General features: G+C 69.0%; 42 protein-coding genes, 2 tRNA genes and 1 pseudogene. 22 read left to right on the top strand and 23 right to left on the bottom strand.

Translation table 11 applies throughout. The annotated features are described in order from the left end of the window. Positions 1–79: 79 nt before the first annotated feature. The 7 genes and pseudogenes from KBI52_RS15375 to hemC all read right to left on the bottom strand — a co-directional run bounded on the left by KBI52_RS15375 (position 80) and on the right by hemC (position 5621). Positions 80–155 (bottom strand) — tRNA-Ala (locus KBI52_RS15375). A 135-nt stretch (positions 156–290) separates the two neighbouring features. Further along, positions 291–366: transfer RNA gene (locus KBI52_RS15370), tRNA-Thr, on the bottom strand. A gap of 80 nt (positions 367–446) precedes the next feature. Next, positions 447–2045: a heme biosynthesis protein HemY gene (locus tag KBI52_RS15365; protein ID WP_210808548.1), complete on the bottom strand. Its 1599-nt coding sequence runs from the start codon at positions 2043–2045 to the stop codon at positions 447–449. A gap of 15 nt (positions 2046–2060) precedes the next feature. Next, a complete protein-coding gene (locus tag KBI52_RS32960) occupies positions 2061–2321 on the bottom strand; it encodes a mitofilin family membrane protein (RefSeq protein WP_247654416.1) in 261 nt (86 codons plus the stop codon). A gap of 770 nt (positions 2322–3091) precedes the next feature. Then, positions 3092–3136 (bottom strand): annotated as a pseudogene (locus KBI52_RS34160) (hypothetical protein); the annotation flags it as partial. Between the two features lie 836 nt (positions 3137–3972). Then, positions 3973–4680, bottom strand: a complete 708-nt coding sequence (locus KBI52_RS15355; RefSeq protein ID WP_210808544.1) for a uroporphyrinogen-III synthase — start codon at positions 4678–4680, stop codon at positions 3973–3975. Then, complete coding sequence (gene hemC, locus KBI52_RS15350; protein WP_173949046.1) at positions 4680–5621, bottom strand: hydroxymethylbilane synthase; 942 nt, start codon at positions 5619–5621, stop codon at positions 4680–4682. The genes KBI52_RS15355 and hemC overlap by 1 nt, the downstream gene beginning before the upstream one ends. A 119-nt stretch (positions 5622–5740) precedes the next feature. Between hemC and tsaD the strand changes: the two genes are divergently transcribed. From tsaD to KBI52_RS15335, 3 genes are read left to right on the top strand one after another with little or no spacing between them, the layout of a single operon-like run. Then, positions 5741–6796, top strand: a complete 1056-nt coding sequence (tsaD, locus tag KBI52_RS15345) for a tRNA (adenosine(37)-N6)-threonylcarbamoyltransferase complex transferase subunit TsaD (protein WP_210808542.1) — start codon at positions 5741–5743, stop codon at positions 6794–6796. 1 nt (position 6797) lies between these two features. Then, positions 6798–7793, top strand: coding sequence for an NAD(P)H-dependent glycerol-3-phosphate dehydrogenase (locus KBI52_RS15340; protein WP_210808540.1), 996 nt, complete (start codon positions 6798–6800; stop codon positions 7791–7793). 12 nt (positions 7794–7805) lie between these two features. After that, positions 7806–8219, top strand: coding sequence for an EVE domain-containing protein (locus tag KBI52_RS15335; protein ID WP_173949049.1), 414 nt, complete (start codon positions 7806–7808; stop codon positions 8217–8219). A gap of 183 nt (positions 8220–8402) precedes the next feature. On the opposite strand, the gene KBI52_RS15330 is transcribed toward KBI52_RS15335, so the two are convergent. After that, positions 8403–8606 (bottom strand): hypothetical protein, encoded by a 204-nt coding sequence (locus KBI52_RS15330; protein ID WP_210808538.1) that lies wholly within the window; start codon positions 8604–8606, stop codon positions 8403–8405. A 7-nt stretch (positions 8607–8613) separates the two neighbouring features. Further along, positions 8614–8844 carry a hypothetical protein gene (locus KBI52_RS15325; protein WP_210808536.1) on the bottom strand — a complete coding sequence of 77 codons (231 nt, stop codon included), beginning with the start codon at positions 8842–8844 and terminating at the stop codon, positions 8614–8616. Between the two features lie 205 nt (positions 8845–9049). On the opposite strand from KBI52_RS15325, the gene KBI52_RS15320 reads away from it, so the two are divergent. From KBI52_RS15320 to KBI52_RS15305, 4 genes are all read left to right on the top strand, one after another. Continuing rightward, positions 9050–9250: a hypothetical protein gene (locus KBI52_RS15320; RefSeq protein ID WP_173949052.1), complete on the top strand. Its 201-nt coding sequence runs from the start codon at positions 9050–9052 to the stop codon at positions 9248–9250. Positions 9251–9671: 421 nt separating this feature from the next. After that, a complete protein-coding gene (gene acs, locus KBI52_RS15315) occupies positions 9672–11630 on the top strand; it encodes an acetate--CoA ligase (RefSeq protein ID WP_210808554.1) in 1959 nt (652 codons plus the stop codon). Between the two features lie 177 nt (positions 11631–11807). Beyond that, the gene (locus tag KBI52_RS15310) at positions 11808–12071 is read left to right on the top strand and encodes a DUF6356 family protein (protein ID WP_247654414.1); all 264 of its coding nucleotides are present in this window, start codon (positions 11808–11810) and stop codon (positions 12069–12071) included. Between the two features lie 95 nt (positions 12072–12166). Next, positions 12167–12673: a L,D-transpeptidase gene (locus KBI52_RS15305; RefSeq protein WP_173949056.1), complete on the top strand. Its 507-nt coding sequence runs from the start codon at positions 12167–12169 to the stop codon at positions 12671–12673. A gap of 123 nt (positions 12674–12796) precedes the next feature. Here KBI52_RS15305 and KBI52_RS15300 read toward each other — a convergent pair whose 3' ends face one another. The 6 genes from KBI52_RS15300 to KBI52_RS15275 all read right to left on the bottom strand — a co-directional run bounded on the left by KBI52_RS15300 (position 12797) and on the right by KBI52_RS15275 (position 16509). Next, positions 12797–14110 carry a class I SAM-dependent methyltransferase gene (locus KBI52_RS15300; RefSeq protein ID WP_173949057.1) on the bottom strand — a complete coding sequence of 438 codons (1314 nt, stop codon included), beginning with the start codon at positions 14108–14110 and terminating at the stop codon, positions 12797–12799. A gap of 85 nt (positions 14111–14195) precedes the next feature. Beyond that, the gene (locus KBI52_RS15295; protein ID WP_173949058.1) at positions 14196–15074 is read right to left on the bottom strand and encodes a sigma-70 family RNA polymerase sigma factor; all 879 of its coding nucleotides are present in this window, start codon (positions 15072–15074) and stop codon (positions 14196–14198) included. Further along, positions 15061–15522: a carboxymuconolactone decarboxylase family protein gene (locus tag KBI52_RS15290; RefSeq protein WP_210808534.1), complete on the bottom strand. Its 462-nt coding sequence runs from the start codon at positions 15520–15522 to the stop codon at positions 15061–15063. Before KBI52_RS15290 ends, KBI52_RS15295 begins: the two co-directional genes overlap by 14 nt. 107 nt (positions 15523–15629) lie before the next feature. Beyond that, positions 15630–15929: a CcdB family protein gene (locus KBI52_RS15285; protein WP_210808532.1), complete on the bottom strand. Its 300-nt coding sequence runs from the start codon at positions 15927–15929 to the stop codon at positions 15630–15632. After that, positions 15929–16174, bottom strand: coding sequence for a type II toxin-antitoxin system CcdA family antitoxin (locus tag KBI52_RS15280; RefSeq protein ID WP_173949061.1), 246 nt, complete (start codon positions 16172–16174; stop codon positions 15929–15931). Before KBI52_RS15280 ends, KBI52_RS15285 begins: the two co-directional genes overlap by 1 nt. A 104-nt stretch (positions 16175–16278) precedes the next feature. Beyond that, on the bottom strand, positions 16279–16509 hold the full coding sequence (locus tag KBI52_RS15275) for a DUF1674 domain-containing protein (RefSeq protein WP_210808530.1): 231 nt from the start codon (positions 16507–16509) through the stop codon (positions 16279–16281). Between the two features lie 104 nt (positions 16510–16613). Between KBI52_RS15275 and htpX the strand changes: the two genes are divergently transcribed. From htpX to KBI52_RS15260, 3 genes are all read left to right on the top strand, one after another. After that, complete coding sequence (gene htpX / locus KBI52_RS15270; protein WP_210808528.1) at positions 16614–17561, top strand: zinc metalloprotease HtpX; 948 nt, start codon at positions 16614–16616, stop codon at positions 17559–17561. After that, on the top strand, positions 17552–18895 hold the full coding sequence (locus tag KBI52_RS15265; protein WP_210808526.1) for an RsmB/NOP family class I SAM-dependent RNA methyltransferase: 1344 nt from the start codon (positions 17552–17554) through the stop codon (positions 18893–18895). The genes htpX and KBI52_RS15265 overlap by 10 nt, the downstream gene beginning before the upstream one ends. A gap of 78 nt (positions 18896–18973) precedes the next feature. After that, positions 18974–20749, top strand: a complete 1776-nt coding sequence (locus KBI52_RS15260; RefSeq protein ID WP_247654413.1) for a heparinase II/III family protein — start codon at positions 18974–18976, stop codon at positions 20747–20749. 4 nt (positions 20750–20753) lie between these two features. On the opposite strand, the gene KBI52_RS15255 is transcribed toward KBI52_RS15260, so the two are convergent. Next, complete coding sequence (locus KBI52_RS15255) at positions 20754–21203, bottom strand: cupin domain-containing protein (RefSeq protein ID WP_173949065.1); 450 nt, start codon at positions 21201–21203, stop codon at positions 20754–20756. A gap of 200 nt (positions 21204–21403) precedes the next feature. Here KBI52_RS15255 and KBI52_RS15250 point away from each other — a divergent pair, with 200 nt between their 5' ends. The 3 genes from KBI52_RS15250 (at position 21404) to KBI52_RS15240 (ending at position 24443) form a co-directional block, all read left to right on the top strand. Continuing rightward, positions 21404–22234, top strand: coding sequence for a class I SAM-dependent methyltransferase (locus KBI52_RS15250; RefSeq protein WP_173949066.1), 831 nt, complete (start codon positions 21404–21406; stop codon positions 22232–22234). 97 nt (positions 22235–22331) lie between these two features. Beyond that, on the top strand, positions 22332–23924 hold the full coding sequence (gene purH / locus KBI52_RS15245; RefSeq protein ID WP_210808524.1) for a bifunctional phosphoribosylaminoimidazolecarboxamide formyltransferase/IMP cyclohydrolase: 1593 nt from the start codon (positions 22332–22334) through the stop codon (positions 23922–23924). A gap of 198 nt (positions 23925–24122) precedes the next feature. Then, positions 24123–24443 (top strand): heavy metal-binding domain-containing protein, encoded by a 321-nt coding sequence (locus KBI52_RS15240; protein WP_173949068.1) that lies wholly within the window; start codon positions 24123–24125, stop codon positions 24441–24443. Positions 24444–24503: 60 nt separating this feature from the next. Here KBI52_RS15240 and KBI52_RS15235 read toward each other — a convergent pair whose 3' ends face one another. From KBI52_RS15235 to KBI52_RS15225, 3 genes are all read right to left on the bottom strand, one after another. Continuing rightward, the gene (locus KBI52_RS15235; RefSeq protein ID WP_210808522.1) at positions 24504–25883 is read right to left on the bottom strand and encodes an MFS transporter; all 1380 of its coding nucleotides are present in this window, start codon (positions 25881–25883) and stop codon (positions 24504–24506) included. A gap of 264 nt (positions 25884–26147) precedes the next feature. After that, positions 26148–30971, bottom strand: coding sequence for an NAD-glutamate dehydrogenase (locus tag KBI52_RS15230; protein WP_210808520.1), 4824 nt, complete (start codon positions 30969–30971; stop codon positions 26148–26150). Positions 30972–31088: 117 nt separating this feature from the next. After that, on the bottom strand, positions 31089–31430 hold the full coding sequence (locus KBI52_RS15225; RefSeq protein WP_173949071.1) for a helix-turn-helix domain-containing protein: 342 nt from the start codon (positions 31428–31430) through the stop codon (positions 31089–31091). A gap of 95 nt (positions 31431–31525) precedes the next feature. On the opposite strand from KBI52_RS15225, the gene KBI52_RS15220 reads away from it, so the two are divergent. The 3 genes from KBI52_RS15220 to KBI52_RS15210 all read left to right on the top strand — a co-directional run bounded on the left by KBI52_RS15220 (position 31526) and on the right by KBI52_RS15210 (position 34605). After that, positions 31526–32542, top strand: coding sequence for a zinc-binding alcohol dehydrogenase family protein (locus tag KBI52_RS15220; protein WP_210808518.1), 1017 nt, complete (start codon positions 31526–31528; stop codon positions 32540–32542). 559 nt (positions 32543–33101) lie between these two features. Beyond that, positions 33102–33482 carry a DUF2794 domain-containing protein gene (locus KBI52_RS15215; protein WP_173949073.1) on the top strand — a complete coding sequence of 127 codons (381 nt, stop codon included), beginning with the start codon at positions 33102–33104 and terminating at the stop codon, positions 33480–33482. A 127-nt stretch (positions 33483–33609) separates the two neighbouring features. Further along, complete coding sequence (locus KBI52_RS15210) at positions 33610–34605, top strand: SDR family oxidoreductase (RefSeq protein WP_210808516.1); 996 nt, start codon at positions 33610–33612, stop codon at positions 34603–34605. Positions 34606–34663: 58 nt separating this feature from the next. On the opposite strand, the gene KBI52_RS15205 is transcribed toward KBI52_RS15210, so the two are convergent. Beyond that, positions 34664–35197: a GNAT family N-acetyltransferase gene (locus tag KBI52_RS15205; protein ID WP_173949075.1), complete on the bottom strand. Its 534-nt coding sequence runs from the start codon at positions 35195–35197 to the stop codon at positions 34664–34666. A 106-nt stretch (positions 35198–35303) separates the two neighbouring features. Here KBI52_RS15205 and KBI52_RS15200 point away from each other — a divergent pair, with 106 nt between their 5' ends. Further along, on the top strand, positions 35304–36809 hold the full coding sequence (locus KBI52_RS15200; RefSeq protein ID WP_262265660.1) for an MFS transporter: 1506 nt from the start codon (positions 35304–35306) through the stop codon (positions 36807–36809). 121 nt (positions 36810–36930) lie between these two features. Beyond that, positions 36931–37257: a GYD domain-containing protein gene (locus KBI52_RS15195; protein WP_173949076.1), complete on the top strand. Its 327-nt coding sequence runs from the start codon at positions 36931–36933 to the stop codon at positions 37255–37257. A gap of 56 nt (positions 37258–37313) precedes the next feature. Here the strand turns inward: KBI52_RS15195 and KBI52_RS15190 are convergent, their stop codons facing one another. From KBI52_RS15190 to KBI52_RS15180, 3 genes are all read right to left on the bottom strand, one after another. Further along, entirely contained in the window at positions 37314–38096 is a 783-nt protein-coding gene (locus KBI52_RS15190; protein ID WP_173949077.1) for a Bax inhibitor-1/YccA family protein, read from the bottom strand. A 229-nt stretch (positions 38097–38325) separates the two neighbouring features. Next, positions 38326–40914, bottom strand: coding sequence for an ABC transporter permease (locus KBI52_RS15185; RefSeq protein ID WP_173949078.1), 2589 nt, complete (start codon positions 40912–40914; stop codon positions 38326–38328). A gap of 12 nt (positions 40915–40926) precedes the next feature. Further along, positions 40927–41619, bottom strand: coding sequence for an ABC transporter ATP-binding protein (locus KBI52_RS15180; protein ID WP_210808514.1), 693 nt, complete (start codon positions 41617–41619; stop codon positions 40927–40929). 72 nt (positions 41620–41691) lie between these two features. Here KBI52_RS15180 and KBI52_RS15175 point away from each other — a divergent pair, with 72 nt between their 5' ends. The 4 genes from KBI52_RS15175 (at position 41692) to KBI52_RS15160 (ending at position 44810) form a co-directional block, all read left to right on the top strand. Further along, on the top strand, positions 41692–42366 hold the full coding sequence (locus tag KBI52_RS15175) for an arylesterase (protein ID WP_173949080.1): 675 nt from the start codon (positions 41692–41694) through the stop codon (positions 42364–42366). 63 nt (positions 42367–42429) lie between these two features. After that, positions 42430–43473 carry an aldo/keto reductase gene (locus KBI52_RS15170; protein ID WP_210808512.1) on the top strand — a complete coding sequence of 348 codons (1044 nt, stop codon included), beginning with the start codon at positions 42430–42432 and terminating at the stop codon, positions 43471–43473. Positions 43474–43646: 173 nt separating this feature from the next. Further along, positions 43647–44183, top strand: coding sequence for an RNA 2',3'-cyclic phosphodiesterase (gene thpR / locus KBI52_RS15165; RefSeq protein ID WP_210808510.1), 537 nt, complete (start codon positions 43647–43649; stop codon positions 44181–44183). 36 nt (positions 44184–44219) lie between these two features. After that, complete coding sequence (locus KBI52_RS15160) at positions 44220–44810, top strand: histidine phosphatase family protein (RefSeq protein WP_210808508.1); 591 nt, start codon at positions 44220–44222, stop codon at positions 44808–44810. The last annotated feature ends 117 nt before the right edge of the window (positions 44811–44927 follow it).

The raw sequence follows: 44927 nt of genomic DNA, 5'->3' as shown, positions 1-44927 counted from the left end.
TCGAACCCTCGACCCCAACCTTGGCAAGGTTGTGCTCTACCCCTGAGCTACACCCGCACGCTCCGTTTTCAGATCAGATTGGTGGAGCCGAGCGGGATCGAACCGCTGACCTCGTGAATGCCATTCACGCGCTCTCCCAACTGAGCTACGACCCCAGTCTGATCTGCACTGGCCTTTCGACCAATCCTTCTCTCCTCACCGTGGCGACCTGATGGGCACCGGGCGAGGTGGCAGGTCTTTAAGACCTTGCCGGACCAACCGTCAACCCCTTGGTTTTCAGGGAGAATGGATGGTGCCGCAAGAGGGATTCGAACCCCCGACCCCCTCATTACGAATGAGGTGCTCTACCAGCTGAGCTATTGCGGCATCGCAAGGTTGCGATCCGAGAGGCCGCCCTCTTACCCCCTCCCCTGCTGGTTGGCAAGGGAGGGAAAGGTCGGAATGGCTCACCAGACCGAAAAAACGCTGCGACGTGCGGACGCCTGCTCCTTCGGCTTCGGCACGTCGGGCGGCGTGGCCGGGAAGACCACTGGTCCGGACGGTGGGGGCGGCGTGTCCGCCCGCATCTCTTCCTTGAGCGGTTCGGCGATGACGGCCTCGGTCCGAACGTCGTTCTCCGCCGGCGCGGGCCCCGGCGCAGGGACGGGCGAGCTGGAAGGAGGCTGAGAAACGGGCTCTTCGGCAGGCGCCACGGGCAGGGCCCTGACCTCGTCGTCGAGATCCGCCGTCACGTCGTCGTGCAGGGTGAGTTCGGGGGCGATCAGCACGTCGGGCGGCGCCTGCCAGACGAAGGCGTCGAGGCGGCCGGTCACGGGCGAGATCGGCGCCCAGTGATCGGACACGACCCCGTCGGCGATCCAGGCCGGATCCCGCGGCGCCCGGGTGGCGCGGGCCAGCCATTCGCGCCCCTTGCCCGTGGAGCCGTGCTCGGCCTGCTCCAGGTCGGACATGAGGAGGCAGACCCGCATGGTCGGCCGGTCCCGCAGCAGGGGCTCGAGGGCGTCACGGGCCCGGTCGAACTCGCGGGCCTCAAGGGCCGAACGCGCCACCGCGAGGCGTCCTTCCGGTGCTCCGTTGGAGAGCCGCGAGAGCGTTTCCGCGCGTTTGAGGCGGTCAAGACCCGAATCGCCCGGACGGAGGTTGAGATAGACCTCCGCCAGATCCGGATGCGGCAGGCTGCGCCAAGCGGTCTCGACCACCTTGGCGGCCCGGCGCAGATCCCCTTTCCGCGACAGGAGACGCCCGGCCAGCGCCGCGGCCGGCACGAGGTCGGGCGCGAGCTTCACCGCATCCTGGGCGCTCCTGAGTGCTCCCTCCGGATCCCGGTCGATCCGCTCCAGGGCGTCGGCCGTGAGCAGGACGGCCCGGTGGCGTCTTGCCGTCTTCTTGTCGAGGAGGCCAAGCGAGGTCCGCCGCTCGACGGTTTCGAGCGCCCCGCGCCAGTCCCGTTCGGCGCAGCGCGCTTCGAGCACCGCATCGCTTGCCCAGGCGGCCGCCGGCGCCAGGCGCACGGCCTCGGTGGCGTATTCGTGCGCCGATTCCGCGTCCCCCCGGCGGCGCGCCTCGACGAAGAGGCCGCGCAGGCCGAGGACCCGCGTCTCGTCCTCGTCCATCATTTGCCGGAAAGCGGCTTCGGCGACCTCCCGGTTGCCGGACACCTGGGCGGCCTGCGCCTTGAGCAGGAGCGTCAGGGGCTCCTTGCCCAGCAGGCGCTCGGCCTCGTTGGCGTAGCGGCGGGCCGCGATGGTGTCGCCGGCGCCGACCGCCACCATCCCTCGCGAAACGGCCTGATAGCCACGGGAGCGGCGGCGCGCCCGCGACGCGAAGGTCAGGCGGGTCGGCAGCTGGATGAGGCCGGTGACCAGGGACCAGAGCAGCGCCAGGGCCAGGGCGAGGCCGGCCAGGGCGATCGCAGCCACCGCCACCGACATCTGGATTTCATAGCCGCCGAAGGTGATCAGGACCGTGCCCGGCCGGTCGGCCAGCCAGACCGCGCCGAAGGCCGCGACGCAGAGAAGTCCGATGAAAACGAGAGCGCGCCACATGCGGGGCAGATCCTTTTATTGCGTCGTACGGTTGAGGGTGGCGAGGGCGTCGGAGCTGATCGCCTGCGCGGCCTGGCGCGCCTCGGCGACCGCCTTGACCTGCCGGCCCCAGTCCTCGGAGAGCCGCCGCGACGGCTCGGGCAGGGCCTCCCAGGAGGCGGCGGCCTCCGCCACGTCGCCGTGCTCCAGAGCTTGCCGGATGCGGGCGACGAGGCCCGGAACGCCCGCGGAGCCCGGGTCGTTCACGGGCCTGACCGTTACCACCCGGTCGGCCATGCGCAGCAACCGGTCGGTCCAGCCCTCGGCCGGGCCGCGGTTCTCGCGCAGGATCGCCGTCTCGACCGGCTCGAAGCTGCGGGTGAGCGTCTCCGCGGTCGGTGCCCCCTGCTGGGCGAAGGGCTCCAGGGGCGCCACGCGGCTCGCGTCGGCTCCGGCCTTCCTGACGCTGTCGAGCACGTCCGCATAGGGCGTCCCGCTCGTCAGCGCGTCGTTCAGGCGCCCGGCGAGCACGACCTTGGTCCCGGATTGGCCGGCCGCCTCCGCGGTGCGGGCGTTCTGCGCCGCCTGCTGGGACAGGGCCGCAAGACGCTGCTCCTGTTCGGCGAACCGCCGGTCGGTGTCCGTGAAGCGGCGATCCGTCTCGGAGAAACGCCTCTCGGCCTCGCCGAACCGACGGTCCTGGTCGGCGAGGCGCCGGTCCAGGTCCGCGATGCGGCGGTCGAGCTCCTGCGTGGCGGTCGCGGCCTTGGTCGCGGCATCGGTCGCCGCCTGGGCGTTCGCCCGGACCTGCTCGTCGAGGGCCGACAGGCGGTTCCCCAGATCGGCAAGCGCGGCCTCGTTCTGCGGCGCCGGCTGCGGAGCCTCGGGCGCGGGGCGGTTCAAGGCCTCCTGCGCCTGGCTCGCCGCCTGCTGGGCCGTGTCCTGAATGGCCTGGAGCCGCTGATCCAGATCGCCTCGGGCGGTTTCGAGCGCCTGAAGGCGGCCCTCCAGCGCCTGCGTGGCGGCCTGGGGCTGTCCGGACGGGGCCGGCTGCTGCCGCAGGGCGTTCACCCGCTGCTCCAGTTGCGCGAGCCGCGGGTCGTCCTGAGCGGGAGAGCCCTGCCAGGCCTGCAATCCGTAGAGGAGGCCCGCTCCGATCAGGCCGCCGAGCAGCCCCGAACCGAGGAGAGCGCCGGCGGAGCTGCGCCGCTCCGGAGCAGCCTGGGGAGGAGGCACGGCATCGTCCTGCCCCCGCGCCGCGGAAGATTCCTGGGGCGTGGGAGATTCCTGACTGGGAGATTCCTGGAAGGAGCTTTCAGACAACCTGGTATCCGGCTTCCAGGGCTCCTCGACGGAGGCTCCGGCGGGGAGCGTATCGGTGCCGGCTCCCGAATCGAGCGTGGCCTCCGGCGAGGCCACCACATCCTCGGCCGGAGGCGTGCTGCCGCTCGGGATGGTGTCGTCGAGAATCACCTCCGGGGCCGCGCCTGCGGCAATCGTCGTCTCGGAGGCTCCCTCCCCGACGGGGGTCTCCGCGGCGGGGGATTCCGGGACAAGGGTGCCGGGACCAAGGGTCTCGGGACCAAGAGTGTCTGGTCCGAGAGTGTCCGGCCCGACCGTATCCCGGGCGGCACCGGCATGGGCTATGCCGTCGTCGATCACGGTCGCCTTCAGGTCGAGGGTCGCCGGCTCGCGCGAAGGCTTCTTGCGGGACGATTTCGGACGTCGGGGATCAGATGAATCGGTCACGGGTCACTCTTGCATGGGTCTTGCAGGGGTCGCTTCAGGCGCGAGATCTTCGAATGGTCAGTATGAAAGGCAATTGAGGCAAGCTTGGGCGGAGCGTTTCGTTCCCTCGTTTGGTCCTCCTGGCGGTACGATCCTCGAAAACGGGCGGGCCCATCGGACCACGATCCTCCTCGTATGGCAAAGCTTCCCAACGGCAGCATCACCGGCGATGCGGCGGAGGCGGACCGAGGAGACCGAGAAGCGCGTCCTCGGACGGGTCCCCGGCCACGCGTGTCGCCGCGCCGGCGGCCGCGAGGGGCGCGGCCACGTCGGCCGACAGGCAGAGATGGGAAACGGCCCGGAGGTTCGAAGCCAGTCCCGCCTCCTCGGCCAGCCGGACGACGAGATCCGCGCTCCGCCGTGAATAATGGAGCGCGGCGCCGATTTGGCCAGTGCGCAGGGCCGCGGCGGCGGCTTCGGGCAGCGTCTCGACCGCCTTCGCCTCGTAGGCCTCCCAGGACAGGACGCGAAATCCGCCCGCGTGGAGCGAGGCGGCCGGCTCGTCCTTGTGGTGGCGGCCGGTCACGTGGAGCAGAACGAGGCCCGGCGGCAGGGTTTCGCGAATCAGCCGCGCCAGCGACACCGCGTCCCCGTCCGCCACGGACACGCGGGCGAAGCCCTGAGCCCGCACCGCATCGGCCGTGCGCGCCCCGACGGCGAAGACGGGCCTGTCCCGGTCGAGGCCCGTCAGGGCATCGGCCGCGTGGGCGCTGGTCACGATGAGCCCGTCCCAGAGCGCGTCCGGCTCGGGGTCGCCGGTCGGGATGATCCGGGTAACGGGGGCGAGGCAGGCTGCATGGCCCAGGGCGGCGAGCTTCTCCGCCGTGCGCCCGGCATCCTCGGGCGATCGGGTGACGAGGACCTGCATCAGGCTTTCAGGAAATCGGCCGGCATGCGGGCGCGCAGCTCCGCCCCGGCCTCGCGCCCGAGGGCCGCCGCATCCTCCGGCGCGCCGCGGCGCACGGCCTCCAGGCTCTCCGAGCCGTCGGGACGCAGCACGAGGCCGCGGATCTCGAGTTCGGGCCCGATGAGCCGGGCATGGCCGGCGATCGGGGTGCGGCAGGAGCCGTCGAGGATGGTGAGAAAGGCCCGCTCGGCGGCGAGCGCCTGGCCGGTCGGCCCGTCGAGGATGGGGGCCAGCGCCTGCCGCACCCGCTCGTCCTCGGCCCGGATCGCCACCGCGATGGCCCCCTGCCCCACGGCCGGGAGGAAGTCGTCCGTCTCGAGCACGGTGGTCACGTGGCCGGTGAGCCCGAGCCGGCGCAGGCCCGCCATGGCGAGCAGGGTCGCGTCGACCTCGCCGCGTTCAAGTTTCGCCAACCGCGTCTGCACGTTGCCGCGCAAGAGTGTCACCTGAAGGTCGGGCCGCAGGCGGCGGACCTGAGCCTGCCGCCGCAGCGACGCGGAGCCCACCACGGCGCCGCGCGGCAGATCGTCCAGGCTCCGGAAGCGGTGGCTGATGAAGGCGTCGCGCACGTCCTCGCGCGGCAGGAAGCCCGCGATGGCGATGCCTTCCGGCAGGGCCGTCGGCAGGTCCTTGGCGGAATGGACCGCGAGATCGATGGAGCCCTCGAGGAGCGCGATGTCGAGCTCCTTGGTGAACAGCCCCTTGCCGCCGGCCTCCGACAGGGGCCGGTCCTGGATGGCGTCGCCCGTGGTCTTGATGATCGACAGGGGCAGGTGCTCCACGGTCCAGCCGGCCCCGGTTGAACCATGGGCAGCGACCAGCCTGTCTTGCGTCTCGTGGGCCTGGGCGAGCGCCAGGGGGCTGCCTCGCGTACCGATGACCAGGGTGGGTGAAGAGGCCATTCTGCCTGAGGTCTCCTGTCTTGAACGATCGGGTTTGATTTGATGCGGCGCGGCGGACTATAGGGGGAGGAGCGCCGGGCCGGAAGCCCGGACAACACCGGAATTGAGCAGCCCCGCCCATGCGCATCCTTGGCATCGAGACCACCTGCGACGAGACCGCGGCCGCCGTGGTCGGAATCGGCTTCGACGGACGCGGCGAGATCCTCTCCAACGAGGTGCTGAGCCAGATCGCCGAGCATGCCCGCTACGGCGGCGTCGTGCCGGAGATCGCCGCCCGCGCCCATGTGGAGGTGATCGACCGGCTCGTGGCCCGGGCGCTGAAAAGCGCCAACTGCTCCGTGAAGGACGTCGACGGCATCGCGGTGGCGGCGGGCCCCGGGCTGATCGGCGGCGTGCTCGTGGGGCTGACCACCGCCAAGGCGATCTCGCTCGTGACCCGCAAGCCCCTGATGGCGGTGAACCACCTGGAGGCCCACGCGCTCACCGCGCGGCTCACCGACGGCATCGGCTTCCCCTACCTGCTGCTGCTCGCCTCCGGGGGCCACACCCAGCTCGTGGCGGTGCGCGGCGTCGGCGACTACGTGCGCCTCGGCACCACCATCGACGACGCCATCGGCGAGGCCTTCGACAAGGTCGCCAAGATGCTGGGCCTGCCCTATCCGGGCGGCCCGCACGTGGAGCAGGAGGCCCTGAAGGGCAATCCGGAGCGCTTCTCGTTCCCGCGCCCCATGCAGGGCCGGGCGGAACCCAATTTCTCCCTGTCGGGGCTCAAGACCGCCGTGCGCATCGAGGCGGAGAGGATCGCCCCGCTCACCGCCAGCGACATCGCCGATCTCTGCGCCGGCTTCCAGGCCGCCATCGTGGACGTGGTGGTCGACCGCACCCGCGTGGGCCTGCGCGCCTTCCGGGACATCGCCGGCCACCCGACCGCCCTCGTGGTGGCGGGCGGCGTCGCGGCCAACCAGGGCATGCGCCAGGGCCTGCAGCGGCTCGCCGTGGAGGCCGGACTCAAGCTCGTCGCCCCGCCGCTGGCCCTGTGCGGCGACAACGGCGCCATGATCGCCTGGGCCGGCCTGGAGCGCATGCGGCTCGGCCTCATCGACGACATCGCGGCCCCGGCCCGCGCCCGCTGGCCCCTCGACACGAGCCGCGACGAGGCCGGGGCGAAGGCCTGACATGGCCGGGCAGGCCCCCACCATCGGCATCGCCGGCGCGGGCGCCTGGGGGACGGCGCTCGCCAATGCGGCGGCCAATGCCGGCAACGACGTGGTGCTCTGGATGCGCTCGCCCGAGCACGCGGCGGCCCTGGCGGCGACGCGCGCCAACGAGCGCTTCCTGCCCGGCGTGGCGCTGCACGAGCGCATCCGCCCGACCGCGGCCCTCGCCGATCTGGCCGGCGTCCGGGCCGTTCTCCTCGTCACGCCGGCGCAGACCACGCGCGAGATGAGCGCGGCGCTCGCCGGCGCGCTGCCGCGGGCGACCCCGCTGGTGCTCTGCGCCAAGGGGATCGAGCGCGCGAGCGGATCCTTTCTCTGCGACGTGGTCGAGGAGGTGCGCCCCGGGGCGCCCGTGGGCGTGCTCTCGGGCCCGAGCTTCGCCGACGACGTGGCCCGCGGCCTGCCCACCGCCGTGACGCTCGCCTGCCGGGACGCGGCCCTCGCGCAAGACCTCGCGACCGCCCTGTCCGGCCCGACCCTGCGCGTCTATCACCGGGGCGACGTGCGCGGCGTCGAGATCGGAGGCGCGGCCAAGAACGTGCTCGCCATCGCGTGCGGGGCCGTGGCCGGCCGGGGCCTGGGCGAGAGCGCCAAGGCGGCGCTGATCGCCCGCGGCTTCGCCGAGCTCCTGCGCTTCGCCCGCGCCTATGGCGGCGACCCGGAAACCCTGATGGGGCTGTCGGGCCTGGGCGATCTGGTGCTCACCTGCTCGTCCGCCCATTCCCGCAACTTCGCCTTCGGCCAGCGCCTCGGCCAGGGCATGAGCGTCGCCGAGGCCGCCGGCGGCAAGCTGGTGGAGGGCGCCGCGACCGCGAGCGCCCTCGTGGCGCTGGCGCGGGCAAAGACCATCGATATGCCGATCGCGGAGGCCGTCGAGCAGGTCCTGTCCGGCGCATGGAGTCTCGATCAGGCGGTCGATGCGCTCATGAACCGTCCCGTCAAATCCGAACACTAAGAGTAAGCGTCGATGGCCCATTGGCTCTACAAGTCCGAACCCTCCGTCTGGTCCTGGGACAGCCAGGTCGCCGAGGGGGCGAAAGGCACGCACTGGAACGGGGTGCGCAACCACGTGGCCAAGCAGAACCTGATGGCCATGAAAAAGGGCGAGCAGGGCTTCTTCTACCATTCCAACGAGGGCAAGGCGGTGGTCGGGATCGTCGAGGTGATCCGGGAATACTACCCGGACCACACGGACGAGACGGGCCGGTTCGGCATGGTCGACATCAAGGCGGTCAAACCCTTCAAGCGCCCGGTCACCCTCGAGGCGATCAAGAAGGAGCCCGGCCTCGACACGATGATCCTGGTCAACAATTCCCGCCTCTCGGTGCAGCCGGTCACCGACGAGGAATGGGCGATCATCTGCCGGATGGGCGGCGTGTGAGGGGCTGCCTGTCGTCCTCTCCCGTCATGGCCGGGCCTGTCCCGGCCATCCCGATATTGAAAGGCGCGGTGCTTCAAGCAAGCGGGATCACCGGCACAAGGCCGGTGATGACGGGGCAGGGCGAACGTCCGGTTCGCGCTGCCCTTTCCCGTCATGGCCGGAAGCCCAGGCCAGGGATGCGATCTAGGCTCTCTCTTTGGCCTTCGCGCCCCTGAGGTCGAACGGGTCGTGGGGTGCCATGGAATCGTAGGGGTAGACGGGCTGCGCCAGAAGCGCGCGCGCCAGGGCTATCTGCCTGCGGCAGCGCTGCAAGCGTTGCTGATGCTCCACCCGGAGCGGGCTGGCGCGACGGCTTCCCTGAGCGCAGGTTTCGAAACGTTCTTCCAACTCGAGGTCATTCATCGGGCGTCAGTTGCACGTCCCCGGGCGGCCCGCCTTCATCCCGGTCAAGGGCGCGCGCGCCGATCAGGGAACCGCCCGTGATCCGGTCCACGAGCGGCTGGGTTTGATCCAGCAGCTTCTTGGCCCGCGCTATGGCGTCCCACGACATGCGAAGAAGCGCGGCGTCGTACATGACGGACGGAATTCGATCTTGGGGCAGTCCATCTTGGGAATTGTCGGCCATGACGGCGCTCCTCGGCCCTGCAGGCGGGAGCGCACGTCTCTCTCAGCCACCGGCGCCTACGGATTCGTGACCGGCCGGTGATGACGGATATATGGGGCTCATCGGGCGAAAGTCCAAGCGGGGCGATTCAGATCCAATGATCGGGACGCGTGAACAAAGATGGTCGCCGATCGTTAAGGCTCGTCGGCGGGCACGGGGGTAGGCAGTGCGAGCGTTTCCATTCGATCAGGCCGCGGATTACCGCAGGCGCGCTCACGACGCCCGGGAAATGGCCGCCTGGATCTCGTTGAACGATGCCAGGCGACAGCTTCTGGAATACGCGCAGCACATGGATGCCCTGGCGACGGCCGAGGAGCAAAAGGCCCTCCAGATCGCGCCCATCCAGGTGTCTGGAGCGGAAACGTAGGGTTACAGGCCGACTCTTGTGGCCGAGCTCCGGCCGTGGCGACGTCATCCAGGATGATCCTTCGCCGGACGTGCCACTGCTCCACGAGAGCCTCCAGCTGCCCGAGCAGGTCCTGGGCTTCGATCGTGTCGCGGCCCGTCTCGATCATCCGCTCGATCCGGGCGATCTGCGCGGAGATCCGCAGATCGGCCTCGACGATGCGCTCCTGGATCCTGGCGAAGTCTGTCTGAGGGTCGGGCATGACGCGATCCTACCCCGGATCGCCGGATCAACCTCTGTTGATCACGCAGGCCGGATCGTTTTCGCCCCGTCCGCCAAGGGGCAGCGACCAAAGTCCGATCCCGGCCCCGCTTGCCCGACCCCTCTCTTCTTCCGTAAACCTAGCGCTAATTCCATCGAGGATGCGTTCGGGAGAAGCGCCATGGACGAGAAGATCTACGACGTGCCGGCCGAGTGGACCCACCGCGCCTATCTGGACGACGCGGGCTACCGGGCCAAGTACGAGGCCTCGATCCGGGATCCGGAGGGCTTCTGGGCCGAGGAGGCGAAGCGCATCGACTGGTTCAAGGCGCCGACCCGGATCAAGAACACCAATTTCGGCCCCGACAATGTGGCGATCCGCTGGTTCGAGGACGGGGTCACCAACGTGGCCTATAACTGCGTCGACCGGCACCTCCACACCCGCGGCGACCAGGTCGCGATCATCTGGGAGGGCGACGATCCCTCCGAGTCGAAGAAGATCACCTACCGCGAGCTGCACGCGCAGGTCTGCCGCATGGCCAACATCATGCGCAACCGCGGCGTGGAGAAGGGCGATCGCGTCACGATCTACATGCCGATGATCCCGGAGGCCGCCTACGCGATGCTCGCCTGCGCGCGGCTCGGCGCCATCCATTCCGTGGTGTTCGGCGGCTTCTCGCCCGATTCGCTGGCGAGCCGCATCCAGGACGCCAAGTCCGCCTTCATCGTCACGGCCGACGAGGGCCTGCGCGGCGGCCGCAAGGTGCCGCTCAAGGTGAATGTGGACGCGGCCATCGAGCGCGTCGGCGCGGGCGTGGTCGACCACGTGCTGGTGGTGCGCCGCACGGGCTCGGCGGTCAACATGGTGCCGGGCCGGGACGTGTACTACGACGAGGCGGCCGAACTCGTCTCCGACGAGTGCCCCGTTGAGGAGATGAATGCCGAGGATCCGCTGTTCATCCTCTACACGTCGGGGAGCACCGGAACCCCGAAGGGCGTGCTGCACACCACGGGCGGCTATCTCGTCTATGCGGCGATGACGCACCAATACGTGTTCGACTACCACGACGGCGACATCTACTGGTGCACGGCCGACGTGGGCTGGGTCACGGGCCATTCCTACATCCTGTACGGGCCGCTGGCGAACGGCGCCACCACGCTGATGTTCGAGGGCGTGCCCACCTATCCGACGATCTCCCGGTTCTGGGACGTGATCGACAAGCACCAGGTCAACATCTTCTACACCGCCCCGACCGCGATCCGCTCGCTCATGCAGGCCGGCGAGGAGCCGGTGAAGACGACCTCGCGCAAATCGCTGCGCCTGCTGGGCTCGGTCGGCGAGCCGATCAACCCGGAAGCCTGGGAATGGTACCACCGGGTGGTCGGCGACGGCCGCTGCCCGATCGTCGATACCTGGTGGCAGACCGAGACCGGCGGCATCCTGATCACGCCGCTGCCCGGCGCGACCAAGCTCAAGCCCGGCTCGGCCACCCGGCCCTTCTTCGGCGTGAAGCCGCAGATCGTCGATGCGGACGGCAAGGTTCTGGAGGGCGCCACCGAGGGCAACCTGGTGATCGCCGATTCCTGGCCCGGCCAGATGCGCACGGTCTATGGCGACCACGAGCGCTTCGTGCAAACCTATTTCTCCACCTATCCGGGCAAGTACTTCACGGGTGACGGCTGCCGGCGCGACCAGGACGGCTATTACTGGATCACCGGCCGCGTGGACGACGTGATCAACGTGTCCGGGCACCGCATGGGCACGGCGGAAGTCGAGTCGGCGCTGGTGGCGCACCCGAAGGTGTCCGAGGCCGCCGTGGTGGGCTACCCGCACGACATCAAGGGCCAGGGCATCTACGCCTACGTGACCCTGATGGCCGGCGAGGAGCCGTCCGAGGAGCTGCGCAAGGAGCTCGTCGCCTGGGTGCGCAAGGAAATCGGCCCGATCGCGTCGCCCGACCTGATCCAGTTCGCCCCTGGCCTGCCCAAGACCCGCTCGGGCAAGATCATGCGGCGCATCCTGCGCAAGATCGCCGAGGACGAGTTCGGCGCGCTCGGTGACACCTCGACGCTCGCCGACCCGGCCGTGGTGGACGACCTGATCACCAACCGGCAGAACAAGCGCACGCAGGCCGCGTGAGCCTCGCCGGCATCATGGCCGGGTCATTGGCCCGGCCATGAGTTTGGGCCATGGCTCGTCCGATGTTCGCCGCGTGACGGAGCGCACAGCTTGGCGGCAGCAAGGCCGTTGAGCTCCCTCCGGTCCGGGCGTAGGCTTCTGGCTCGTTCATCCAGGAGCCCGTCCGGAGTCCATGCCATGTCCCTGAAGCGCCTGTTCACCGAACATCCGGACTCCGTCGGCGAAAGCTATTTCGAGCACATGGCCGTCGCGCTCAGCTTCGCCGGCCCCCTGCTCATGGCCGGCCTCGCGGCCCTGGTCCACGCGATCCTGCCCTTCCTGTGCCTCACCACGGCGAGCCGCATTGTGAAGCGGCTGCACGCCCGCATGACGAGCCGCCATCCGCACCCGGGATCGCACGACCCGCGCGAGCGCATGCTGGCCTGGGACCCGGTGATCTGAGCGGGGGGATCTGAGCAGGCTCCGGCGGACCGCGCGGGAACCTTAGCCTTATCTTTCGCGTCTCACCCTCACGGTTTCCCGGGAGGGTTCGAGACATGAGCATCCGCGCCGCCTTCGCCATCGCCGCCCTGGCCGGCCTCACCGTGACGGCCACGGCCGCCTCCGCCCGCGAGGTCGTGCCCTTCGAGGGGCGGGTCTCGCCCGGAACCGTCGTGATCCGGACGGCCGAGCGGAAGCTCTATTACGTGCGCGGCGACGGCACGGCCCTGCGCTACCGGGTGGCGGTGGGCAAGCCCGGCAAGCAATGGTTCGGCGAGGCCCGGATCGACGGCAAATACGTTCGGCCCGCCTGGTCGCCGCCGGACGAGGTCAAGCGCGACAATCCCCGCCTGCCCGACGTGATCCCCGGCGGCGCCCCAAACAACCCCATGGGGGCCAGGGCGCTCACCCTCGACCTCGACGAATACGCCATCCACGGCACCAACCGCCCGGGCTCCATCGGCACCTACGCGTCCTATGGCTGCATCCGCATGCTCAACGAGGACATCGTCGATCTCTACGACCAGGTGAGCGTCGGCACCCGGGTGGTGGTGGTGCCGTAGTGACATTCCCGAGCCTCCACGTCATCACCGGCCTTGTGCCGGTGATCCCGGTCGGAAGGGCGCGATGCTCAAGACGATCGGGATGGCCGGGACAAGCCCGGCCATGACGGGAAGGGGGTCCGACTACAGCGGCTGATACAGATCCGCCCGGCTCGACGGCAGGCCCGACGGCCCGCGGGTGCGCTTGGAGGCGAGCGTCTGGTTCACGCCCACGGCCGCGCGTTCGAAGGCGAGCGAGCAGCCGGCGAGATAGAGCAGCCACATGCGGGTCTTCTCCGGCCCGACGAGAGCCTCGGCCTCCTGGCGGCGGGCGGCCAGGCTGTCCCACCACAGGCGCGTGGTGCGCTGGTAATGCTCGCGCCAGGCTTCCACATCGTGCACCTCGAAGCCGTAGCGTTCGAGATTGGCGATCGACATGCCCAGGTGATCGAGCTCTCCGCCGGGGAAGATGTAGCGGGTCAGCGCCTTGTATTCGGGCTTGAGCTTTTGGAACGCCTTGTCGCTGCGCTTGGCGCGCCGGGCGATGGTGTGATGCAGATAGAGCCCGCGCGGGCGCAGCAGCCGATGCACGGCGCTGAAATAGCCGGGATAGTTGGCGATCCCCACCTGCTCGAACATGCCGATGGAGGAAATCTTGTCGAACTCACCCTCGATCTGCGTGAAATCCTGCAGCAGAACCTCGACCCGGTCCTGCAGGCCGAGCCGGGCGATCTTCTCCCTGGCCAGCGCCGCCTGCTCCTCGGCGAGCGTCACGCCGGTGGCCTTGACGCCGTAATGCTGCGCCGCGTGGCAGATGAGGGCGCCCCAGCCGCAGCCGATGTCGAGCAGGCGCTCGCCGGGTCTGAGCCGCAGCTTGCGGCAGATCATGTCGAGCTTGTCCCGCTGCGCGCGGGCGAGGTCGTCGTGCCAGTCCGGCTGGAAATACGCGCAGGTATAGACCATCTCCGGGTCGAGGAAGAGCCGGTAGAACGCGTTCGACACGTCGTAATGGTAGGCAACGTTGCGCTTGTTGGTCTGAGGCTTGCCGTCACGGGCATCCGGCTTGTCTTCGACACGGTCGAGCGGGCGCGGCATGTCGGCGGGCGCGCGCAGGAAGTGATAGGCGACCTTCAGAGCCTTCAGCTTGCTCACGGCCTTCAGGCGCCGTCCCACCTTCTGCGGGCGCTGGGCGGCGAGGTCGAAGATCGTGCCGTTCTTGAGGTCGAGGAGCCCGGCCACATAGGCGTTGAGCGCCGTGTCGAGATTGGGCCGGCGCATCAGGGCCGCCACCACGCTCTCGCGCCGGATGACGAGCCGCATGGCGTAGGACGGCAGGTCGGCGGGAATCGTGGAGCCGTCCCACAATTCGAACCCGAACGGGAGGTCGAGCGCGCGGTGCGCGTCGCCCAACAGATCCCGGAACATCCCCAATCGCGCCGTCTCGCCCGCCCCAGCCATGAGCCTTCCCCTTTGGCCGGCAGGGTAGCGGGAGGGCGGCGTGCGGACAACCGGGGCTTTCGCCGGGCCCGCATGCCCTCGAGGTTCAGCTCGCCAGGCCGGACAGGTGTCCTAGCTTTTCCGGGTTTCGCACGATGTAGACCCCGACGATACGGCCGTCCTCGATGTCGAGGGTCGTGGTCTGGACCAGGCCGTCCGGCTCGAGGGTGACGATGCCGGGCAATCCGTTGATCAGCCCCCTGTAGAGGATCGGCGGCCGTCCGCCCCCGGTCTTGCGCGCGATGCCCAGGAACAGACCCGCCACCCGGCGCAGGCCGAAGAGCGGGTTGAGGGCCGCATTGCGGATGCCGCCGCCATCCGTATAGGCCACCACGTTCTCCGCCAGGAGGGTGCGCAGCGCGGTCACGTCGCCGCTGCGCGAGGCGGCGAAGAACGCATCGGTCATGCGCTCGCCCTCCTCCCGGTCGATGGCGTAGCGCGGCCGGTCGGCGCGCACGTTCTTGCGCGCCCGTGCGGCGAGCTGGCGGCAGGCCGCGGGATCCCGGTCGAGGGTGGCGGAGACCTCGTCGAAGCCGAGCCCGAACACGTCGTGCAGGAGGAAGGCCGCGCGCTCCAGGGGCGAAAGCCGCTCCAGGGCCATCATGAGAGTGAGCGACAGATCCTCGCTCATGGCGTCCTCCTGGTCCTGGTCCAGGACCGGCTCGGGCAGCCAGGGCCCGATATAGGTCTCGCGCTTCACCCGGGCCGACTTGAGGATGTCGAGGCACAGGCGCGTCACCGTCTTCGACAGGAAGGCCCCGGGCTCGCGCACGGACGAGCGGTCCGCCTGGTGCCAGCGGATATAGGCCTCCTGCACCACGTCCTCGGCTTCCGCGATCGAGCCGAGCATGCGGTAGGCGAGACGGACCAGCCCCGGCCTGAGGGGCTGGAACTGATCCGCCGCGGTGCCGTCAGGCGGCCGCACTTTTCGCCTCGACCGGATGGACGGACCGGAACCCGATGGCCAGGCGGTTCCAGGCGTTGATGGCGCCGATCAGCAGGGTCAGGTTGACCTGCTCGGCCGGGGTGAAGTGCCGGCTCAGCTCCGCGTAATCCTCGTCGGGCGCATGGGTCTCGGCCACGAGCGTCAGGGCCTCGGTCCAGGCGAGCGCGGCGCGCTCACGCTCGCTGTAGAGGGGGGATTCGCGCCAGGCGTTCAGAAGGTAGAGCCGCTCCTCGGCCTCGCCGGCCGAGCGGGCATCCTTGGTGTGCATGTGGATGCAGTAGGCGCAGCCGTTGATCTGCGAGGCGCGGGTCTTCACCAGCTCGATCAGGCCGTGCTCCAGGCCGCTGTTCTTGAGGGTCTTTTCCAGCTCGATCATCGGCTTCAGGGCGCCGGGAGCGACGTCGTAGGGGATCAACCGGGCTTTCATCGTCTTGGTCCTTCGTCTGTCGTGTTGCTGACGATGCTAAGACGAGACGATGATGCCCGATGTGACATGGGGCGAGAACTTTTTTCGCTTCCTTTGTCCCGGCGCGGTCAGAAGCCCAGGAACAGAACATCGAGCGCCCGCTTGACGGCGTCCTGGTCGGACGCGATGGAGCCCACGGGGCGCTGCAGCTCGCGGACGGGAACGGAGGCCAGAAGCGGGATCATCACGACGAGATCCTGCCCGTCGAGGCGGACCTGCGGGGTCAGGTCGGTGAGGATCGGAGCTTCGTCGCGCTGGAACAGGGGCGCGACGATGCGGGTGGCGAGTGGGTCCAGGATGTCGGATTGCAGATCGACCACGAGCCGGTTCGACCGGCCGATGCCGGCATAGACGTCGAACTGGCCCATCAGAACTGCCGGAACTGGTCCAAAGGCAGTTCGTCCCGCTCGACCATCCGGTTATAGGCCTCGATGGCATCCCTGTTGTCCGCGAGCCAGCGAGCCTGCCGGGCCTGCGCCACTGAGCGGGCCAATCCGCTTTCGCAGGCCTGGGATACGTTGATGTTGAGAGCCTTCGCCTCGGCCACGAGCTCGACCGGGAGGGTGACGTTGGTCGGGCGGCGGTCCCTGGCGGCTCCAAGGGGCTTGGACATGGCGGCACCTTCGGAAATCACATGCGCATACGATATGTGCATGCACCGCGGGAGTAAAGGCAGGCGCCCGGAACCGCCTCCTTGTGGAGCCGGGAGGAGATGCCTCAAAAATCGCTCGCTAAACCCTTCACTTCCCAATCCTCGTAGCGGACGGGCTCGAGGCCGCCGCGGCCCTGGAGCTCCTTCTGCTTGGCGATCTCGGCCGCGCGGGCGTCGATGTCGAGGCGCCGCTGCGCGGCTTCCTCCAGGGCCCGCCGCGCGGCGGGTGAAAGGGTCTTGCCGGGGGCGGCGCCCTCGATGGGGTCGATCGGGGGAGTATTGTCGTTCGTGATCATGAGGGGCCTTATGCCAGAATCCCGCTCCTCTTGGGAGGGAGCTGGACCGTTCCCACATAGGGGTCAGCGGATGCGATGTCGTTGACCACGAGGTGGAGACCCCGATGAACACCGTCAAGACCGGAATGCTGCTGGCGGGCCTGATGGCCCTGTTCGGCGTCGTCGGCTATTTCCTCGGCGGCGGGACCGGCATGATGATCGCCCTGGGCCTCGGCCTCGCGACCAACCTGTTCGCCTACTGGAACTCGGACCGCCTGGCGCTCGCGGCCCACCACGCGGTCGAGGTGGACGAGCGCACGGCGCCCGAGCTCGTCCACATGGTGCGCGACCTCGCTCAGCGCGCCGGGCTTCCCATGCCGCGGGTCTATCTCGTCGACAACCCGCAGCCCAACGCCTTCGCGACCGGGCGCAACCCGGAGAATGCCGCGGTGGCCGCCACCACCGGGCTCCTGCACATGCTGTCCCGCGACGAGGTGGCGGGCGTGATGGCGCACGAGCTCGCCCATATCAGGAACCGCGACACGCTCATCATGACGGTGAGCGCGACCATCGCGGGCGCCATCGCGACCCTGGCGCAGTTCGGCTTTCTCTTCGGCGGCCGGGGCGACGAGCGGCCGAACCCCATCGTGATGCTCGCCACCGCGCTGCTCGCCCCGATCGCCGCCATGATCATCCAGATGGCGATCAGCCGCTCGCGGGAATACGACGCCGACCGGATGGGCGCGCAGATCTGCGGTCAGCCCCTGGCGCTTGCCTCGGCGCTGGCGCGCATCGCGGGCGGCGTAGCGCACATTCCCAACCCGGACGCGGAGCGGCGCCCCGCGACCGCCTCGCTGTTCATCATCAACCCGCTTTCGGGTCAGGGCGTGGACAACCTGTTCTCGACCCATCCCGCGACGGAAAACCGGATTGCGGCCCTGCAGGCTTTGGCCCAGGAGATGGGCGCATCGGCGCAGCCCGGCTTCGTCGCGCAGAGTTCATCGAGCCCCTGGGGATCCCTCGGGGGTTCAAGCACAGGCTCGCCCGGCACCCGCCGGGGGCCATGGGGCTAGATTGCCTTGGGGATAGCATTTTGACTCAATCGGACGAACAGGCGGGCCTCGGACCGCGCCGCCTCGCCTGGCAGGCGGTGACGGAGACCCTGAAGCGGCGCGTGCCGCTCGACGACGTGATGGAGGAGCTTCTCCGTGCAGACAAGCTCTCGCCCCGCGACGAGGCGCTCGCCCGCGCCATCGCGATCGTGACCTTCCGGCGCCTCGGGACGCTCGGCCACGCCCTGCGCGAACGGCTCAACAAGCCGCCCAAGGACGAGCGCCTGATGCATCTTCTCGCCGTCGGGGCCGCGCAGATCCTCTTCCTCGACGTGCCCGACCATGCCGCCGTCGACAGCGCGGTCGAGATCGCCCAGAGCGACCCCAAGCTCCATCACGCGGGCGGCTTCATCAACGCGGTCCTGCGCCGCGTCGCCCGCGAGCGCGAGCAGATCCTCGCCCAGGACGATCCCTGGCTCGACACGCCGACCTGGCTCGAGGAGCGCTGGATCGCGCAATACGGCGAGCCGCTCGCCACCCGGATCGCGCAGGCGCACCGGTCGCTGGCCTCCGTGGACCTGACCGTGAAAGGCGACCCGCAGGCCTGGGCCGAGCGCCTCGGCGGCGTGCTCCTGCCCACCGGCAGCATCCGGCTCAAAGAGCGCACGGCCATCCGCGATCTTCCCGGCTTCGAGGCCGGTGAATGGTGGGTGCAGGATGCCGCCGCCGCCCTGCCGGCCCGTCTGCTCCAGGCCAAGGCCGGCGAGCGCGTCGCCGATCTCTGCGCGGCACCCGGAGGCAAGACCGCGCAATTGGCCGCCGCCGGGGCCGAGGTGCTGGCGGTCGACCGTTCGGCCAAGCGCCTTCAGCGCCTCGAGGAGAACCTCGCCCGCCTGCATCTGACGGTGGACACCCGGGCCATCGACGCGGAAAAGCTCACGGCGGGCCCCTTCGACGCCATCCTGCTCGATGCCCCCTGCTCGGCCACCGGCACCATCCGGCGCCACCCGGACGTGGCCTGGACCAAGAGCGAGGAGGACATCCGCAAGCTCGCGGGGCTCCAGAGCCGCCTGCTCGACAAGGCGGCGGCGCTCCTGAAGCCCGGCGGTCGGCTGGTCTACTGCACCTGCTCGCTCGAAGCCGAGGAAGGCGAGCGGCAGGCGGAGGGCTTTCTGGCCCGCCACCCGGACTTCGCCCGCAACCCCGTCGCGCCGGACGAGATCGGGGGCCTGACCGAATGCCTCACGCCCGCGGGCGACCTGCGCACCCTGCCGAGCCAGCTGGCCCTGTCCGAGCACGACCGCAGCGGCCTCGACGGCTTCTTTGTCGCACGGTTTGTGCACAGGGGTTCGTGAACAGGGTGAACGATCTCTTACCGGTTGTTAACCAGTCAGCAGGAACTCCTCGCCTAAGTTGACTGGGATTCAAGCAGCATGAGAGGAGCGCCACGGGTGGATTTCGGGCCGGATCGCTGGCGTGTGTACAGGCTTGCCGCTCGCGAGGCAGGCCGCGCCATGCGCGAAAGCACGGTCTGGAGCCTGTCCAGGCTCTCCAGCGCGCCGGTGCCCACGCGCCTGCTCTTCGCCCCGCAGGACCTGCGCACGGCGGATCCCACCATCGCGACTGACATCTATTCCGGCTTCTTCGCCTTTTCCGGCCGCGCCATCACGACGAGTGGGCGCTCGCCCTTCGCGTTCACGCCGCCGAGCCGCGCCTGGGCCGAGGCCCTCTACGGCTTCGGCTGGCTGCGGCACCTGCGGGCGGCCGGCACGGCGCTCGCCCAGGCCAATGCCCGCTCCCTGGTGGACGAGTTCGTCACCTCGAAGCTGGGCGACCGGCGCATCGCGTGCAGCCCGGAGATCACCGCGCGCCGGCTCATGTCCTTCATCAGCCAGTCGCCCCTGATCCTGGAGGGCGCCGACCACGCCTTCTACCAGCGCTTCCTCAAGATCATCGGCCAGCATGTCCGCACCCTGGAGCGCCAGGTCCGGTCGGGCGCCCTGCCGTTCCAGCAGCTCATGGCCGGCATCGCGCTCTGCTATGCGGGCCTGTGCTGCGAAGGCCTCGACCGGAACCTGAGGCGCGCGAGCCGCCTGCTCGCCCGCGAGCTCGAACGCCAGATCCTGGCCGACGGCGGACATGTGAGCCGCAACCCGCGCATCATGGTCGATCTGCTCTTCGATCTCCTGCCCCTGCGCCAGATGTTCGCCAGCCGCGAGGTCGATACGCCGGACGCGCTGCTCCATGCCGTCGACCGCATGCTGCCGATGGTGCGCCTGTTCCGGCACGGGGACGGCACCCTGTCCCACTTCAACGGCATGGGCGTGACCGCCGCCGATCACCTGGCGACGCTGCTCACCTACGACGACATGCGCAGCCAGCCGATCCATCACGCGCCCCATTCCGGCTACGAGCGCCTGGAGGCCGGGCGCTCGCTCCTCGTGGCCGACGTGGGCGCGCCGCCGCCGCGGCCCCTGTCCCAGGATGCGGCGGCCGGCTGCCTGTCGTTCGAGTTCTCGAGCGCCGTCCAGCGCATCGTGGTCAATTGCGGCACGCCCACCATCGCCGGCCCGGCGATCATCCAGGCCGCGCGCTCCACGGTGGCCCATTCCACCGCGTCCATCGACGACGTGTCGTCCTGCCAGATCGTCGACAAGAAAGGCAACTGGCTGCAGCGCCGGATCTCCGCCTGGGTCCTGCGCCGCATGGGCCCGGTGGTCATCAGCGGGCCGGAGCACGTGCGGGCGGAGCGCAGCGAGCGCGAGCACGTCCAGCTGCTGAGCGCCAGCCATGACGGGTACAAGGCCCGCTTCGGCATCACCCACGAGCGCCGCTGGCAGCTCGCCCCCAAGGGCAACGTGCTGGAGGGCGAGGACAGCTTCTTCAGCGACGGCGGCCGGGCCGGAACCGTGCAGGCCGTCATCCGCTTCCATCTGGCGCCCGGCATCCGGGCGAGCCGCGCGCAGGGCGGCCGGGTGGTGATGCTGGTCCTGCCCAACCGCGAGGCCTGGCAGTTCTCGGCCGCGCCGGTCGAGGCGGAGCTCGAGGACAGCGTGTTCCTGGCCACCGCCGAGGGCATGCGGCGCACGGAGCAGATCGTGCTCACGGTCCGTCCGGCCGAGACGCCCACCGTGCGCTGGCGCTTCGAGCGCCTCGCCCGCACCTTCAGCCCGGGCGAGCCCCCGGATCAGGCCCCCGAGCTGATCTGATCTGTTACTCGTTGGCCTCCGGCGGCAGGAAATCGACTTCGTGCGCAGCGGAGAGCTCCAGCACGCGCGGGATGTCGGTCTGGTCGTGCAGAGCGTCGAACAGGGCCTCCAGCCGGCCCGCGGGCGAGACCCAGAACAGGGCGCGGGCCGGCGCGTCCGACTTGTTGAAATAGCCGTGCGGGACGCCCCGGGGCATGCGCACGAGGTCGCCCGCCCGCGCCTTGCTCCAGACCCCGTCGAGCTTCAGGTCGAGCTCGCCCTCCAGCATCAGGATGAACTCGTCCTGTCCGGGATGGATGTGGACAGGCACGTATTGCCCCGGCTCGCTGTTGGTCTCGAACGCGAAGGTCGAGGCGCAAGAGGCCTTCGGGACGTAACGCTGGCCCAGGATGTTCCACGCCGTGCCCCGGTAGCCTTCGCCGGCCCGCGTGATGCCCTTGTCGAGATCGCTCATGGCTGCCCTCCGCGTCTGCGTTGCGCGTTTCGCCGGGCAGCATGGCGGGAGCCCGCTTGCGCGGGCAAATGGTCAAAGGAGGTAAATGCGGATCCGTGGCAGCGGCCATTCTCCGAAGGAGCACTGACGCCGCCGCCTGCCGGTCTGCTAGAATGGCGCGGCGTTGCGTTCGATGTCCCCGACGAGCCCGGGAGCGAAGCATGTCGTCCAAGTTCCATGCGAAGAGTGCCGAGGCCTACGACCAGCTCATGGGCCGCTGGAGCCGGAGGCTGGCGAAACCCTTTCTCGACTTCGCCGGGCTCGACGCAGGCGAGCGCGTGCTCGATGTCGGGTGCGGCACGGGCAGCCTGACCTTCACCATCCCTCAGGTGGCCGAGATCGCCCGCATCGACGGGATCGACTTCTCCGACACCTATGCGGAGGCCGCCCGGGCGCGCAACACCGACCCGCGGATCACCATCGCGCGCGGCGACGTCTGCGCGCTTCCCTTCGAGGATCGCACGTTCGACCGGACCTTGGCGCTGCTCGTGCTCCATTTCGTGCCGGAATCGGAGCAGGCCCTGCGCGAGATGAGCCGCGTGACGAAGCCCGGCGGGGTCGTGGCGGCGGCGGTGTGGGACAGCTACGGCGGCATGCCCTATCAGCGCATGTTCTGGGACACGGCCGCGGCGCTCGACCCTTCCGCGGCCGCCCACAGGCGCGAGAGCTATTACAAGCCGCTGACGGGATCCGGCGAGATGCGGGCGCTGTGGACGAAGGCCGGCCTCGCCGACGTCGCCGAGGTGCCGCTGATGATCCGCATGGACTATCTCGGCTTCGAGGATTTCTGGACGCCCTATGCCGAGGGCGAGGGTCCGCTCGGGAAATACGTGACCGGGCTCGACGCCGCCATGCGGTCGGCCCTCGAGCGGGCCCTGCGCGCCGCCTACGAGGCCGGCGAGCCGGACGGCCCCCGCTCCTTCGCGGCGGTGGCCTGGGCCTGCCGCGGGGTCGTGCCCGAGGGATGGCACCAGCGCGAAGAGCCGCCATAACGGCCCGGCATCCAACCCTTGCAGCCGCGGCAGGTTCCCATGAAGAGTCTGCCGTGGTATCGCGCCCGCATCTCTTCCCTTGAATGGAGCGGCCGCCATGCCGAGCGACCTGAAGCGCGTCTCCCGCGCTCTGCTTTCCGTATCCGACAAGTCGGGTCTCGTGGACTTCGCCCGCGCGCTCTCCGAACGCGGCATCGAGCTGGTGTCCACCGGCGGCACGCACAAGGCCCTGAGCGAGGCGGGCCTGCCCGTCAAGGACGTGAGCGAGCTCACGGGCTTTCCCGAGATGATGGACGGGCGCGTGAAGACCCTGCATCCCGCCGTCCATGGCGGCCTGCTCGGCATCCGCGAGAACCCCGAGCACCAGGCCGCGATGCTCGCCCATGGCATCCAGCCCATCGACCTCCTGGTGGTGAACCTCTACCCGTTCGAGGCGACGGTGGCCGCCGGCAAGCCCTACGACGACTGCATCGAGAACATCGACATCGGCGGCCCGGCCATGATCCGCGCGGCCGCCAAGAACCACGGCGACGTGGCCGTGGTGGTCGACGGCGCCGATTATGCCGCCGTCCTCGACGACTTGTCGGCTTATGACGGCTCGGTGACGCTCGCCCTGCGCCGCCGCCTCGCCCAGAAGGCCTATGCGCGCACGGCCGCCTACGACGCGGCGATCTCCAACTGGTTCGCCGGCGAGCTCGGCGAGGCGACCCCGCCCGTCCGGGCGCTCGGCGGCGCCATCGCCGAGGTGATGCGCTACGGCGAGAACCCGCACCAGAGCGCCGCCTTCTACCGCACCCCGGAGAGCCGTCCGGGCGTCGCCACCGCCCGCCAGGTGCAGGGCAAGCAGCTCTCCTACAACAACATCAACGACACGGACGCGGCCTACGAGGCCGTGGCGGAGTTCGCGCCCGAACGCTCCGCCGCCATCGTGATCGTCAAGCACGCCAACCCGTGCGGCGTCGCGGAGGGTACGAGCCTGCGCGAGGCCTATGAGAAGGCCCTGCGCTGCGATCCGGTCTCGGCCTTCGGGGGCATCGTGGCCATGAACCGGCCGCTCGACGCGGAGGCCGCCAAGGCGATCACCGAGGTCTTCACCGAGGTGATCATCGCGCCCGACGCGAGCGAGGAGGCGATCGCCATCGTGGCGGCCAAGAAGAACCTGCGCCTGCTGCTCGCCGGCGCCCTGCCCGATCCGCGTGCGGAAGGCCTGACCCTGCGCACCGTCGCGGGCGGCTTCCTGGCCCAGAACCGGGACAACGCCGTGGTCGACGCCATGGACCTGAAGGTGGTGACGAAGCGCGCCCCCACGGACCGGGAGCTGGAGGACCTGCGCTTCGCCTTCCGGGTCGCCAAGCACGTGAAGTCGAACGCCATCGTGTACGCGAAGGATCTCGCGACGGTGGGCATCGGGGCCGGCCAGATGAGCCGGGTCGATTCCTCCCGCATCGCCGCCTGGAAGGCCGCCGAGGCCGCGAAGGCAGCAGGCCTGCCCGAGACCCTCGCCCGGGGCTCCGTGGTGGCGTCCGACGCCTTCTTCCCCTTCGCGGACGGCCTGCTCGCGGCCGCGGAAGCCGGCGCCACCGCGGTGATCCAGCCCGGCGGCTCCATGCGCGACGACGAGGTGATCAGGGCCGCCGACGAGGCAGGCCTCGCCATGGTGTTCACGGGCCACCGGCACTTCCGGCACTGACGCCGTCCGTCACGGATCGTCTCCGCCACCCGCACGTCATGGCCGGGCTCGTCCCGGCCATCCCGATGCTGTGAAGCGCCGCACCTTTCCGATCGGGATCGCCGGCACAAGGCCGGTGACGACACGAGGTGCCGGTCCCGAGGACGATGACATTTCTCTCCTGCCTTCCCATCTGAAGCGGAGCAGAGGGAGACGCTCATGATCATCACCACCACGCCGTCCATCGAAGGCCGCCGCATCGGGTCCTACCGCGGCATCGTGTCGGGCGAGGCGATCCTCGGCGCCAACGTGTTCCGCGATTTCTTCGCCTCGATCCGCGACGTGGTCGGCGGACGCGCGGGCTCCTACGAGCGCGTCCTGCGCGACGGGCGCGACACCGCCCTGCAGGAGATGATCGAGGAGGCCGAGCGCCTCGGCGCCCATGCGATCGTCGGCGTCCATCTCGATTACGGCGCGCTCGGCAAGAACGAGGGCATGATGATGGTGTCGGTCAGCGGCACGGCCGTAACGCTCGAGTGACCCGCACCTAGCGCATCGTGTGGATCCCGAAAGTGCAAGCCCACTTTCGGGTCCGATGCTTTAGACGCGCTTCACGCCGCTCAGAAGCCAGAACCCCGCCACCATGAACAGGATCAGTACCGCCGGTCCCGCGGCCTGCGTGTGGAACACGGCCGTCGCAACGGCGACCGCGAGCGGCGCGAGGAACGACGTGACCTTGCCGGACAGGGCGAGCAGGCCGAAATAGCGGCCCGCCTCATGAGCCGGCACGAGCCGCGCCAGCAGGCTGCGCGACGAGGCCTGGAGCGGCCCCGCGACGGCCCCGATGACGAGGCCGAGCCCCACGAACAGCTTTTCGGGCGCGGAGCCGTAGAGGCCGTCGTCCGGAGCGGGCGGCGCCGTCGGGATCGTGAACAGGACGTGGTCGCGCCCGAGCGACAGCACGCCGAGGCAGACGACGGCCAGGATGAGGATGGCCCCGAGGATCACGGGCTTCGCCCCGATGCGGTCGTCGAGCCGCCCGCCGATCAGGGCGCCGAGCGTGCCCGTGATGGTGAGCAGGATGCCGAAGATGCCGAGTTCGATCGCCTGCCAGCCGAAGACGCCCGCCCCGTAGATGCCCCCGAAGGCGAAGAGCGCCACCAGGGCGTCCTGGTAGACCATGTTGGCGACGAGAAAGCGGCCGACGCTCTCGTGGCGGCGCGCATCGGCGACGGTGCTTCTCACCTGCTCGAGACCCTTGCGGGCCGCCTCCTTCAGGCGCATCCCGGAACGCGGCACGTCGGGGGTGAACAGGAAGAGCGGCAGCACGAAGACGAGGAACCACAGGGCCGAGAACGGGCCCGTGATGCGGTCGCCCTCGCGGCTGGCCGGATCGAGGCCGAACAGTGGATCGAGGCCGAAGACCGTCTTCATGGACACGGGATCGGCCGCCAGGAAGCCGAGCACGATCACGAGAGACACGAGGCCTCCCAGATAGCCCATCGCCCAGCCGGTGCCCGAGAGGCGGCCGTAGCGCTCCGGCGGCACGAGATGCGGGATCATGGCGTTGTTGAACACCGCCGCCACCTCGACGGCCACCGTCCCGAAGGCGAAGCCGACGAGCGCGACCGCAATCCCCGAGGGCAGTCCCGGCGCCGCGTACCACAGGCCGAAGGACGCGATGAACAGCACGAGGCCGCAGGACGCGATCCAGGGCTTCTTCGGGCCGGTCGCGTCCGCGATGGAGCCGAGCACCGGCGACAGGACGGCGAGCACGAGCCCGGCCGCCGCCGTCGCATAGCCCCACAGGCTTTGCCCGGTCACCGGATCGGGTGCGAGCGCGGAAGCGAAATAGGGCGCGAACACGAAGGTGGTGACGAGGGTGAAGAAGGGCTGGCAGGCCCAGTCGAACAGGAGCCAGCCGAGGATCGCGGACCGGGAGGCCTTCGGCGAGGGCGCGACAGGGTTGAGGTCTCTCACGGGGCTTGGGTTTCCGGATGGTTGCTGAACGAATGTCAAAGCTTGCCCTTCCTCGTCATCACCGGCCTTGTGCCGGTGATCTCGCTACTGTGAAGCGCCGCGCTCAAGACAATCGGGATGGCCGGCACAAGGCCGGCCATGACGTGGAGAAGGTTGACCCGACGGTGGGATGGCCGGGACAAGCCCGGCCATGACGCAGAAGTCGCACTGGGCGACCGTCATCTCCTCCGTGTGGGAAGAGTTTGCGGTCTCAGCTCATCCGCCTTAGGTCATCCGTGCGAGATCGCCGAGGAGGCTGGCCGCCACGGTGATCTTCGACAGGGTGAGGCCCGACGACACGATGCCGTCGACGGCGCTCCGGATGCGGTTGACGTCGGCGCCGCGCTTGTCGCTCCAGGCCCGCACCGCCTCGGCGCCGGACAGGTCCTGCGAGGCGACCTCCGCGGTCAGGCCGCGATGGGCATAGGCGATGCTGTCGACGGCACGGTCGAGGGCGAGACGGTCGAAGTAGTCGCTGACCGCGATGTCCTGGGCGGCCGCAATGAGCGCCCCGAGCCGGAACGACGCCTCGAGGGCGAAGTGGGTGCGGGCGATGTCGTTGACGGGCTTGCCGGTCTTCTGGGCGGTCTGCACGATGTCGGGCGCGGCCACCAGATCAGGCAGCGACGCGATGCGCCGTGCCAGCTCCTCCGGCGCGCCCTGATCCATCAGCTCCTTCGTGCGCGCCTCCCAGACGGCCCTGGCGTCCGGCGAGAGCGTCTCCTGGAGGCTGCGCTCCACCTCGGCGATCCCGGCCCTGTAGGTGCCGATGATCTCGTCGAGGGAGTGGTTGACGAAGTCCACGTTGCGGATGAACCAGACGATCCGGTTCATCAGGAGGTCCTGCAATTCGCCGTAGAGGCGCAGCTGCGCCTGACCCGGCACGACGCCGTCGAGCGCGTCGATGGCGACGTTCATCTCGGTGAGGCCGAAGGAATCGCGGGTCGCCGCATAGGCGGCCGCGATCGTCGGCGCGTCCGCGCCGGTCTGGTCGACGAGGCGCGCCACCATGGTGGGGCCGCCCCGGTTGATGATCGCGTTGGCGAGCTGCGTGGCGATGATCTCGCGGCGCAGGCGGTGGCTGGCGATCGCGTCCGGGAAGCGCTCGCGCATCTCGGCCGGGAAATAGCGCTCCAGCTCCTTGCCGAGATACGGATCGTCCGGCACCGGGCTCTCCAGCAATTCGTCGTGCAGGGAGAGCTTGGCATAGGCGAGCAGCACCGCGAGCTCCGGCCGGGTCAGCGCCTCGCCGCGGCGACCGCGCTCGGTCAGCGTGCTGTCGTCCGGCAGATACTCGACGGCCCGGTTGAGACGGCCCTGCGCCTCCAGCATGTGCATGAGCCGGCGCGCGAAGCCGAGATCGGCGACGCCGAGTTGCTCGGAGAGCGAGATCGCCAGGGTCTGCAGGTAGTTGTTGCGCAGGACGAGGCCCGAGACGTCCTCGGTCATGTCGGCAAGCAGTTCGTTGCGCTGCTCCACCGTCAGGCGCCCATCGCGCTCCGGCGTGGTGAGCGCGACCTTGATGTTCACCTCCACGTCGGAGGTGTTGACGCCCGCCGAGTTGTCGATGGCGTCCGTGTTGAGGCGGACGCCGCTCTGCGCCGCCTCGATGCGCCCGCGCTGGGTGACGCCGAGATTGGCGCCCTCGCCGATCACTTTGGCGCGCACCTCCGGACCGGTGATGCGGATCGCGTCGTTGGCGCGGTCGCCCACCTGCTCGTCGGTCTCGGACGACGCGCGGATATAGGTGCCGATGCCGCCGAACCAGAGCAGGTCGACACGGGCTTTCAGAATCGCGTTCATCACCTCGGCGGGGGTCGCCTGCGGCTTGTCGATGTCGAGCAGCGCGCGCATCTCGGCCGAGAGCGGGATCGATTTCGCATTGCGCGGGAATACGCCGCCGCCGGCCGAGATCAGGCTCTTGTCGTAATCCTGCCAGCTCGAACGGGGCAGAGCGAACAGCCGTTCGCGCTCGTTGAAGGAGATCTCCGGATCCGGGTTCGGATCGATGAAGATGTCGCGGTGGTCGAAGGCCGCCACGAGCTTGAGCGCCCGCGACAGCAGCATGCCGTTGCCGAACACGTCGCCCGACATGTCGCCGACGCCCGCCACCGTCACGGGCGTGGTCTGGATGTCCACGTCGATCTCGCGGAAGTGGCGCTTCACCGCCTCCCAGGCGCCGCGGGCCGTGATGCCCATCTTCTTGTGGTCGTAGCCCTGGCTGCCGCCGGACGCGAAGGCGTCGCCGAGCCAGTGGCCCTTCTCGATGGAGAGCGCGTTGGCGATGTCCGAGAAGGTGGCCGTGCCCTTGTCGGCGGCCACCACCAGGTACGGATCGTCGCCGTCGTGGCGCACGGTGTCGGCGGGCGGCACGATGCTGTCGCCGACGATGTTGTCGGTGAGCTGCAGGAGCGTGCGCACGAAGATGCGGTAGCTCTCGGTGCCCTCCGCCAGCCAGGCCTGCCGGTCGCTCGCGGGCGGCAGGTGCTTGGGCACGAAGCCGCCTTTGGCGCCCACCGGCACGATCACGGCGTTCTTGACCTGCTGCGCCTTGACGAGACCGAGCACCTCGGTGCGGAAATCCTGCGGCCGGTCGGACCAGCGCAGCCCGCCGCGCGCCACCTTGCCGAAGCGCAGATGCACGCCCTCGACGCGGGGCGAATAGACGAAGATCTCGTAGAGCGGCCGGGGCAGCGGCAGACCGTCCACCTTGGCGCATTCGAACTTGAACGCGATGGTCTGGCGCGGCAGGCCGTTGTTCTCGAGCTGGAAGAAGTTGGTCCGGATGGCCGCCTCGATGAGGTTCACGAAGCGGCGCAGGATGCGGTCGTCGTCGAGGCTCGTGACCTCTTTCAGCTTCTCCTCGATCCGCTCGCGGATCGCCGCCTCGGCGGCGGCCCGGTCCTTATCCTGGCGCGGGTCGAAGCGCGCATAGAAGAGCTGGACGAGATCGGCCGCGATCCCCCCGTGGCGGGCGAGCGTCTCGGCGATGTAGTCCTGCGCGTAGGTGACCTGGATCTGGCGCAGGTAACGGCCGAGCGCCCGCACCATGGCGACGTCGCGCCAGCCGAGGCCCGCCTCCAGCACGAGGCGGTTGAACCCGTCCGATTCCGCAAGGCCGCGGAACAGCGCGAGCAGGGCCGCTTCGATCGGGGCCTGGATCTCGTCGATCCGGATCGCCCCGCCGGAGGCGCGCTCCAGGGTCATGTCGTGCAGCCAGACCCGGTCCGTGGCGCTGAACGCGACCCGGTAGGTTCTCTCGTTGACGACGCGGAAGCCGAGATTCTCCAGGAGCGGCACCCGCTCCGAGAGCGGCAGCGCCACGTTGAGCGAGAACACCTTCAGGTTCACGCGGGTCTCCTCGTCGCCTTCGCGGCGATAGAGATCGACCGCGCGCGGACGCGCCTCGGAGAGCTGCTCCAGGAGGGCGATGTCGGCGATCGCCTGTTCGGCTCCGAAGGCCTCGCGGTAGGCGGCGCTGAAGGCCTCGCCGTACCGGGACGCGAGCGCGCGTGCCCGGGCTCCGCCGACGCTGGCGTCGAGCGCGTCGCGCAGGGCGTCGCTCCAGGTGCGCACGATGGCGGCGATGCCCTTCTCCAGGGTCTCGCGCGGCACGTCCGGCGTGCCGCCCTCGTCGCGTCCGATGATGTAGTGGGTGCGCGCGAGCGGGCCTTCCGGATAATCCGGGTAGGACGCGGAGACGCGGCCCTCGTAGATGCCGGCCAGGAACTGGCCGATGCGCTGGCGCGCCTGGGTGTCGTAGCGGTCCTTGGGCACGAAGACGAGCACCGACACGAAGCGGTCGAACTCGTCCACGCGGGCGAGCGCCCGCACCCGCGGACGCTCCGACAGGTTCATGATGTCGATGGCGAAGCGGTAGAGCGTATCCTCGTCGATCTGGAACAGCTCGTCGCGCGGATAGCTCTCGAGCACGTTGAGGAGCGCGCGGCCCGCATAGCTCGCCGGATCGAAGCCGGCGCGGGCGACGACCTTCGCCACCTTGAGGCGCAGGTAGGGCACCTCGCCGGTCGTGTTGGTGTAGGCGCTCGCCGTGAACAGGCCGACGATGCGCAACTCGCCGCGCAGATGTCCGCTGTCGTCGAACAGCTTGACGCCCACGTAATCGAGATGCGCGCGGCGGTGGACGCGGGACTTCACGTTCGCCTTGGCGATGATCAGCGCCTGCGGGCGCGCCAGGAAGGCGCGGATTTCCGGCGTCATGGCCACCAGCTCGCGCCCGCGCCGCAGCACGCGCACGGACGGATCGCGCAACAAGCCGAGGCCCGAGCCCTCGACCGGATCGGCCGCGGTGTCGCCGGAGGGCAGACGGTATTCGCGCAACCCCAGGAAGGTGAAGTTGTCCCGGGAGATCCAGTCGAGGAACGCGATGGCCTCCTTCACCTCGTCCTCCGGCAGAGGCGGAGGATTGAGGCGGTAATTGTGCACGATCTCGGCGATCCGGGCGCGCATGCCCGGCCAGTCGTGCACCGCCACCGACACGTCCCGGTGGACGAGACGCATGGTCTCGATCAACCGGGTGCGGGTCTCGGCATCGTCGATGCGGGGCAGGTGGATGTGGATGAAACTTTCCCGCTTCACCCCGAGGCGCAGGGCGGCCGTGGCCTCGCCCACGAGGCGCACGAGGGCTCCTCCCGAATCCCGCTCCACGGCCAGGATCGGATGGGCCACGAGCAGCGGCTCATAGCCCTGGTCCACGACCTCGGCGAGGGTCGAATCGAGCAGGAACGGCATGTTGTCGTTGACGATTTCGAGCACCGTCACGTCCTGGCGCCGGCCGTCGCGCTCGATCTCGAAGTCGAAGAGGCGGATATCCGCCCCGTCGGCGGTGCGCGAGGCCTTGAGATGCTCGAAGGCTTCCGCAGCGAGAGCCGCCAGGGTCTGGGGCGAATAGGGGACCAGGTCCTCGGGCGGGACACGTCCGAACAGATCGCGCACGAAGGTGGGCGGCGTGGCCTTGTGCCCGGATTCCAGCACGGCGACGGCTTCCGCCGTCAACTCGCTTCCGCTGGTCGGTGTATCCAGCTTCATGCGCGCATCCTCTTATCTGTTTGGTTGCGGGAGCGTTGCCACAGTGTGGCAGGTTGCGCAACAAAAGCATAAGGGTCCGAGCAAAGTACGGTAAAGTTGCTGCGCCGCACAGGCACTTTACGCTGCTTCGGCCTCCACGGACGACAGATTCGCGTCTCCCCATTCCTTCATGGCCATCAGCACGGGCTCCAGGGACCGGCCGCGCCCGGAGAGCGTGTATTCGACCCGGGGCGGCACCTGGGCATAGACGGTCCGGACGATGAGGCCGTCGGCCTCGAGCTCGCGCAGCTGATGGGTGAGCATGCGCTGGGTGATCGACGGGATGAGCCGGCGCAACTCGTTGAACCGCAAGGTCCCGCGCAGGAGCTTGTAGAGGACGATGATCTTCCATTTGCCGTCGATCAGGCTCATCGTCCGCTCGACGGAACATCCCTGAACCCTCTGCGCCTTCTGCGGCATTACGGTATCCTTTTCGACACTATGGGCTGTTTTTGTGCGTTCTTGCGAACTCCAACACTATGCTCAAGTATCGTCCCGTCAACAGGAGACATGCCATGCGCGCCGTCGGATACCAGCAATCCCTCCCCATCGACCAGGACGCCTCCCTCACGGACGTCGAGCTGCCCCGCCCCGAGCCCGGACCGCGCGACCTGCTCGTCGAGATCAGGGCCGTGGCCCTCAACCCGGTCGACACCAAGGTGCGCATGCGCGCTCAACCCGAGCCGGGCGGCGTGAAGGTTCTGGGCTTCGACGCGGCCGGGATCGTCAGGGGCGTCGGCAAGGACGTTTCCCTGTTCCGGGAAGGCGACGAGGTGTTCTATGCGGGCGCCATCACGCGCCAGGGCACCAATGCGGAGTTCCACGTGGTCGACGAGCGGCTGGTGGGCGCCAAGCCGAAGACCCTCTCGTTCGAGGAGGCCGCGGCCCTGCCGCTCACCACGCTGACCGCCTGGGAAACCCTGTTCGACCGGCTCGAGGTCAAGCGCCCGGTCAAGGGCGCGGCCAACGCCATCCTGATCGTGGGCAGCGCCGGCGGCGTCGGGTCCATCGCGGTCCAGCTCGCGCGGCAGCTCACCGATCTGACCGTGATCGCCACCGCGTCGCGTCCGGACACGCAGGCCTGGGTGAAGGAGCTCGGCGCCCACCACGTGATCGATCACGGCAAGCCGCTGGCCGCGCAGGTGGAAGCCCTGGGGATCGGCGCGCCGGCCTTCGTGTTCTCCATCACGCACACGGAGGACCATTTCGCCGAGATCGCCAAGGCCGTTGCGCCGCAAGGGCGCTTCGCCCTGATCGACGACCCGAAGGCGCCGCTCGACATCAGCCTCCTGAAGGGCAAGAGCGTATCGATCCACTGGGAATCCATGTTCACCCGCTCCACCTTCCAGACCGCCGACATGGAGCGGCAGCACGAGATCCTGAACGAGGCGTCGCGTCTGGTCGATGCGGGCACCATTCGCACCACGCTGGCGGAGATCGTCGGGACGATCAACGCGGCCAATCTCAGGCGCGCGCACGCCCTCATCGAGAGCAACCGCACGCGCGGCAAGCTCGTGCTGTCGGGATTCTAGAGCATCGGACCCAAAAGTGGACCCACTTTTGGGTCCGATGCTCCCACCTCTTTGACGAGCGCATCGTTCATGCGGAAAACCGGATCCACTTTTCCGCACGATGCGCTAAGGGTGTTCCGATCCACGTCCGTCATCACCGGGCTTGTCCCGGTGATGACGGGAAGAGGGTGTGAATGTTTGTGGAGCATCGCTTGCTGTCACGTGCGATGTGTTAAGCGAACGTTAACGGCAAAAAAGAAGGGCTTTGCGATCTGGACCATCGCAAAGCCCTTTAAACAGAAGAAAAGGCTGCCTTGAAGGGCAGCCCTGTGCCTCGAGGGTGGCCCGGCCCGTCGCGCGACTCAGAGGGCTGGGGGGCTGACGTGTCCAAGCCGTTCGATGAGCCGGGCCGTCGAGGCAACTTGAGCATTTACGGCATTCAGTGCGGCTCCATCACGGCGCGATTGAGGCAGGAATAAGATTTGCAGAAGAAGCCGTGATTCATCCTGTCGCCCTGGGTTGATCCCTTAGCCGCCGAAGCCCATCATCAGGGCATGTTTTGCGAGTTATGGGAGGCGTCATGAGCGAAGGTGACATCGCAGAGCCGCTGCGCGGCGGCTCGATGCAGGGTTCGGCCCACATCGTTCCTTTTCCCGCCGCGCCGAAACAGGTGTCCTTCGACCGTGCCGAGTTGCAGGCCATTCTCAATCTCTACGGCCGCATGGTGGCGGCCGGCGAATGGCGCGATTACGCCATCGATTTCCTGCCCGACAAGGCGGTCTTCTCCATCTTCCGACGCACATCCGAAATGCCCCTCTACCGGATCGAGAAGGATCCCAAGCTCGCCAAGAAGCAGGGCGCTTATTCGGTCATCGTGTCGACGGGGCTGATCCTCAAGCGCGGACATGAACTCGCCCGCGTGCTGCGGGTGCTCGACAAGCCGAAGGTCGTGTCGGCTTAAGGCTCTCGGCTGCTCGCGGCGAACGCTCCGCCGCCCGGAACACCCCATCGCGCCTCGCGTTGCCGGAACGATGCCGCGACAGCCGGCCGGGCCTTTGCGGCCACGACGGCAGCGATGAGGAACCCCGATGACGCGCGACCTTTCCGGCCTTTCCGTGGTGATCACCGGCGCGTCGAGCGGGATCGGCCGCGCCGCGGCGCTCGCCTTCGCCCGGCAGGGCGCCCATGTGGCCCTCGCGGCGCGACGGTCGGACCTGATCGAGGAGGTCGCCCAGGCGTGCCGGGACCTGGGCGCGCGGGCCATCGCGGTCCCCACCGACGTAACCGATGCCGACGCCGTCGACGACCTCGCCCAGGCGGCCCGGCGGGACTTCGGCACCATCGACGTCTGGATCAACAATGCCGGAACGGGCGTGTTCGGCCCCTACCAGGACGCGGACATCGCCCTTCACCGGCGCACCATCGAGGTCAACCTGCTCGGGGCCATGCACGGCGCCCATGCGGCTCTGCCCGTCTTTCTGGCGCAGGGCCACGGAATCCTCATCAACACCATCTCCCTGGGCGGCTGGGCACCGAGCCCATATGCTGCCGCCTACACGGCCTCCAAATTCGGCCTGCGGGGGTTTTCCGCGAGCCTGCGCCAGGAATTGGGTGATCATCCCGACATCCACGTCTGCGGCGTGTTCCCGGCCATCGTCGACACGCCAGGCCTCGATCATGGGGCGAACGTGTCGGGCCGGCAGATCAACCCGGGATCGCTGATCTATGCACCCGAGGATGTGGCCGAGACCTTCGTGGCGCTGGTGCGCCATCCGCGCGACGAGGTGGCCGTGGGCTGGCCCGCCCGAGCCGCCCAGGTCGCCTACGCCCTGGCGCCGGGCCCGACCGAGCACCTGGCGGGCGCCTTCATGCGCCGGGCGCTCGAACGCGCCGCCCCGGCGCCACGGACGGAAGGCGCCCTGCTGCAGCCGGTCCCCGCAGGCCGGGGCGTGAGCGGCGGCTGGCGCGCCCGCAAGGGCCTGCCCCGTTCCGCCCGCCAGCCGAGCCGCATGGCCGGCGCCGTCCTCCTCGCCGGATTGGCGCTTCTGCTGGGCACGAGGGCCGCGGCGCGGGTTCGGCGCTAAAGCATCGGACGGACCCAGAGGGCCGGGTCAGGAAACCAGCTTTCATGAGGGGATGCTGTCAGATCGGCCGGGTCGGTGCCTCGCCCGTGCCGCGTCCGAGCGGCCGCTGCATCAGCACGGTGGAGAGCCAGCGCCCGTGCTTGTAGCCGATTCCCTTCAGGATCCCGACAGGCTCGAAGCCCAGGCTCCGGTGCAGGCCGATGGACCCCTTCGAGTCCTCGTCGCCGATGACCGCCACCATGAGCCGGAAATCCCGCGCCTCGCAGTCCTCGATCAGCGCGGCGAGCAGCAGGCGCCCGACACCCTGCCCCTGCGCGGCCGGCGCGACATAGATCGAATCCTCCACCGTCGAGCGATAGGCCGGCCGCGTGCGATAGGCGCCTGCATAGGCATATCCGAGGATCTCCCCGTCCCTCTCGGCCACCAGATAGGGATAGCCGCCCTCCAGAAGGGCGGCGCGGCGGCGCGCCATCTCGCCGAGATCGGGAGGGTCGAGTTCGAACGAGGCGGTGCCGTGCGTGACCGCATGGGCGTAGATTGGCGTGATGGCCTCGAGATCGGAATCAGCGGACGGGCGGATGAGGATGCTCATGAGGGCTGTCTCAAACAGATCGAGGTCGGAACGGAACAGGATCCCAGAAGTGGATCCACTTTTAGGTGCAATGCTCTAGCATGGACGGCATGAGAAAGGCACGCCCGTGAACGATCTCGGCGCCGGCAGAACCCGGCCATCCGCCGATGCCAGGACGCGGACCATGGTGGTCTGGTCGGCGATCCTGGCCTCCAGCATGGTCTTCGCCGACGGGGCCATCGTGACCGTGGCGATGCCGCAGATGCGCATGAGCCTGCAGGCGTCGCTCGCCGAGATGCAATGGGTCACCAATGCCTATGCGCTGACCCTGTCGGCCTTCCTGCTGCTGGGCGGCGCGGCCGGCGACGCCTATGGCCTCAGGCGGGTCTTCATGATCGGAATCGCGTGCTTCGGCCTGACCTCCCTCTGGTGCGGCCTGTCGGGGACGCCCGGGATGCTGATCGCCGCCCGGGCCTTCCAGGGCATCGGTGGCGCCTTGCTGGTGCCGGGCTCGCTTGCCCTGATCAGCGCCCATTTCCCGAAGGAGTCGCGCGGCAAGGCCATCGGCACCTGGGCGGCCGCCTCGGGCATCGCGGCGGCCCTGGGGCCGATCCTCGGCGGCTGGCTGATCGATATCGGCCCCTGGCAGGCGATCTTCTGGATCAACGTCCCCATCGCGGCCCTGGCGCTCTGGCTGTGCGCGACGCATGTCCCGGAGAGCCCCGTGGCGCGGGCGACCGCCATGGACTGGCTCGGTGGCGTTCTGGCCGTCGCCTCCCTCGGCCTGCTGGCCTATGGCCTGACGGCTTTGGGCGAACGGGAGAGCCACAAGGGCTTCGCCGCGCTGCTGGCGCTCGGCGGCGCCATGACGCTCGGCCTCTTCATCCGGCACGAGACGCGCGCGGCCGCCCCGATGATGCCCCTCGACCTGTTCCACGCGTCCGCCTTCGCCAACGTCAACGCCCTGACGCTGCTGCTCTATTTCGCACTGAGCGGCGCCCTGTTCTTCCTGCCCACCGCGCTGATCGAGGCCCATGGCTATTCGGCCGCCAAAGCCGGGTCGGTGTTCCTGCCCTTCACGGTCCTGATGGCCGTGCTGTCCCGGCTCGGCGGCACGATGGCCGACCGGTTCGGCACCCGCATGCTCCTGACCGCCGGCCCCCTGATCACGGCCTTGAGCTTCGCGCTCCTGGCCCCGGCGGTGCTGCATGGCGGCTACTGGATCGCGATCGTGCCCGTGATGGCCCTCATGGGGCTCGGCATGGGGATCACGGTCGCGCCGCTCTCGACCACGGTGATGAACGCCGTTCCGGACGCGCGCATCGGCGTGGCGTCCGGCATCAACAACGCGGTCTCCCGCGTCGCGGGGCTGGTTGCCGTGGCCGGCCTCGGCGTCGTCGCCACGGTCGGGTTCCGGCGGACCGCCGCCTGGTCGGGTCCCGAGCTGGCGGACCGCTTCGCGGAGGCGACCTTCGGGGCGCTTCCGTCGTCCGTCGCATCGGACGGCATTGTGCAGGATCTCTATGCCACGGCGACGATCGGGGGGTTCGGCCTGGTGGCGCTGATCTGCGCCGCCGCGGCCTCTGCCAGCGCCTGGTTCGGCTCTCGCTCGGCTCTGAAGGAACGTCCCTGAGCCGATGGCCGTCCCGGCTTTGTTCCTGCGACGAACCCCTCTGTGCAAAGGACTCGCAGCTCCCCCGGTTTGGGCGTTAACTGCGTTCGCTGGGGCCGAACTCCGACGGACGAGGTGAGCCATGGCCATGTATCTTACACGCTTCAGCTATACGCCCGAGACCTGGGCACGCCTGATCGAGAACCCCGAGGATCGACGTATAGCGGCTCGTTCCTACATCGAGTCGGTGGGGGGAAGGCTGCACGGGTTCTGGTACGCCTTCGGCGAGCACGATGGCTGGAACTTATGGGAGGCGCCGGACAACGTGTCGATGGCCGCCGTCGTGCTTGCGATCGGCGCGGGCGGCGCGCTTCGCTCGAGCGAGACGACTGTCCTCCTCGGCGTCGAGGACCTGATGGAAGCCCTCGGAAAGGCGAAGGCGGTCCGGTACCGTCCACCGGGAACATGAATAAAAAAGCCCCGGCCTTTCGGCCGGGGCTTCGAGAGCGTCTGCTCCGCTCGTTCTTACTGGTTGCGGTTGCCCACGAGAGCCAGCAGGAACTGGAACATGTTGATGAAGTCCAGGTACAGGGTCAGGGCGCCCAGCACCGAGGCCTTGCCGGCCGCCTCGGAGTCGAGGTTGCCGTAAAGGTACATCTCCTTCAGCTTCTGCGTATCGTAGGCGGTGAGGCCCGCGAAGATCAGAACGCCGATCACGGAAATGCCGAACTGCAGGGCGCTCGACGCGACGAAGATGTTCACGATCGAGGCCAGGATCAGACCGACGAGGCCCATGATCAGGAACGAGCCCATGCCCGACAGGCTGCGGTTCGTGGTGTAGCCCCAGAGCGACAGCGAGCCGAAGGCCGCCGCCGTGATGAAGAACACCTGCACGACGCTCGCGCCGGTGTAGCGGATGAGCAGCGTCGAGAGCGAGGCGCCCATCACCGCCGCAAAGGCGAAGAAGGTGCCGCGGGCGGACGCCGCCGACATCCGGTCCATGCGGAACGAGAAGAAGAAGATGAACGCCAGAGGCGCCAGCGCCACGATCCACATCAGAGGCGTGGTGTAGAGGGTGACGCCGAACTGGGTCAGGCCGACGCTGCCGATCCGGGCGACCGCCTGAGACGGATCGCTCGTCGTGGCCAGCATGTTCACGCCGAGTGCGACCAGGGCCGAGATCGCCAGGCCCAGGACCATGTTGTTGTAGACGCCGAGCATGAAGGCGCGCAGGCCCTGGTCGACCTGAGCCGCCGTCCGGGCAAAGCCGGTGCCATAGGCGTTTTGGTTTTGCTCATACGGTTGCATCGGAGTCCTTTCTCGCGGTGTCCCGTGTGTTCCCTCGAAAGGCTGGGAAGTCAGCCCTCGGCCGCCGCATGTGCGACGACATGCAAAATATGAGGGGCGGGCCTGCGTTGCGCAAGAGGCAGCGCCAAGCTTCAACTCTTCGTGACAAAGAAAAAGGAGGAGCAGAGTTGCTGCTCCTCCTCACGCGCGTTCGTCGGCGCCTCTAGAACGGCCTCGCGAAAACAGGCCGTTAAAGATTTCTCAAGTAGAGCGCCGGCTTTTGACTTAAGATCCGCCACGTTCCGATCAGCCCTAATCCGACGCTCACGAGAACCGCCAGCATCGAGGCCAGGACGGCGCCCGACAGATCCAGGGTAAAGCTTAGGTTCATCACGCGGGTGATGATGAAATAAGCCGCGAGCGTTCCCGCCAGCAGCCCGAACACCGCCGTGGCGAGGCCCAGAAGCCCGTATTCGAGCGCATAGGCGGAGAGCAGCCGCGCCCGGGTGGCGCCGAGCGTCTTGAGCACCACCGCATCGTAGAGCCGAGCCCGGTGACCGGCCGCAAGCGCGCCGGCCAGGACCAGGAGGCTCGCGATCAGCGCGATGGAGCTCGCGCCGCGGATCGCCATGACGAGCTGCGAGACCACGTCGTTCACCGCCTCCAGGGCATCCTTCACCCGCACGCTCGTCACCATCGGGTACGCCTGGGCGGAGCTTCTCAGGATCCTGGCGTCGAGCGCCGCATCCGAGCCGTTCGGGAAGGTGACGGTGGCCAGATGCGTGTGCGGCGCGCCCGCGAAGGCGTTGGGCGAGAACACCATGACGAAGTTGATGCCCATGGAGCGCCATTCGATCTCGCGCAGGTTCCCGATGGTGGCGCTGATGTTGCGGCCGAGCACGTTGACGGTGATCTCGTCGCCGATCTTGAGGCCGAGTCCCTCGGCGATCTTGCGGTCGAAGGACACGAGCGGCCGGCCGCGATAGCCTTCGGGCCACCACTCGCCCTGCACCACCTTGGAGCCTTCCGGGGGCTTGGCCGCGTAGGTGATGCCGCGGTCGCCCTCGAGCACCCAGGACACGTCCTCGGGCGCCTTGACCTCGGCCACGGGACGTCCGCCGAGGGTCACCAAACGACCGCGCATCATGGGCACGCGCTCGATCTGGGCGTCGCCGGCCTGACTCTTGAGGAAGCCCTCGAAGGCATCCGCCTGCTGGTTCGGGATGTCGAGGAAGAAGAAGCTCGGCGCCCGCTCCGGCAGGCTCTGGGTGAGCTGGCGGGTCAGGTTGGTGTCGATGAGCGCCAGGGTGACCAGGAGCGTGATGCCCAGGCCCAGCGACAGCACCAGGGAGGGCGTGAGAGCGCCGGGCCGGTGGATGTTGGCGAGCGCGAGCCGCGGCGCCGTCCGGCGGGGGCGCGGCAGGCGGCGGGCGAGCGCCATGATGCCCAAAGCCACGACGCGCAGGAGCAGGAAGGACCCGGCGGCCGCGCCCACGAACATCAGGGCGATGCGTCGGTCGTAAGCCGCGAGCAGGGACAGCCCGACGAGCGCCGCGACCGAGAGCACGAGGGCCGCGATGTAGCGCTTGCGCGGCCAGCGCCGCTCGGGGTCGATCTGGTCGCGGAAGAGGCCCGAGACCGGCACGTCGTGGGCCCGACCGAGAGGCGCCAGCGCGAAGACCAGGGCGGTGAGCACCCCGTAGAGCAGCGCGATGCCGAGCTCGCTCCAGGCGAGCGTCGGCTGGATCGGGATCGGCAGGAGGTGGCCGAAGAGCCCGGTCACCACGAAGGGCAGCACAGCCCCGAAGGCGAGCCCGATACCGATGCCGACGACCGCGATCAGCATCACCTGGATGAGATAGAGCAGCACCACCTGCCCGCCTGGCGCGCCCAGGCTCTTGAGGGTCGCGATGGAGGCGCGCTTGCGGTCGACGAAGCCGCGCACCGCATTGGCGACGCCGACGCCGCCGACGAGGAGCGCGGTGAGGCCGACGAGCGTGAGGAACTGGGTGAAGCGCTCGATGTTTCGGGCGAAGCGCGGATCCGCGTTGAGGCGCGTGCGGATGTTCCAGCCGGCCTCCGGCAGGACGCGGTTCGCCTCGGCCTCGATCCGGGTCAGCCCCTCCTCGGTGGATTGCTCGGGCGGCAGGGTGAGCCGGTAGGTCCAGCGCACGAGGCTGCCCGGCTGGACGAGGTCCGTGGCCTTCAGGGCCTCCTGCGACAGCAGGAGCCGCGGCCCGAAGCCGATGCCGTCGGCGATCTTGTCCGGCTCCGACACGAGGCGGGCCCGCAGCTCCACGGTCGCGGCGCCGACCGTGACCCGGTCGCCCACCTTCAGGTCGAGACGGGCGAGGAGCGCCGGATCGACCGCGGCCCCGAAGGCGCCGTCGCGCGCGGCGAAGAGGTCGGCAGGCGGGAGGGCCGGATCGGTCTCGAGCGCCCCGACGGTGGGATAGCCCCCGTCGACGGCCTTCATCTCCACCAGCCCCGAGCCCTTCTCGCCGGCCAACGCCATGGCCCGCATGGTGGCGATCACGTTGACCCGGCCTTGCGACTCCAGGAACGCCCGCTCGGGCGCCCCGGCCTCGCGCTGGAGCAGGGAGAAGGCCATGTCGCCGCCCAGGATCCGCCGGCCCTCGCGGGAGATGCCCTCGGTCAGGGAGCGGGACAGGGACGATACGCTGGCGATCGCCGCGACGCCGAGCGCGATGCAGGCGAGAAAGATGCCGAAACCTCGCAGGCCCCCGCGCAGCTCGCGGACGGCAAGGCGCAGCAGGAGCGGCAGGCGCGACGCGGAGGCGGACCGTCGCTGCGGCGTGGCGGGAAGGGAGCCGTGCATGACCGAGATCCCTTACGCCACGGCGGAGGCCGCGCCGGCCTCCACCTGCCCCGAACGCAGGCGCACCATGCGGTCGCACAGGCGGGCGAGGTTGAGATCATGGGTCACGAGGACCAGGGTGGCGCCCCGATCCCGTTTCAGGGCGAAGAGCAGGTCGACGATGGACTGCCCGGTGGTCTCGTCGAGATTGCCGGTGGGCTCGTCGGCCACCAGGATCGCCGGGTTGGGCACGATGGCGCGGGCGATCGCCACGCGCTGCTGCTCGCCGCCCGAGAGCTGCGCCGGATAATGGTGCAGGCGGTGGCCGAGCCCCACGGCCTGCAGTTCGGCCTCGGCCCGTTCGAAGGCCTCGCCCTCGCCGGCGAGCTCCAGCGGGAGCGCCACATTCTCCAGGGCCGTCATGGTCGGGACGAGGTGGAAGGACTGGAACACGATGCCGATGCGCCGGCCGCGGAAGCGCGCCAGCGCGTCCTCGTCGAGCCCCGACAGGTCGGTGCCGTCGACGATCACCCGGCCCGAATCGGGCCGCTCGAGCCCGGCCATGGTCATGAGCAGGGTCGACTTGCCCGAGCCCGACGGTCCGACCAGCCCCACCGCCTCGCCCATGCCGACCTCCAGGGAAATGCCCTTGAGGATATGGACCCGTGCGGCTCCGCGCCCGAGGCTCAAATCGACGTCGTGCAGCGCGATGGCCTTGTCCTGCATGCCCATTCACCCGATCTGTTGGAAAATCCGAAGTTGCCCGGTTCTAGTCCGGTAGAGATGGGAAGCCTATCAATGAAGCGCCAATCCGGCCCGTTCATGACGATCATTTTTGCGTGTGCGGCGGCCCTGGCCGCCATGATCGCCCCGGTCTTCGCTCCCTTGCCGGCAGCCCAGGCGCAAGGGCGGACCATCCGCCTCGTGGCCCTCGGCGACAGCCTGAGCGCCGGCTACAACCTGCCGCAGGAGGCGGCCTTCCCGGTGGCCCTGGAGCGGGCGCTCAAGGCCAAAGGCTACAAGGTGGAGGTGGCCAATGCGGGGGTGTCGGGCGACACGTCCTCGGGCGGCCTCGACCGGCTCGACTGGTCCGTGCCGGACGGCACCGACGGGGTGATCCTGGAACTCGGCGCCAACGACATGCTGCGCGGGCTCGACCCGGCCGGGACCCGCAAGAACCTGGAGGCCATCGTCGAGCGCCTCAAAAGCCGCAATATCCCGGTCATGCTCGCGGGCATGTATGCCTCGCGCAATCTCGGGCCGGATTACGTGCAGAAATTCGACAGCATCTATCCGGACATTGCGAAGAAGCACGACCTTGTGCTCTATCCCTTCTTCCTGGACGGAATCGTCGGTGAAAAATCCCTCAACCTGCCCGACGGGATGCACCCGACGGCCAAGGGCGTGGAGATCATCGTCGAGCGCATTCTGCCCAGCGTCGAGAGCTTTCTCGCCCGTCTTTCTCAGCGCTGATCCTCGTCGGCGCCTCATTCTCGCCTGAACGCGGGGGATCATGTCCCCGCGAGGAGCTTACCCATGGAATACCGCCGCCTCGGCCGCACGGATCTCAATGTCAGCCTCATCTGCCTCGGCACCATGACCTGGGGCCAGCAGAACACCGAGGCCGACGGCCATGCGCAGATGGATTACGCCCTCGATCAGGGCATCAACTTCTTCGACACGGCCGAGCTCTACTCCATCCCGCCCCGGCCCGAGACGCAGGGCTCGACCGAGCGGATCATCGGATCCTGGTTCAAGGCGCGGGGCTCGCGCGACAAGGTGATCCTCGCCACCAAGGTGATCGGCCGCTCCGACAATACCTGGTTCCGGGACGACGGCTCCAAGGGCGAGCTCTCTCGCGCCCAGGTCGAGGAGGCGGTGAACAAGAGCCTGAAGCGGCTCGGCACCGATTATATCGACCTCTACCAGATCCATTGGCCCGACCGGCCCATGGCCTGGGGCTCGAACCCGACGGTCTTCCGCCACCAGGACGGACCCTCGCACCCGATCGACGAGACGGTCGAGATCATGACCGACCTGGTGAAGGCCGGGAAGATCCGCCATTTCGGCCTCTCCAACGAGAGCGCCTGGGGCACCATGACGTTCCTCAAGCACGCGGACGCCAAGGGCCAGGCCCGGGTGCAGTCGGTGCAGAACGCCTACAGCCTCCTCAACCGCACCTACGAGGTCGCGCTGGCGGAGGTCTCGATGCGCGAGAACGTGAGCCTGCTCGCCTATTCGCCGCTGGCCCAGGGCTATCTTACGGGCAAGTACCTCGACGGCGCCCGTCCAGCGGGCGCGCGCACCACCCTGTTCAACCGCGGCCAGCGCTACGAGAACCCCACCGCCGAGGCGGCGATCCGCAAATATATCGCGCTTGCCAAGGAATTCGGCCTGGATCCGGCCCAGATGGCGCTGGCCTTCGTCAATTCCCGCCCCTTCGTCGGCTCGACCATCATCGGGGCGACCTCGATGGAGCAGCTGAAGACGGACGTCGCGTCCATCGACGTGACGATCACGCCGGAGCTCGAGGAGCGCATCGACGCGATCCACGTCGAGCACTGCAATCCGTGCCCGTGAGATCACGCTCTCGCGTCATGGCCGGCCTCGTGCCGGCCATCCCGATGCGGTGAGGCGCGGCGTTCATCGAGAGGGGACCACCGGGACAAGCCGTGTCGCGACGGACGAATGACCCCGTCGGAACAAACGCCCGCCACCGATCGTCTGAACACCATCAACCCGGGAGGTGCCGCATGCCCCGCCTCTTCACCGGCATCGAGATCCCGGCCGAGATCGGCCTCGCCCTGGCGAGCTTCCGCGGCGGACTTCCGGGCGCCCGCTGGGTCGATCCCGAGAACTATCATCTGACCCTGCGCTTCATCGGCGACATCGACGAGCGCATGGCGGACGACGTCACGTCGATCCTCGGCGAGCGGCGCCAGCGGGCGCCGCTGACCATCGTCATCGACGGGCTCGACACCTTCGGCGGCGGCAAGCCCCGGGCGGTCTTCGCCCGCACGTCCGGCAACGGCGAGCTGATCGAGGTGCAGGCCGAGCAGGAGCGCCTCCTGCGCCAGGTCGGCCTGCCCCCGGAGACCCGCAAGTTCACCCCGCACGTGACCCTGGCGCGCCTGCGCAACGTCTCGCCCATCGACGTGGCGGATTACATCGCGACCCGCGGCCATTTCCCGAAACTGACATTTCCGGCCGACCGTTTCGTCCTGTATTCCTCCCGGAACTCGGTCGGCGGCGGACCCTACATCGTCGAGGCGGCCTATCCCTTGGGCTGACTCGACGGGCGGATGGGAGGCCGGTACAGCATCCCGATGGCCTCGCTCATCTTCATCACCCATCCCGAAGTGGTCATCGACCCGGACCAGCCCATTCCCGAATGGCCCCTGAACGCCACCGGGCGCGCCCGCATGGAGCGCTTCGCAGCGATGCTCGCGGACAGGGACGTGTCGGCCGTCTATGCCAGCACCGAACGCAAGGCCATGGACGGCGCCGCCATCGTGGCGGAGAGCCTCGGCCTGTCCTACGGGACCGACGAGGATCTGGGCGAGAACGACCGCTCGTCGACGGGGTTCATCGCGCCGCCGGAATTCTGGGACGTGGTGGCGGAATTCTTCGGCCGCCCGCACGAGAGCATCCGCGGCTGGGAACGCGCCATCGACGCCCAGACCCGGATCGTCGGCGCCGTCGGCCGGATCCTGCGCGGGGACGAGACCGCGGGCGATATCGTCGTGGTGTCTCACGGTGGGGTCGGATGCCTGCTCACGGCCCATCTGCAGGGGGTCGCCATCGGCCAGGAAAGTCGCCCGTCCCATCCCGGCGGCGGCTGCTTCATCGCCATCGACCGCGATTCCTTCACGCTGACGCAGGACTGGCGCGCCATCGAGGACGGGTTTGCCGCCTGAGGACGATCGCGTCGTCGGTCGCGGTGCCGGAGATGCCCCCTCTCCCGTCATAGCCGGCCTTGTGCCGGCCTCCCGCCACGGAAGGGCTCGGCGCCTCACGTCATCGGGATCACCGGG

Origin of the sequence: Microvirga sp. HBU67558, assembly GCF_018069605.1 — a bacterium.
In the GTDB taxonomy this organism is placed as follows: domain Bacteria; phylum Pseudomonadota; class Alphaproteobacteria; order Rhizobiales; family Beijerinckiaceae; genus Microvirga; species Microvirga terrae.
The sequence above is the reverse complement of the archived record's forward strand: the minus strand, read 5'-3'. Positions and strand labels throughout refer to the sequence as shown.

Bases quoted from the DNA above. Each gene is read 5' to 3' on its own strand.
- KBI52_RS15365 (WP_210808548.1), bottom strand. From the start codon at position 2,045: ATGTGGCGCGCTCTCGTTTTCATCGGACTTCTCTGCGTCGCGGCCTTC.
- KBI52_RS32960 (WP_247654416.1), bottom strand. From the start codon at position 2,321: ATGGCCGACCGGGTGGTAACGGTCAGGCCCGTGAACGACCCGGGCTCC.
- KBI52_RS15355 (WP_210808544.1), bottom strand. From the start codon at position 4,680: ATGCAGGTCCTCGTCACCCGATCGCCCGAGGATGCCGGGCGCACGGCG.
- hemC (WP_173949046.1), bottom strand. From the start codon at position 5,621: ATGGCCTCTTCACCCACCCTGGTCATCGGTACGCGAGGCAGCCCCCTG.
- tsaD (WP_210808542.1), top strand. From the start codon at position 5,741: ATGCGCATCCTTGGCATCGAGACCACCTGCGACGAGACCGCGGCCGCC.
- KBI52_RS15340 (WP_210808540.1), top strand. From the start codon at position 6,798: ATGGCCGGGCAGGCCCCCACCATCGGCATCGCCGGCGCGGGCGCCTGG.
- KBI52_RS15335 (WP_173949049.1), top strand. From the start codon at position 7,806: ATGGCCCATTGGCTCTACAAGTCCGAACCCTCCGTCTGGTCCTGGGAC.
- KBI52_RS15325 (WP_210808536.1), bottom strand. From the start codon at position 8,844: ATGGCCGACAATTCCCAAGATGGACTGCCCCAAGATCGAATTCCGTCC.
- acs (WP_210808554.1), top strand. From the start codon at position 9,672: ATGGACGAGAAGATCTACGACGTGCCGGCCGAGTGGACCCACCGCGCC.
- KBI52_RS15310 (WP_247654414.1), top strand. From the start codon at position 11,808: ATGTCCCTGAAGCGCCTGTTCACCGAACATCCGGACTCCGTCGGCGAA.
- KBI52_RS15305 (WP_173949056.1), top strand. From the start codon at position 12,167: ATGAGCATCCGCGCCGCCTTCGCCATCGCCGCCCTGGCCGGCCTCACC.
- KBI52_RS15300 (WP_173949057.1), bottom strand. From the start codon at position 14,110: ATGGCTGGGGCGGGCGAGACGGCGCGATTGGGGATGTTCCGGGATCTG.
- KBI52_RS15290 (WP_210808534.1), bottom strand. From the start codon at position 15,522: ATGAAAGCCCGGTTGATCCCCTACGACGTCGCTCCCGGCGCCCTGAAG.
- KBI52_RS15285 (WP_210808532.1), bottom strand. From the start codon at position 15,929: ATGGGCCAGTTCGACGTCTATGCCGGCATCGGCCGGTCGAACCGGCTC.
- KBI52_RS15280 (WP_173949061.1), bottom strand. From the start codon at position 16,174: ATGTCCAAGCCCCTTGGAGCCGCCAGGGACCGCCGCCCGACCAACGTC.
- KBI52_RS15275 (WP_210808530.1), bottom strand. From the start codon at position 16,509: ATGATCACGAACGACAATACTCCCCCGATCGACCCCATCGAGGGCGCC.
- htpX (WP_210808528.1), top strand. From the start codon at position 16,614: ATGAACACCGTCAAGACCGGAATGCTGCTGGCGGGCCTGATGGCCCTG.
- KBI52_RS15265 (WP_210808526.1), top strand. From the start codon at position 17,552: ATGGGGCTAGATTGCCTTGGGGATAGCATTTTGACTCAATCGGACGAA.
- KBI52_RS15260 (WP_247654413.1), top strand. From the start codon at position 18,974: ATGAGAGGAGCGCCACGGGTGGATTTCGGGCCGGATCGCTGGCGTGTG.
- KBI52_RS15255 (WP_173949065.1), bottom strand. From the start codon at position 21,203: ATGAGCGATCTCGACAAGGGCATCACGCGGGCCGGCGAAGGCTACCGG.
- KBI52_RS15250 (WP_173949066.1), top strand. From the start codon at position 21,404: ATGTCGTCCAAGTTCCATGCGAAGAGTGCCGAGGCCTACGACCAGCTC.
- purH (WP_210808524.1), top strand. From the start codon at position 22,332: ATGCCGAGCGACCTGAAGCGCGTCTCCCGCGCTCTGCTTTCCGTATCC.
- KBI52_RS15240 (WP_173949068.1), top strand. From the start codon at position 24,123: ATGATCATCACCACCACGCCGTCCATCGAAGGCCGCCGCATCGGGTCC.
- KBI52_RS15230 (WP_210808520.1), bottom strand. From the start codon at position 30,971: ATGAAGCTGGATACACCGACCAGCGGAAGCGAGTTGACGGCGGAAGCC.
- KBI52_RS15225 (WP_173949071.1), bottom strand. From the start codon at position 31,430: ATGCCGCAGAAGGCGCAGAGGGTTCAGGGATGTTCCGTCGAGCGGACG.
- KBI52_RS15220 (WP_210808518.1), top strand. From the start codon at position 31,526: ATGCGCGCCGTCGGATACCAGCAATCCCTCCCCATCGACCAGGACGCC.
- KBI52_RS15215 (WP_173949073.1), top strand. From the start codon at position 33,102: ATGAGCGAAGGTGACATCGCAGAGCCGCTGCGCGGCGGCTCGATGCAG.
- KBI52_RS15210 (WP_210808516.1), top strand. From the start codon at position 33,610: ATGACGCGCGACCTTTCCGGCCTTTCCGTGGTGATCACCGGCGCGTCG.
- KBI52_RS15205 (WP_173949075.1), bottom strand. From the start codon at position 35,197: ATGAGCATCCTCATCCGCCCGTCCGCTGATTCCGATCTCGAGGCCATC.
- KBI52_RS15195 (WP_173949076.1), top strand. From the start codon at position 36,931: ATGGCCATGTATCTTACACGCTTCAGCTATACGCCCGAGACCTGGGCA.
- KBI52_RS15190 (WP_173949077.1), bottom strand. From the start codon at position 38,096: ATGCAACCGTATGAGCAAAACCAAAACGCCTATGGCACCGGCTTTGCC.
- KBI52_RS15185 (WP_173949078.1), bottom strand. From the start codon at position 40,914: ATGCACGGCTCCCTTCCCGCCACGCCGCAGCGACGGTCCGCCTCCGCG.
- KBI52_RS15180 (WP_210808514.1), bottom strand. From the start codon at position 41,619: ATGCAGGACAAGGCCATCGCGCTGCACGACGTCGATTTGAGCCTCGGG.
- KBI52_RS15175 (WP_173949080.1), top strand. From the start codon at position 41,692: ATGAAGCGCCAATCCGGCCCGTTCATGACGATCATTTTTGCGTGTGCG.
- KBI52_RS15170 (WP_210808512.1), top strand. From the start codon at position 42,430: ATGGAATACCGCCGCCTCGGCCGCACGGATCTCAATGTCAGCCTCATC.
- thpR (WP_210808510.1), top strand. From the start codon at position 43,647: ATGCCCCGCCTCTTCACCGGCATCGAGATCCCGGCCGAGATCGGCCTC.
- KBI52_RS15160 (WP_210808508.1), top strand. From the start codon at position 44,220: ATGGCCTCGCTCATCTTCATCACCCATCCCGAAGTGGTCATCGACCCG.